Annotated in this window: 64 protein-coding genes (2 of these 64 running past the window's edge); 8 read left to right on the forward strand and 56 right to left on the reverse strand. The window is 62.0% G+C overall.

Annotation, left to right across the window (positions count from 1 at the left end):
- From HMPREF3014_RS23705 to HMPREF3014_RS23740, 8 genes are all read right to left on the reverse strand, one after another.
- A protein-coding gene (locus HMPREF3014_RS23705; RefSeq protein ID WP_034067988.1) for a hypothetical protein crosses the window boundary here: on the reverse strand, positions 1-34 show its start. 1,430 nt of this gene lie to the left of the window's left edge; 34 of the gene's 1,464 nt are visible here — the first part of the coding sequence; its start codon is at positions 32-34; its stop codon lies beyond the left edge, outside the window.
- Positions 24-3,338 carry a DEAD/DEAH box helicase gene (locus HMPREF3014_RS23710; RefSeq protein ID WP_034067986.1) on the reverse strand — a complete coding sequence of 1,105 codons (3,315 nt, stop codon included), beginning with the start codon at positions 3,336-3,338 and terminating at the stop codon, positions 24-26. Before HMPREF3014_RS23710 ends, HMPREF3014_RS23705 begins: the two co-directional genes overlap by 11 nt.
- A 7-nt stretch (positions 3,339-3,345) precedes the next feature.
- The gene (locus HMPREF3014_RS23715) at positions 3,346-4,773 is read right to left on the reverse strand and encodes a protein kinase domain-containing protein (protein ID WP_034067985.1); all 1,428 of its coding nucleotides are present in this window, start codon (positions 4,771-4,773) and stop codon (positions 3,346-3,348) included.
- Complete coding sequence (locus tag HMPREF3014_RS33865) at positions 4,770-5,474, reverse strand: PP2C family serine/threonine-protein phosphatase (protein WP_071537753.1); 705 nt, start codon at positions 5,472-5,474, stop codon at positions 4,770-4,772. Before HMPREF3014_RS33865 ends, HMPREF3014_RS23715 begins: the two co-directional genes overlap by 4 nt.
- Positions 5,471-6,289: a vWA domain-containing protein gene (locus tag HMPREF3014_RS23725; RefSeq protein WP_235556628.1), complete on the reverse strand. Its 819-nt coding sequence runs from the start codon at positions 6,287-6,289 to the stop codon at positions 5,471-5,473. The genes HMPREF3014_RS33865 and HMPREF3014_RS23725 overlap by 4 nt, the downstream gene beginning before the upstream one ends.
- Before the next feature lie 33 nt (positions 6,290-6,322).
- Positions 6,323-7,840, reverse strand: a complete 1,518-nt coding sequence (locus HMPREF3014_RS23730; RefSeq protein ID WP_034067980.1) for a sigma-54 interaction domain-containing protein — start codon at positions 7,838-7,840, stop codon at positions 6,323-6,325.
- Between the two features lie 359 nt (positions 7,841-8,199).
- Positions 8,200-9,525 carry a 5-methylcytosine restriction system specificity protein McrC gene (locus HMPREF3014_RS23735; RefSeq protein WP_034067978.1) on the reverse strand — a complete coding sequence of 442 codons (1,326 nt, stop codon included), beginning with the start codon at positions 9,523-9,525 and terminating at the stop codon, positions 8,200-8,202.
- Positions 9,522-11,312 (reverse strand): AAA family ATPase, encoded by a 1,791-nt coding sequence (locus HMPREF3014_RS23740; RefSeq protein WP_052155237.1) that lies wholly within the window; start codon positions 11,310-11,312, stop codon positions 9,522-9,524. The genes HMPREF3014_RS23735 and HMPREF3014_RS23740 overlap by 4 nt, the downstream gene beginning before the upstream one ends.
- A 155-nt stretch (positions 11,313-11,467) precedes the next feature.
- On the opposite strand from HMPREF3014_RS23740, the gene HMPREF3014_RS33870 reads away from it, so the two are divergent.
- Complete coding sequence (locus tag HMPREF3014_RS33870) at positions 11,468-11,707, forward strand: hypothetical protein (protein WP_071537754.1); 240 nt, start codon at positions 11,468-11,470, stop codon at positions 11,705-11,707.
- Positions 11,704-14,256 (forward strand): DNA methyltransferase, encoded by a 2,553-nt coding sequence (locus tag HMPREF3014_RS33875; protein WP_141765473.1) that lies wholly within the window; start codon positions 11,704-11,706, stop codon positions 14,254-14,256. The genes HMPREF3014_RS33870 and HMPREF3014_RS33875 overlap by 4 nt, the downstream gene beginning before the upstream one ends.
- A gap of 118 nt (positions 14,257-14,374) precedes the next feature.
- On the opposite strand, the gene HMPREF3014_RS34470 is transcribed toward HMPREF3014_RS33875, so the two are convergent.
- From HMPREF3014_RS34470 to HMPREF3014_RS23875, 31 genes are all read right to left on the reverse strand, one after another.
- On the reverse strand, positions 14,375-15,781 hold the full coding sequence (locus HMPREF3014_RS34470) for a hypothetical protein (protein WP_141765474.1): 1,407 nt from the start codon (positions 15,779-15,781) through the stop codon (positions 14,375-14,377).
- A 166-nt stretch (positions 15,782-15,947) separates the two neighbouring features.
- A complete protein-coding gene (locus HMPREF3014_RS35460) occupies positions 15,948-16,100 on the reverse strand; it encodes a glycoside hydrolase family protein (protein ID WP_371056763.1) in 153 nt (50 codons plus the stop codon).
- Positions 16,101-16,107: 7 nt separating this feature from the next.
- Positions 16,108-16,605 carry a hypothetical protein gene (locus tag HMPREF3014_RS23745; RefSeq protein ID WP_034067976.1) on the reverse strand — a complete coding sequence of 166 codons (498 nt, stop codon included), beginning with the start codon at positions 16,603-16,605 and terminating at the stop codon, positions 16,108-16,110.
- Positions 16,602-17,102: a lysozyme gene (locus HMPREF3014_RS23750; protein WP_034067975.1), complete on the reverse strand. Its 501-nt coding sequence runs from the start codon at positions 17,100-17,102 to the stop codon at positions 16,602-16,604. Before HMPREF3014_RS23750 ends, HMPREF3014_RS23745 begins: the two co-directional genes overlap by 4 nt.
- Positions 17,099-17,326 (reverse strand): DUF7940 domain-containing protein, encoded by a 228-nt coding sequence (locus HMPREF3014_RS23755; protein WP_034067974.1) that lies wholly within the window; start codon positions 17,324-17,326, stop codon positions 17,099-17,101. The genes HMPREF3014_RS23750 and HMPREF3014_RS23755 overlap by 4 nt, the downstream gene beginning before the upstream one ends.
- Positions 17,323-17,631, reverse strand: coding sequence for a DUF6127 family protein (locus tag HMPREF3014_RS23760; RefSeq protein WP_034067972.1), 309 nt, complete (start codon positions 17,629-17,631; stop codon positions 17,323-17,325). The genes HMPREF3014_RS23755 and HMPREF3014_RS23760 overlap by 4 nt, the downstream gene beginning before the upstream one ends.
- Before the next feature lie 66 nt (positions 17,632-17,697).
- On the reverse strand, positions 17,698-18,048 hold the full coding sequence (locus HMPREF3014_RS23765) for a DUF2793 domain-containing protein (protein ID WP_034067970.1): 351 nt from the start codon (positions 18,046-18,048) through the stop codon (positions 17,698-17,700).
- A gap of 2 nt (positions 18,049-18,050) precedes the next feature.
- Positions 18,051-18,671, reverse strand: coding sequence for a glycosyltransferase family protein (locus tag HMPREF3014_RS23770; RefSeq protein WP_034067969.1), 621 nt, complete (start codon positions 18,669-18,671; stop codon positions 18,051-18,053).
- Positions 18,671-20,944, reverse strand: a complete 2,274-nt coding sequence (locus HMPREF3014_RS23775) for a phage tail protein (RefSeq protein WP_034067968.1) — start codon at positions 20,942-20,944, stop codon at positions 18,671-18,673. The genes HMPREF3014_RS23770 and HMPREF3014_RS23775 overlap by 1 nt, the downstream gene beginning before the upstream one ends.
- Positions 20,944-21,156, reverse strand: coding sequence for a hypothetical protein (locus HMPREF3014_RS23780; protein WP_034067966.1), 213 nt, complete (start codon positions 21,154-21,156; stop codon positions 20,944-20,946). Before HMPREF3014_RS23780 ends, HMPREF3014_RS23775 begins: the two co-directional genes overlap by 1 nt.
- On the reverse strand, positions 21,153-21,380 hold the full coding sequence (locus HMPREF3014_RS23785) for a hypothetical protein (protein WP_013246730.1): 228 nt from the start codon (positions 21,378-21,380) through the stop codon (positions 21,153-21,155). Before HMPREF3014_RS23785 ends, HMPREF3014_RS23780 begins: the two co-directional genes overlap by 4 nt.
- An 18-nt stretch (positions 21,381-21,398) precedes the next feature.
- The gene (locus HMPREF3014_RS23790; RefSeq protein ID WP_034067964.1) at positions 21,399-22,187 is read right to left on the reverse strand and encodes a DUF2163 domain-containing protein; all 789 of its coding nucleotides are present in this window, start codon (positions 22,185-22,187) and stop codon (positions 21,399-21,401) included.
- Entirely contained in the window at positions 22,184-23,752 is a 1,569-nt protein-coding gene (locus HMPREF3014_RS23795; RefSeq protein ID WP_034067963.1) for a hypothetical protein, read from the reverse strand. The genes HMPREF3014_RS23790 and HMPREF3014_RS23795 overlap by 4 nt, the downstream gene beginning before the upstream one ends.
- Positions 23,749-24,807: a hypothetical protein gene (locus HMPREF3014_RS23800; RefSeq protein WP_034067961.1), complete on the reverse strand. Its 1,059-nt coding sequence runs from the start codon at positions 24,805-24,807 to the stop codon at positions 23,749-23,751. The genes HMPREF3014_RS23795 and HMPREF3014_RS23800 overlap by 4 nt, the downstream gene beginning before the upstream one ends.
- Positions 24,808-24,827: 20 nt before the next feature.
- A complete protein-coding gene (locus tag HMPREF3014_RS23805) occupies positions 24,828-27,533 on the reverse strand; it encodes a coiled-coil domain-containing protein (protein ID WP_034067959.1) in 2,706 nt (901 codons plus the stop codon).
- Positions 27,533-28,174, reverse strand: coding sequence for a DUF6441 family protein (locus HMPREF3014_RS23810; protein WP_034067958.1), 642 nt, complete (start codon positions 28,172-28,174; stop codon positions 27,533-27,535). Before HMPREF3014_RS23810 ends, HMPREF3014_RS23805 begins: the two co-directional genes overlap by 1 nt.
- Positions 28,175-28,177: 3 nt before the next feature.
- Positions 28,178-28,333, reverse strand: coding sequence for a hypothetical protein (locus HMPREF3014_RS34700; protein ID WP_168171855.1), 156 nt, complete (start codon positions 28,331-28,333; stop codon positions 28,178-28,180).
- A 29-nt stretch (positions 28,334-28,362) separates the two neighbouring features.
- A complete protein-coding gene (locus HMPREF3014_RS23815) occupies positions 28,363-28,764 on the reverse strand; it encodes a hypothetical protein (RefSeq protein WP_034067957.1) in 402 nt (133 codons plus the stop codon).
- A complete protein-coding gene (locus tag HMPREF3014_RS23820) occupies positions 28,764-29,516 on the reverse strand; it encodes a phage tail tube protein (protein ID WP_034067956.1) in 753 nt (250 codons plus the stop codon). Before HMPREF3014_RS23820 ends, HMPREF3014_RS23815 begins: the two co-directional genes overlap by 1 nt.
- A gap of 2 nt (positions 29,517-29,518) precedes the next feature.
- Positions 29,519-29,731 carry a DUF7210 family protein gene (locus HMPREF3014_RS33880; protein ID WP_071537755.1) on the reverse strand — a complete coding sequence of 71 codons (213 nt, stop codon included), beginning with the start codon at positions 29,729-29,731 and terminating at the stop codon, positions 29,519-29,521.
- Positions 29,732-29,738: 7 nt separating this feature from the next.
- Entirely contained in the window at positions 29,739-30,164 is a 426-nt protein-coding gene (locus HMPREF3014_RS23825; RefSeq protein ID WP_034067954.1) for a hypothetical protein, read from the reverse strand.
- A gap of 10 nt (positions 30,165-30,174) precedes the next feature.
- Positions 30,175-30,453: a head-tail joining protein gene (locus HMPREF3014_RS23830; RefSeq protein ID WP_034067953.1), complete on the reverse strand. Its 279-nt coding sequence runs from the start codon at positions 30,451-30,453 to the stop codon at positions 30,175-30,177.
- Complete coding sequence (locus tag HMPREF3014_RS23835; protein WP_034067952.1) at positions 30,453-31,475, reverse strand: major capsid protein; 1,023 nt, start codon at positions 31,473-31,475, stop codon at positions 30,453-30,455. The genes HMPREF3014_RS23830 and HMPREF3014_RS23835 overlap by 1 nt, the downstream gene beginning before the upstream one ends.
- A 75-nt stretch (positions 31,476-31,550) precedes the next feature.
- On the reverse strand, positions 31,551-31,928 hold the full coding sequence (locus HMPREF3014_RS23840; protein WP_034022752.1) for a head decoration protein: 378 nt from the start codon (positions 31,926-31,928) through the stop codon (positions 31,551-31,553).
- A gap of 3 nt (positions 31,929-31,931) precedes the next feature.
- Complete coding sequence (locus HMPREF3014_RS23845; RefSeq protein WP_034022753.1) at positions 31,932-33,266, reverse strand: S49 family peptidase; 1,335 nt, start codon at positions 33,264-33,266, stop codon at positions 31,932-31,934.
- A gap of 1 nt (position 33,267) precedes the next feature.
- Positions 33,268-34,776: a phage portal protein gene (locus HMPREF3014_RS23850; protein WP_034022755.1), complete on the reverse strand. Its 1,509-nt coding sequence runs from the start codon at positions 34,774-34,776 to the stop codon at positions 33,268-33,270.
- Between the two features lie 2 nt (positions 34,777-34,778).
- On the reverse strand, positions 34,779-35,000 hold the full coding sequence (locus HMPREF3014_RS23855) for a phage head-tail joining protein (RefSeq protein WP_034022757.1): 222 nt from the start codon (positions 34,998-35,000) through the stop codon (positions 34,779-34,781).
- Positions 35,000-35,392, reverse strand: coding sequence for a hypothetical protein (locus HMPREF3014_RS23860; protein ID WP_034022758.1), 393 nt, complete (start codon positions 35,390-35,392; stop codon positions 35,000-35,002). The genes HMPREF3014_RS23855 and HMPREF3014_RS23860 overlap by 1 nt, the downstream gene beginning before the upstream one ends.
- On the reverse strand, positions 35,392-35,883 hold the full coding sequence (locus tag HMPREF3014_RS23865; RefSeq protein ID WP_034022759.1) for a hypothetical protein: 492 nt from the start codon (positions 35,881-35,883) through the stop codon (positions 35,392-35,394). The genes HMPREF3014_RS23860 and HMPREF3014_RS23865 overlap by 1 nt, the downstream gene beginning before the upstream one ends.
- Before the next feature lie 17 nt (positions 35,884-35,900).
- On the reverse strand, positions 35,901-37,859 hold the full coding sequence (locus tag HMPREF3014_RS23870) for a phage terminase large subunit family protein (protein ID WP_034022819.1): 1,959 nt from the start codon (positions 37,857-37,859) through the stop codon (positions 35,901-35,903).
- A 16-nt stretch (positions 37,860-37,875) separates the two neighbouring features.
- Positions 37,876-38,442, reverse strand: a complete 567-nt coding sequence (locus HMPREF3014_RS23875) for a hypothetical protein (RefSeq protein ID WP_034022760.1) — start codon at positions 38,440-38,442, stop codon at positions 37,876-37,878.
- 107 nt (positions 38,443-38,549) lie between these two features.
- Here HMPREF3014_RS23875 and HMPREF3014_RS23880 point away from each other — a divergent pair, with 107 nt between their 5' ends.
- The 6 genes from HMPREF3014_RS23880 (at position 38,550) to HMPREF3014_RS23905 (ending at position 40,967) form a co-directional block, all read left to right on the forward strand.
- Positions 38,550-38,756 carry a DUF6900 domain-containing protein gene (locus HMPREF3014_RS23880; RefSeq protein WP_034022761.1) on the forward strand — a complete coding sequence of 69 codons (207 nt, stop codon included), beginning with the start codon at positions 38,550-38,552 and terminating at the stop codon, positions 38,754-38,756.
- A gap of 94 nt (positions 38,757-38,850) precedes the next feature.
- A complete protein-coding gene (locus HMPREF3014_RS23885; protein WP_034022762.1) occupies positions 38,851-39,453 on the forward strand; it encodes a DUF3489 domain-containing protein in 603 nt (200 codons plus the stop codon).
- 97 nt (positions 39,454-39,550) lie between these two features.
- Complete coding sequence (locus tag HMPREF3014_RS23890; protein WP_065426590.1) at positions 39,551-39,889, forward strand: hypothetical protein; 339 nt, start codon at positions 39,551-39,553, stop codon at positions 39,887-39,889.
- 28 nt (positions 39,890-39,917) lie between these two features.
- A complete protein-coding gene (locus HMPREF3014_RS23895) occupies positions 39,918-40,277 on the forward strand; it encodes a hypothetical protein (RefSeq protein ID WP_034022764.1) in 360 nt (119 codons plus the stop codon).
- 100 nt (positions 40,278-40,377) lie between these two features.
- Complete coding sequence (locus tag HMPREF3014_RS23900; protein WP_034022766.1) at positions 40,378-40,743, forward strand: hypothetical protein; 366 nt, start codon at positions 40,378-40,380, stop codon at positions 40,741-40,743.
- On the forward strand, positions 40,743-40,967 hold the full coding sequence (locus HMPREF3014_RS23905; RefSeq protein WP_034022768.1) for a hypothetical protein: 225 nt from the start codon (positions 40,743-40,745) through the stop codon (positions 40,965-40,967). Before HMPREF3014_RS23900 ends, HMPREF3014_RS23905 begins: the two co-directional genes overlap by 1 nt.
- Here HMPREF3014_RS23905 and HMPREF3014_RS23910 read toward each other — a convergent pair.
- The 17 genes from HMPREF3014_RS23910 to HMPREF3014_RS23990 all read right to left on the reverse strand — a co-directional run.
- Positions 40,927-42,162 (reverse strand): site-specific DNA-methyltransferase, encoded by a 1,236-nt coding sequence (locus HMPREF3014_RS23910; RefSeq protein ID WP_034022770.1) that lies wholly within the window; start codon positions 42,160-42,162, stop codon positions 40,927-40,929. The two genes, HMPREF3014_RS23905 and HMPREF3014_RS23910, sit on opposite strands and share 41 nt — an antisense overlap.
- The gene (locus tag HMPREF3014_RS23915; protein WP_034022772.1) at positions 42,159-43,580 is read right to left on the reverse strand and encodes a site-specific DNA-methyltransferase; all 1,422 of its coding nucleotides are present in this window, start codon (positions 43,578-43,580) and stop codon (positions 42,159-42,161) included. The genes HMPREF3014_RS23910 and HMPREF3014_RS23915 overlap by 4 nt, the downstream gene beginning before the upstream one ends.
- Positions 43,581-43,936: 356 nt before the next feature.
- On the reverse strand, positions 43,937-44,335 hold the full coding sequence (locus HMPREF3014_RS23920) for a DUF6362 family protein (protein WP_034022774.1): 399 nt from the start codon (positions 44,333-44,335) through the stop codon (positions 43,937-43,939).
- Positions 44,328-44,537 (reverse strand): hypothetical protein, encoded by a 210-nt coding sequence (locus HMPREF3014_RS23925; protein WP_034067951.1) that lies wholly within the window; start codon positions 44,535-44,537, stop codon positions 44,328-44,330. The genes HMPREF3014_RS23920 and HMPREF3014_RS23925 overlap by 8 nt, the downstream gene beginning before the upstream one ends.
- A gap of 1 nt (position 44,538) precedes the next feature.
- Positions 44,539-45,015, reverse strand: coding sequence for a crossover junction endodeoxyribonuclease RuvC (locus HMPREF3014_RS23930; RefSeq protein ID WP_034067949.1), 477 nt, complete (start codon positions 45,013-45,015; stop codon positions 44,539-44,541).
- Between the two features lie 131 nt (positions 45,016-45,146).
- The gene (locus HMPREF3014_RS23935) at positions 45,147-47,432 is read right to left on the reverse strand and encodes a phage/plasmid primase, P4 family (RefSeq protein WP_034022778.1); all 2,286 of its coding nucleotides are present in this window, start codon (positions 47,430-47,432) and stop codon (positions 45,147-45,149) included.
- Positions 47,425-47,652, reverse strand: a complete 228-nt coding sequence (locus tag HMPREF3014_RS23940) for a MerR family transcriptional regulator (protein WP_034022779.1) — start codon at positions 47,650-47,652, stop codon at positions 47,425-47,427. The genes HMPREF3014_RS23935 and HMPREF3014_RS23940 overlap by 8 nt, the downstream gene beginning before the upstream one ends.
- Positions 47,649-48,386 (reverse strand): PD-(D/E)XK nuclease family protein, encoded by a 738-nt coding sequence (locus HMPREF3014_RS23945; protein WP_034067946.1) that lies wholly within the window; start codon positions 48,384-48,386, stop codon positions 47,649-47,651. The genes HMPREF3014_RS23940 and HMPREF3014_RS23945 overlap by 4 nt, the downstream gene beginning before the upstream one ends.
- Positions 48,387-48,396: 10 nt before the next feature.
- Positions 48,397-48,873 carry a DUF6511 domain-containing protein gene (locus tag HMPREF3014_RS23950; protein ID WP_034022781.1) on the reverse strand — a complete coding sequence of 159 codons (477 nt, stop codon included), beginning with the start codon at positions 48,871-48,873 and terminating at the stop codon, positions 48,397-48,399.
- A 9-nt stretch (positions 48,874-48,882) separates the two neighbouring features.
- The gene (locus HMPREF3014_RS23955; protein ID WP_034022783.1) at positions 48,883-49,515 is read right to left on the reverse strand and encodes a hypothetical protein; all 633 of its coding nucleotides are present in this window, start codon (positions 49,513-49,515) and stop codon (positions 48,883-48,885) included.
- A 5-nt stretch (positions 49,516-49,520) separates the two neighbouring features.
- On the reverse strand, positions 49,521-50,366 hold the full coding sequence (locus tag HMPREF3014_RS23960) for an ATP-binding protein (protein WP_034022786.1): 846 nt from the start codon (positions 50,364-50,366) through the stop codon (positions 49,521-49,523).
- Positions 50,366-51,127: a BRO-N domain-containing protein gene (locus HMPREF3014_RS23965; RefSeq protein WP_034067943.1), complete on the reverse strand. Its 762-nt coding sequence runs from the start codon at positions 51,125-51,127 to the stop codon at positions 50,366-50,368. The genes HMPREF3014_RS23960 and HMPREF3014_RS23965 overlap by 1 nt, the downstream gene beginning before the upstream one ends.
- 2 nt (positions 51,128-51,129) lie before the next feature.
- The gene (locus HMPREF3014_RS23970) at positions 51,130-51,411 is read right to left on the reverse strand and encodes a hypothetical protein (RefSeq protein ID WP_034022791.1); all 282 of its coding nucleotides are present in this window, start codon (positions 51,409-51,411) and stop codon (positions 51,130-51,132) included.
- 5 nt (positions 51,412-51,416) lie between these two features.
- Positions 51,417-51,893: a hypothetical protein gene (locus HMPREF3014_RS23975; protein WP_034022794.1), complete on the reverse strand. Its 477-nt coding sequence runs from the start codon at positions 51,891-51,893 to the stop codon at positions 51,417-51,419.
- Positions 51,894-51,904: 11 nt separating this feature from the next.
- The gene (locus HMPREF3014_RS23980) at positions 51,905-52,168 is read right to left on the reverse strand and encodes a helix-turn-helix transcriptional regulator (protein WP_034022796.1); all 264 of its coding nucleotides are present in this window, start codon (positions 52,166-52,168) and stop codon (positions 51,905-51,907) included.
- A gap of 173 nt (positions 52,169-52,341) precedes the next feature.
- Complete coding sequence (locus HMPREF3014_RS23985) at positions 52,342-52,809, reverse strand: hypothetical protein (RefSeq protein ID WP_052155236.1); 468 nt, start codon at positions 52,807-52,809, stop codon at positions 52,342-52,344.
- Positions 52,806-53,446, reverse strand: partial view of a recombinase family protein gene (locus HMPREF3014_RS23990; protein ID WP_046432152.1) — the 3' end only. 763 nt of this gene lie beyond the right edge of the window; 641 of the gene's 1,404 nt are visible here — the last part of the coding sequence; its start codon lies off the right edge, out of view; the stop codon is at positions 52,806-52,808. The genes HMPREF3014_RS23985 and HMPREF3014_RS23990 overlap by 4 nt, the downstream gene beginning before the upstream one ends.

Consider the following 53,446-nt stretch of genomic DNA (forward strand, 5'->3'; position numbering starts at 1 on the left):
GGACATCGAAGCGAAGATAACGGTCAGCGGCCATGCGCCATCTCCTCTCTGCAAAGCTTGAGGAATGCAGCCAGAGCCGGGACCCCTTCCTCGGACTCGGGCCCTTCGGCCATGTGTTTGGCACCGACGGCGACGAGGAGCTTCCTCTGGCGACTCATCGCCACGTTCATGCGATTTGCCAACCGCAAGTGTCCATACTTGCTGTTTAGCAATCGTTCGCGCTCTTCCCCTTCCTTCTGATCGGGAATCACCACGTCGTTAGCTCGCACTACGGACAGGAAGACGAGGTCAAACTCTTTGCCTTGAAACGCGTCAACCGTGCCGACGCGCAGTCGCTCATCACCTGATTCAGTCTGCCGGTAGGAGCGTGCGATCCGGATTTCCCCATCCTCTTCCTCTGCCAAGCCCTCGTCAGCCAGTGCATCAAGTATCAGGTCACACTGGGCGCGGTAGAAACTGATGACCCCAATGCTCAGCGACGGCCCACAAGAATCTGCAATCCGCTTAACCTCTTTTGCAATAGAAATTGCCTCCGCCCGTCTTTCATAACCGGGTTTTAGGTATCTTTCTTTCCCGTCCTGCAGAGGCACATCCAACCAAGCCGCACATTTGCCTTGGTAGCCAGGAATCGTGTGAGCGAAATCCTCCGTAGGTCGCCCCGAGTGCAAGACGTCCAACCCCTCAGATTCATAGAACTGTTTGCTGATGAAGTCACCCAGTGTCGGATGCATTCTGTACTGCGTATCGAGCATCACGACGCGCTTGATGTTGTCGACTTTCTCTTGCTCCCTAAGCTGCTTCACCAGCCGCTCAAAAAGACTCTGCTCATACGCCTTCGCTTGGGCCTCGGTCAGGCTTTGCCTGGAAATGAGTTCGTCTTCCAACTCTCGCTGAACAAGGTGAGGTAGTTGTCGATGGTCGCCGACCAGGATGATGCGACGCCGCGCCATCGCCATAGGAACGAAAAGATCGAGAGGATTTGCTCTTGCGGCTTCGTCAATGACAACCGTGTCGAATTCAATTCCTTCTGATGCATCTAGGTCGCTCAACTCCTTCAAGCTGCTCATCGCCTTACCAGCTGACTGCTGGCAGGTCGCACCGACAATGCTGGCGTACTCGCGGACCGCTCTCGCTGCCTCATTGGGGGCTTGGGAAAGTGCTGCGTGGTACGAGGCCACTACCGCAGAGATGCCACGGCGAGATTGACGCAAAGGCGCGTCGATTGCGTGCTCGATGTCGGCCAAGAGACCAAGTGCTTCGCCGCTCAACGCCTGCTTAAGCTGCGGGGGCCTGTAATCGGGGCTAAGTCGATCCAGCATGGACCGCTTAAACGCAGCCAATTCAGCAAGATCTGCTTCTGTTGCATCGGCAACCGTGGAAAGTCGCTGGAGCAAGCCCCATTCCGAATCTTGAAGTTTGACGTTGCTGCGCCGCAGCGTGCGCTCAAGCTGGTGAGCTCTGTCCGGCCCGTCATCGGCGAACCCGATAGAACTGGTGCGCAGAGCCCTCAGCAAGCGCACAAGCCCAGCAGGCTCATTTGCCTGACGCTGGGTTTCGACTCTCTGCTGCTGGGCAAGAAACTCATCCCATCGGTCCTTAATTTGGGCCGGGAGACGAACATCTAGATCGAACAGCTGACGCAAAAGGACATCAATTTGCTCGAACTGTGTTTGGCGTTCCTGTGCCGACATGCTCGCGAGTCTCAATGCTGTGATACGTCGATCTAGCTCTTCCAATGGTTGAGTCAGCGGCTCATTCAGCCGAATCGCGTCGAGTCGAGCAGAGATTTCTTTCCGTTTGCGTTCACACCAAATACCAACGGGGTCGACACCACCCTCGTCACGGCGCCCTCGGCCGCCAATTCGAACGGCAGGCAAGCCAAAGACTTCAGCACGATTCAGGGCGTTATCGACTGCATCGTGCTGGTAACTGCTAATCAGCACTTGGTGCTGCAGCGAGTTTTCACCCAGCGTTTCGGCAAGGCGCCGCTGCAAAGCTGCAATGACCTGGGTCTTGCCCGTTCCTGGTGGGCCAACGATGAGTGCGATATCAGGTGTATTTATCGCCTTCTCCAGTGCCTCAATCTGGCGCTTGGTTGGAACACCCTTGAAGCAAGATTTGGCGTAGGCGGATAAGCCGTCGAGCTGACGTCGCCGGGCGCTTGGCGGAGCCACCCCTTCCAGCAAGTAGCTCAGTTGCGGCAGTCGCCGTCCTTCATTGATAGATTGCCTTGCGCGTGCACGACGGGTCTGTACGGCTTCATCACCCGATAGTGAGTAGTAGATGAACCCTTTGGTTGGGGGGCGTTCTGAGCGCCGGTCCTGGCTCGGAACCAAGACCACGCCATCCCGCTCGAACCGCAATACACCACGAACCGGGCGACGGCGTGCTCGGTCAGCTCTGCCCGGCACGTCATCAACCTCGGAATCAAGATCAAGCTCCCGATCCCCAAGCTCCACTTGCGTCGTGTTCGCCAGCCCCAAAGCTTTCCATCGTTTCCGGAAATCCCTTAGGTGATCCGCATCAACTTTTAGAAACCAGGCCCACAGTTCACCTTCGACGAGCTCCGCACTTTTGAAGCGAAGAGAACCCAGTTCCCTCGCACAATCTCGAGCCTGCTCCCATTCGAGCGCACCATACTCTTGCCATAAACGTAGGTAGCTGCCGTTGTCGCGCAGCGCGGCATCCAAAAGTGCGCGTTGCTCTGTACTCTGGAGACGCACGGCGACACTGGCATCTTGGAAAGAGATCTTGCCAACGGCCATCGCTACACGTGCTGTAGCCCCCTTGAGACGAGTGACGCTCATCAGTTTCAGCACGCCAGCATCTCGTTTGACGTTGCCGCGCCAGCCTGCACCAAACAGAACGAAACTCTCATCGGAAGCGTTGTCGAAGCGGCCAAGAAAAACACGATCCATTTCTGCGGTCTGTGCTTTTTCAGCTGAGATGAATTGCTCATTCAACCAACCAACTGCAGTGGGTACGTCTGGAGCAGAAATCTCACCCCTGCTGGCCAATTGCTCCGCAATGGCCTCATCAACAGAAATCGCCATATCCAGCTGGATCTGCTCGACCAAATCCAGTGATTGAAGGTGGAGAACCTCGCCATGCCGTTGTCTTAACACCCACAACGTCAGGCCTCGTTGGACCTGAAGCGCAGTTCGATCTTGGCGTCCTTCTACTTTGCCGACGCAAACGGAGTTGCCCTGTCGGAGAAGATAGTCATTACCGTGTGCCTGTACTGACACGGCCTCACCGATTTGCCAATCGGCTCCCAGGTCGTCACATGTTAACTGGGCAAGTTCACCCGACAGAAGAGGAAAGTCGCAGAGTTTCATCGTTCCCTCACCAGTTGAAACGCCAAACGACATGCTCTTCTTCTACTGCCCCTAGGTGGAGCCAGAAAGACACTCCTGAACGACTGTCTGACTTGAGCCGCTGCCGACGCACAACCGCGACGACTTTGTCGTCAGATGCTCTTTGCAAGGAAACTTGCGTCCCGGCTGATGGCTCTATCCACAAGCCATCCTTAGCAAGTTCGACAGTGCATAGCGGACGGGCATCCGCGTACAGAGACGTTCCCAAGGGCAAAGTCTTTAACTCGGCAGGGCTCATACTCAAAACCATCGCCTTGCCTGTGCGAGTCCAGCACTCTTTTCGAATCAACGACTCTGGAACATCTTCCGGCAAGCCCTCCCGGAGCAGATCCGGAGGCATATAGCGATATTCCTGCAAGAGGATCGTGCGATTCGTGTCCTGGGCGTGATCGCAAAATGGACAGATGTGCTTCGAGGTGTAGAAAAACGTGCTGCCGCAAGACTCGCATTGATCGCAATGGCCTGTGGCAGCCTCGAATGCATCTGCCCACTCATTCAGACTTGGCCGCTCACCCGGATTGTTCAGCCCGGCATTGAAGCATCGTTCAAACAGCGCACGCAGTGGCGCATTGAGCGTGATTTCGCGGGGAAGTCCTATCGACAAGGCGTTGCTGTGATCAACTGGGTGATCTACCCAAGGGAGTTCGCCTCGGAGGGCCGCCTCTTCACGCTCGGGTTCACCTTCAAGCACAACGTCTCCCTTGAGGGGGTGAACCAGCGTGAGGATGCGATACGCCATGACCGCAAAACTCCAACTGTCGGTCAGGGTGTTGATGCCGGACTCTCCCCTCAGAATCTCGGGAGCCCCGTAATCGGGGGTGAACACACCTTGCTGACCGTCACGCGACTGGCTCGCAACGTTGTCAGCATCGATCAACCAGACTTCGGCGTACTCTAGTGATTGCGATACGAAGACATTTGCAGGAGAAAGATCGCCATAGGCAAGTCCTCGGCCATGCAGTTCCGCCAGCACACGCGCCAGTCGCGCGAGCATCTTCAACCGGCGCAACAGACCGCCTGTCTTCACGTAGCCGGAGAGGCCTTCATCTGACATCAAGGCGTCCGTCGCGACCTGCATCAGTTCAGTCATTGGGACCAGTCCATCCATCAGTTCCATGACGTAGCCGGGCTGCGGCTGCGTAATGAGGGCTTGCGGATGAGCGATAGGAAGGCCCTCAAGTGGCTGACGCATAAGTGCGCGGATCTTGTTCGTCCAACTGTTTCGCTTTTCTTCTGTGGTTGCGCGTGCGACTTTGACGAGTACGTTGGGGTAGTTGGTCGTGCAAACGATCCCCTGACCGCCTTCGCCGATCCGCCCTGTCAGTTCATAGGACTGACCGTGTTGGTCTAGCACCGTCCTGTTTTTCTTTGGTGCCTCTGGTGTTGCTGTGCTCATTCAGAAGTCCTAAAAATGGCCACGAGTGTTTTGTCGTCGCTGTGTAAAGGTGTGGCCCAGTCATTCAGTTCAGACTGCACCCAGCGTCTGCCTCTGCGCCGATTCCGAGCGCTTAAGTCTTGGTAAAGCGCATCAAAGAAGTCGGCAAGATGGGCAGGTTCGAGGTCATCGGCCACGCCATCTGTCATCAGGACAACACCATCACCCGGCTCGGTGAATCGGCCTTTCGTACAGCTCCATTTGTCCTGCAGGTGCGTGGACTCAAGTGCCCAAGTCTGATTGCCATAGGCTGTGCGCTCTGGCGTGACACGACGGAACTCGCCAGCGCATTTCACCAGCAGAAGACCATCACCCAATTGGGCTGCATGGACCTCGCCTTGATCTGTCACGTGGCCGAACAGCAGCGTGGTCGCGGCGTCTCGAGGAGTTGTCGGCTCAACCGCTTCCAACCATTGCTGATGAATCAAGGGCAGCGTTGCCGGCAGATCGAAACTGTTCGATGTGGCGCGCAAGATCCGCCGGGTAACTTGGCAGGCACTACGTGCCCCTAGATCACTACGTGCTCGCGATCCCAAACCGTCTGCTACAGCCGCAATCCAGCCCCCACGGCAACCCGTCAGAACCATCGCGTCCTGATTTGGCTCGCCCAGATCCAGGTGTCGGGGGCCGATGACACTCGCGCCGCAGGCAATAAACCTCATTGGAAGTCGAGGTCCAGCGCGTCATCATCCGGGGGCGGGACAACAAATGCGGTTGAGATGTCTGGATTTTGGCTTGCCGTGCGAGTTGTCACACTCATGGTCACTGCACGGAAGAAACGGTGGATGTCCCGGGCGTTGTGGGCCTTGAAAATAGGAGCCTCTGCGTCGTTCGCAAAATCCTTCAGCATTGCTTCATCAGCATCCGGCCCAATCGCCATTGCTAGACGGGTCGCTTTTTGTGCCCGTTCGGAGTCGCGAAGAGCCTTGAAAGGCGCCTCCCAGTCGTCGGTCGGTTGTCCATCAGACAACAGAATCAAAACGGGGCGATAGGCTCGGGAGGGGATGCGATCCTTGTCCTCCAGCAACTGACGAGCGAGGTCAAATGCTGCCCCCATCGGCGTGACACCGTCTGCCTTGAATTCCGAGAACCCTGCGACGCCATGCGCCGCAACCAATGGCAAGTGCATCTGCGCCTTGCCACCAAAGGTGATCAGGCCCACCTGGATCTCGGCGCGCAAACGACTTTCCTTGGCAAAAGTCGAGACCATGTCCTTCATCGCAGCATTTAGCGCTTCGATCTTGCCGTTCTCCCCCATGCTGCCACTTGTGTCGGCCAAGACGATCACGGGGAGAGGCCGGGGCGTGGCGACAGCGAATTTTTTGAGACTGCTCATCTTCTTTGTCCTTTGATCAGGTTGATTTTTCGTATTCGGGCTTGGAGCCTTGGGTGATGAAACCGGCGCCTTGATGGAACGCATCGCGAGATCGCCGACGTATCGGCTCACAATGTCTTCTTGGTATTTGGCAAACCCCATGACCCAGTCTCCAGTTCATAAATGTTCTTATGCTTATGCACCATCCGTGCCAGCTTTTTTGGACTGGTACTTGAGCAACCAATTCGTCAAGGTTTGGTAACTGCCAAGACCCAACAGCTTCGCTGCCTCAGTCTTGTTGCCACGACTCTGCTCCATCGCTCTATCCAGGTAGTGTCGAGCCACATCTGCCATCAGATCAGGCAGCGAGAACCCCTCGCCAAGCGAGGCCCCAAGAATGGCATCGTCTGTTCCGGTGGATGTGAGCGAGAGAACCTCATCGATATCCTCGGCTGCTATTTCATCTCCTGGTGCCCAGATGGATGCCCTCAAAAGCGCGTTGTGCAGTTCCCTCACATTGCCCGGCCAGGCGTGACGAAGAAGAAGATTTCTTGCGCCAACAGACAAAAGCTTATGCTTAAAGCCCGGCTGTGAAGTTGCTTCACGGTTGATCTGCGCCAGCAAAGCGTCGATCAATAGATTGAGGTCCCCCTCGCGAGCGCGCAGGGGAGGCAATGCCAAGATGCCAACCGCGATTCGATGAAACACATCCTCTCTGAATCTCCCCGCCCGGACTTCTTCCGGCAGAACCCGGTTGGTAGCCGCAACGATGCGCACATCGATTTTTCGGGACTTACTGGCCCCTAGGCGCGTCACCTCATGCTCCTGGAGTACGCGCAGCAGTCGAACCTGTGACTGCAGCGGCAGTTCACCGATTTCGTCCAAAAAAAGCGTCCCGCCATCAGCTGCCTCAAAGTAGCCAGCACGGGTTGCATGGGCACCGGTGAACGCACCCTTTTCATGACCGAAAAGCTCGGAGTCGATCAGTTCGAGCGGGATGGCCCCACAGTTGACCGCGACAAAGGGTGCGTCTTTTCGCTGACTGGAAGCGTGGATCGCGCGTGCAAAGAGTTCTTTGCCTGTCCCGGACTCCCCTTGAATCAGCACCGGCAGATCGCGTTGAGCCAGTCTCTGCGCCATCGCGACTGCGCGCTTCATTGCGCCGCAGCGATAGATGATGCTGCCGAACTCCGGCGCGGCCGGAGGCAATCCCTGCACAAGGTGCGCAAGCGCCTCATCGGCCTCCTTGCTTGCAGCAGGAAGAAACTCAGCAGCCAGGTCGAATGGAACGACGACAGGACGCACGCCGTGCTCACGAGATGACTCTATGAGGTCGGCTCCGTACTTGGCTTTGGCCAGCAGGACCCACACAGCAGCCATGGCTGGGGTGCCCGGGCTCACATGGAAGGTAACTTTCAGACCCGGCGAAGACGAGATCGTCTCAGACACCGCCCCGTTCGCTGCTTTGTAGATGTCTTCGAAATCGGTGGGGCTTCGCAGTGTTGCGTAACGCACATCTATAGCGCCTGCAAATTTCTCGCCCAGCCACGCCAGGAAGTTCTGCGTTTTCTGTTGCCCGTGATCTGATAGGAGCACCAGGCGGTCATAAACCCCCGTCTCCAGCGCCATCAGAATGGGGCCAAAGTCTGCGCCCGACGCATCTTCCGAGGCGCGAAGGTCTGAGTTACCAAGCCAGGCAAAAAGTGTGGGCATCAGGCATAAGAAATTATGTGATTACATAAATTTCATTCTATCCCGCGCTGTATGCAAATGGAAAGACTCTCAATGAAGGTCGGCGGCACGCGCAACACTTGAGCAGCGCGAGCCTTTCAGGCCAAGAGCACGGAAGTGGGAGGTGGCGCTCGCAAGGACAATCCGCGAGACCTACCCAATACTGCCGCACACTGCAGACGCCCGAAACAAGTTTGGGCTCGCGGCTTTGGAGGCGGAATGCGGAACTGAACCCGCGTCCGTTTGCCGAGCCAGATAGTAACGCATTGGCCTTGAGGGCGTGGATTCGATGATTTGGCCAAATGTGTTCGGGTATCGTGCAAGCCGTGGTTGCCGGAACTTCAAGCTCTTGCAGACCAAGCAGCAGTAGTGGCTACTTGCATGAGCAATGAACGCAACTTGGCCACTGCGTCGGCGGGATTGTGGGGCAACGTGGCAAAGCCGATCTTCTTTCGGTCATCAAGGCTCCATGGGCTGCTCTGCTCGGCATTGGGCGTACCAGGTTTTGATGGGTCGAAGGGATACGCCAAAAGGCCCCAGGTCACCATTCCGGCAGGAGACTGAAAGCGTCCCAGATAGGCGGCCATCTGATACAGGTCGTCGCGCTGCGGCCCATTTGGTGAGCTGGCAGATGGATGGAGGGACTTGTACTTGGCATCAACGACCCCTCTGATGGTGGAGCCTGAGAACAGTATGGCGTCGGGTATCAAAGTGCCCAAACCTTGACCTGAGACATCGCTGTGGAGCAGTTTCTTGGTGACAGACTTATCTCGGGTGCCGTGAGTCACCGTCAGCGGTGCGGCGGCCTTCCGCAGAATGCTGAGGACGTACATCTCCCACAGCTCGGCTACGTCGAGCAGCACACCTTTCGTATCGCCGCTGGCATCAATATCGGCAGCGAGCCCCCTTCGGTTTGCAATCTGCCGCGAAAGCTCCGCGATGGGGGCGAAGCCCGCCGTGATCGGTGTGTAGCGAATCCGGTCCAGTTCGGCCTTCGTAGGCACGCGTGGTCGCGCACCGGTGACAGCCATCAGATTGGGAAGGAGCTCCTTGGCACGTGTAGGCAGCCATTTTTCGTCCGATACCCCAAGCCACCGTCGCAGAACCTCGTAGGCGGCGACGATGGCATCGGATGCCGCGTGATCCAACGAACGCTCCGAACGGATTGACACGACCTGTCCACCACCCGTGGCGATCAAGCGCAGAGATGCCGGGACATCAAGCCGTCCCCTGACAGTCGCGCCTTTCGTGGCCACTTCACGGCGAAGCGCAGGCAGCCCATGCCGTGCCGCCTCGATGAAGCCATGGGCCCAAACGGACGCCAGAAGTTGGGCAATGAACGATTCGTCCTCCCGGAGTTTTCCGGGCGCGTCGGTCAGCACGACCGAGGTTGCTTCAAACAGCCAATTCCGAAGCGTGGCCAGACCAAAACGTGGCTCAATGGTCAGGCTGTGCCCCTCGAAGGAAATCGAGCCAACGTACCTGCCAGCCCACCAGGTGCCGTCCCATTCACAGTAGACGATGGGTTCGTCCTCATCCCTCTCGCCAGAGATGGGAACGACAAGATCCGATGCTCGGACATTTGTTGCGAGCTTACGGAGCCAGTTCGCCTCTGCCGCTGTCGGTTGCGGGACAAGCGGCGAGCAGTCACGCGCGACTAGCTTCACTCGGCCACCGACGGCTTGAGAAGAACCTTGGAGAGCCGGTCGAGCTCAGTGTTGCGCGCAGTCGCGTCCAGTCCGGCGAGATACTGCTCGAGCAACGGGCGAAGGGATAGATTCCACACCTGCACGACAGGCTCCAGCGCTTCACCCTTTTTGTTCCAAAGGTAGTTCTGCTTGCGTGTAGGTCGAGCACCGAGGAAATTGCGCAGGAACACGACCACATCTAGCAGGTAGGTGTGCCCGATCTCGTACTGCGAGCCAAGCAGCGGGCTGTCGTGGATCTGCCCGTTCAACGCCGCCGCCGCTGCAGCCAATTTGCGGAAGTCCGGTTCGATGCGATCCCACTCCAGGCCCGATTTCAGAACCTGCCACTTGGATTCGGCGGCACCCACTAGAGCCTCTGCGTCAAACGGGCAAAGTAGCCACAGGAAACGGCGGCGCAGCGCGAAGTCGATCTGCTCGATGGACTGGTCGATCAGGTTCATGGTTCCGATCACGTACAGATCGTCCGGGATGCGCAGCTTCATTGATACCCCGTCGCCATTGCGTGCCGGAAGCTCAATTGTCTGATTGCGATCTTCAAGCAAGGAGAAGCACTCGCCGAGCATCCGACTCAGATCCGTCCGGTTCATTTCATCCAGGATCAGGATGTGCGGCAGACGTTCCGCGCGTGGCTGTCGCTCGATGTCCTCAATCAGTTTCGGAAGGTAGCCAGCTCGATATTCCGTGCCACCGCCATTCGAAATGTGAAGTGCGCGGATGAAGTCCTCGTAGCTGTAGGCCGGGTGCAGCTGTAGTCGATGCACGTTGTCGCGGATCGCGGATTCGACAACAGATTGAGACTGGAAGTAGCGAGCCGGCCCCATCTGACTCAGTGCCGCAGATCGGATGACCCGCTCAGCCAGCTTCTTTGCGCGGAAAGTCTTGCCAGTACCCGGTGGGCCATAGAGGACGATCTGCTTCTTGTGCTGGATGATCTCCAGCGGCGCGCCTTCAGATGCGCCCTCGCTATCGTCGTACCAAGCCTCGACCAGCGGTGACCAGTAAAAGTCCAGCTCCTGGCCGGGAAGCAGCTGTTCGAGCTCCTGGCGGATGGCCAAGATCGCCCGGTCATCATCCTCTGCGTCGGCCGTGACCAGTCCCGAGAAAGCCTTGATGACTCTGCGCTTGTGATTTCCACTTGCTATGCGTTCGAAGTGTTCGGGGAACAAGAGATGAAGAAGCATGTGCCGAAGCTGCTTCGACTCCGCATCCTCAATGCTGTCCACAACCTCTTGAAAGAGCCACGGATCGGCCGCCACCTCTACCTGCCGATCCTGCGGTAACTTCTTCCACGCGATGGCGAGTTCGATCAGAAAGGCGATCTCGAAGGGGCGGCGGGTGTTGTAGCCCTGACCGCCGCTACCGATCCCGTTGGCGAATGCTGCGGAGACAGGGTGTGAGTCCGGCAGGCTGTCGCCGCCCCAGCCGAGCACCTCGTTCACGACCTGCCGCTTGCGCACGCCACCGACACTGGACGGAAACAGGAAATACACGCTCAAGATCTCTGCCGCAAGACGTGATACGTCCTGTCCGGCCTTTCCGACTTGGTCTTTGAACTTGTCGATGAACGTCCGGTCGCCCTCGTCGGGGGTGGCAACGAAGGCTTTGTGGATGCGCTCCAGCACGTCGGGACGCCAAACAGAATCGTCGGCGAACAGTAGCGAGCCGTCACGCAGGAGGCAGTTGGCGCGAAATGAGTCTGCTGCTCGGTAGATCTTGTTTGTGTCGTGTTCCGAATAGCGAGCCATAGCAAGTCCTCTTTTACGTTCTAGGGCGAAAGCGCCGATGTGCCCCTTCGGCCCATCAGGCTCCATCTTCGGCCAAGGGCCAAGATCGGCCTTGGCTTTCCCTTCCCCTCAATGTAATGTAACATCCAGCACATTACATTGTCACGGATTCTTCCATGAGTATTGGTAGCAGCGGTCGCATAGTCATTGAGATTGAGCCTGAATCCAAGCGGCTGCTCTACGCCGCCCTAGCTCGGGATGGTTTGACTCTAAAAGATTGGTTTTTAAGAAATGTTGAGAGCTACATGACGGCAAACAACCAATTGCCTTTGTCATTTTCAAATGCAAGCTCCGCACCAACGCTAGGTGAAGTGAAGCCGCAATCACCCGCCCCTTCGACAGGAGCAGGGGCATGACCGAAATCATTACTAACGAGAAGCGCCCTGTTTCCTCTTGCACAGAAATGCTTAGGGGATCTGGTGACGCTAATTGCTCTAGAAAATTCAAGAACAAATCGAATCAAATGCAACTCAGTTTATCTGGCCTGGAAACGTTAGCTGCCGCACAAGTAACCCATCAAGGTGGTAAAGGAGAGCCCTTTCATGACTGGTACCCATACCTAGAAGGATTTTCATCAGAATTTGTCAAGTTTGTTCTTGCGAAATACATGCCGAATGCCAAAAAGATAATTGAGCCTTTTGCTGGGACAGGGACAACCCCTGTGGCTTTGGCTGCATTTGGCATTGATTGTGGCTACTGCGAAGTGAATCCCGCTATGCGGCTCGTCGTCGAAGCGAAGATGGCGCTTGGCTCTGCCACAATGACGCGTCGAAAGAAAATTGCCTCAAGACTTCAGGGTATTGCCGAAAACCTCCGAGATCTCGTAAAAGCAGCGCAACCGGACAAAGCTTTACAGGATGACTACAAAGTTAACTTTGAGGGAAGTCAATTCTTCAACGATGTCGGCATGGCTGCAGTGCTTTCTCTCAGGACTGTCAATGATGATGTTGCAAAAGAAGACGAGTTGATTGGAAATTTATTCACCATTGCAGTGATGGCGAAACTCGTCATTTGCTCAATGTTAAAGCGGTCTGGTGACGTTAGATACAAAACAGAAAAAGAGCTTCAGAAAGGCATTCCAGATCTTATCGGTGAGGTCTCAAGCCATCTCCTTCTCATATCGGGGGATTGTTTGGCCGCCGACCATCTGACGGCGTCGGTTGGCATCATTACAGCCAACGCTCGCGATCTTTTGAAGACGGCATCATTTGATGCTGATGGGGTCATTACTTCACCGCCTTACCTAAATGGAACAAATTACTTTAGAAATACAAAGCTAGAGCTTTGGTATGGGCGCTTTCTGTCAAACGGAACGACTCTAAGATCCTACAGGGATGCTGCAATTACTTCCGGCATTAATGATGTTGGTGTGGCGCAGGGTAGAAAGATTGTCCACAAATCGATTCAGATGCTGGTTGATAAGCTCTCTGAGAACGCCTACGACCAGAGAATTCCTAGAATGGTGGCAGGCTATTTCGAAGACATGAGGCTTGTCCTTCAGGGGCTAATGCATAGCTGCAAACCAGGAGCGCCGATCTGCATTGATATTGGCGATAGTCGATATGGTGGGATACATGTTCCCACGCATGAGATTCTTGAGTCGCTGGGAGTTGATATTGGCCTTGAGCACATCGAGACGTTGCATCTGAGGAACAGAATATCAAAGGATCGCAGCGTATTGTCTCAATCGCTGATTGTGTTCAGAAAAAAGGATAGCGCAGGCTTAAAGCCAGATCCGTCTTTAACAAATGAGCCTTTCCATGAAGCGGCAGATAAAGGAGATTTTCTTTCTCGATGGGAAAATTTCAAAGATGTATTGCCACACCAGAAGGAGCCGTACTCAAAACGGAACTGGGGTAGCCAACTACACTCGGTTTGCTCTTATCAGGCAAAAATGAAGCCTGCCTTAGCGCACCATTTGGTTGATGTATTCAGTCGCAGAGGTGACAAGGTCCTCGACCCATTTAGTGGGTCTGGAACGATTCCATTTGAGGCATGCTTGATGGGGCGCGAGGGATACGGCTTGGAAATTAGTCTGCTGGGCACTGCCGTATCCAATGCAAAGCTAATGCGTGCTGACGAACAAAAGGTGCGCCATTTAATCGATAAGCTAGATTTGTGGATTAAGAATAACAAGGCTACCTCCGGCACACTGCGGCAAGCGGAGGAGATTAGGTTCAATGGGGCTCTTGCGGAGTATTTCCATCCTGATACGTATCAGGAGGTGCTATCTGCACGCGAGTTCTTTGCGGCGAACCAGAGTGATTCGCCGGAGTGGCATCTGGTCATGGCCTGCATGCTTCATGTCCTGCATGGCAACAGGCCTTACGCTTTAAGTAGAAACAGCCACCCTATAACCCCATATGCGCCCACAGGAGATTTCATAAAAAAATCTGTTGTAGAAAAGGTCAGGGCAAAAGTTGAGAAAAGCTTGGCCTCTCAGTTGACAGACGACCTCCCCACTGGGCGATGCTTTCAAGGTGATATTTGTTCTGAATGGCCGGCAGAACTCCGAGATATAGATGCCATCATCACATCGCCGCCATTCTACGACTCGACACGCTTCTATATAACAAACTGGATGAGATTCTGGTTCTGCGGATGGGCAAGAAGTGATTACGATACCCGCGCGAATGAATTCGTCGAATCGCTTCAGAAGAAAACCTTCGATGTATATCGAGGGATTTTTGAGCAGTTTCATGCCCGCCTAAAGCCTGGCGGATTGGCTGTGCTGCACCTTGGGCTAAGTCACAAATGTGACATGGCAATGGAGTTGACCAAGCAGGTCAACGGACTTTTTAATGTGCTGGACATCGCTACCGAATCAGTAGGACATTGCGAGAGTCATGGCATTCGCGACAAAGGAACCACCACAGGACATCAGTACCTTATTCTTCAGAAATAAAGCGTAGTGTCTTTATTTGGTGATGAAGTGGTTAATTCATAAGGCCTGCAGCAATTTCTCAGTGCCCATCAAGCTGTTGCTTGATGGGTTTGGTGCATTTGTAGAAAAACCATAGTAGCTATGATTTTTTCTGCCGTCGTAATTCATATTCCGCAACAAGATCGACCGGCGCGCCTCCAGGGGCAGCATCAAAGGCTTTCTGGAGTGCCTTTACCACTAACTCGCCAGTTATCTTTCCATCTCGAACTCTGATCATTTCAGCTCGCATTAGAAACGTATCAAAAAGCCAATCTAAGCGCTTAACAAGCTCGGTTATGACCTCGACGTTCGGAGTGGGCTCGTTAAGTTGGTCAACGGGAATGCCAGTTAGAGCGCTGAGCCTCACTAACTGATCATCCGAGTAAAATTCCCTCGGATAGCGATCGCTTTTGGAGCTGTTGCATGATCCGCATAATGCAGTCGCAGTTTCATCAAGCGGCCAAAGCAGTGCTAGTGGCCTAGTGTGATCTAGCGCCATCGACTTCACAGTCGGAAGATCTGCGTTGCAATTGAAGCACTTGCAGCTAAATTTTTTCCAGATGTAATCAGACAGTTCAACACCGGTTCGGTGCTTGAACGCCATCTGCCTGCTCATTTGATAGAGCTCGGTAACCAACAATTCAAAATGCCTACGGCGAGCGCCGTCTTCCTTCATCTGAGCGCCAGTTCTATTTTTATTATGGGCTGCATTGACGCAATACTTCTTGCAGAATCTACACTCAAGCTGGTATCCGTAGTTAAGCTGGAGGACTTCCTGGGTTTCTGCATTCTTTAGTTTTCCAAAGCCTGTGTGTATGCACGGTCGGCGAGCAACACAATGATTGGAGAAGCTTAGTTGAATGCGCTCGTCATTTACATTTATCGGAAGAAAGCGTGCACATCGATTGCAAGTTTTTAGAAAAATATGCTCACCAGCGTCGCTCAGTTCCAGTACTTCTGTCGACCCAAGCAGTGCGATCTCAGTCTCCCCTTTGGTGCTCCAAAAGTGCGCCTCCGGTGAAAGCAGGTGCAAATTGCTTAGATATCCCGGAGCAGTACATACTTCGAACTTCCCGCCGGTATGGCAGCCCGGCTGTTCAACGAGCCCACAAGCTAGATTCCAAAGAGAGATACTTGCGTTTTTATTCGCAGTCATAGAGACGGTGGCAGTAACTCCTTTGCCATCTCCCTGCCACATGCTTCCAAATTTCGACCAATTCGGCGATGCTGGCTCTGATAATGTGTGCTTTGGATTTGGGGAGGTAATTTCAATCGCCAAGCATTTATCTGCACAATACCATCCGCCGAACGCTATCCACGTATTTGGTGTGTGATCCGGGATTGTGAAAACAATTTCCACAGTTTCCCCGGCTTGGAGTTTAAGGGTTTTAGAGCTTTCTTTTTTCCACTCGCCACCAGTTGAATCAGGGTGCGATGAGAATCCAGACTCTCTTGTCATTGGACGCCGTACGCCGGAATATGCAGTTTTCCCCGGAAGCTTAACCATAGATGTTCACTATTTTTGGGCGCGCTGCGGAATGAACGTGCGCCATGTTGACAAATACAATCATTCTACGGTTTCAGATAGTTGCACACAACAATCGGTCGCCACTGCAGACGATCAGTGCTGTGTTCCGTCTTGCGACAATCCCCGGAAGCACTGCTCCGCCGCCTCAGACCCATCGGCAGCCCTCCTGACTGGCAGCTAACCCGTACCGCTGATTCACCCTTGGCTGCAGCATCGACATTTGCAGACGCCCCGCACCAAGGTTGAACGTGAAGTCCACGAAGGCTGAGAACCACCACTTGGACTCGGGGGCCAACACCCAGCCACTACTTGATGCTCGTTGTCATCTCATTGACCCACGCCTGCAGCGCCCTCAGTTGCTCGACGTTTTCGTGGCAGGTCTGGTAGTTGGCGGCAACGGTTCCGGCGACGGCAGAGAGTGCAATGCCTGCGGCGGCCGCATCAGCATCTCGGGCGGGCTCGGGCAGCTCACCGGCAGCGGCAGCGTCGTGCAGGCGCACAAAGCCACGGTTGATAGTGCAAGCAGCATCGGCTTGAACGGGCACATAGACGGGAACCTCCTTGATGATGGCTTCGCCCTTCTCGCGGACGATGCGGACGCGGTCGATGTACTGCGTGACGACCTTGACGGTGGCCTCGGCCTGACGCTGGCGGACGGCGGTGGCTTGCAGGGTTTGTTTCTGGGTGGCGGTATCCCACTGCGTTTGAACGTGGCCCGCGCCCTTGATCCAGCCGAAGCCAATGAGCGCGACAGCCAGAGCAGCGACGGCCAGCCAGCGGTATGGCCACGGATTCAGGTTCATGGCGTTTCCCCGATGCACTGCCGGTACTCGGCCTCGCGCCGTGTGACCAACCCGCCGCACAGCCGAGCGTTGGCGGGCTGCGCGCAGTCTTTACCCTGGAAGAAGCGCCAGCGCAGCAGTTCGGCGCAGGCCCCGGCGTAGTCCTCCGCATTGAGTTTCCTGACCAGCGTGGACTGGCAGAACGCGCGGCTGCCGACGTTGTAGGAAAAGCTCACCAGTGCGTCGTACTCGTGCTGGGCCAGCGGCACGGTGACGCATTGCTTCAATGCACCCTCGAACTGCTGCACGTCGGTGAGTGCCCGGGCCAGCGCCTTCGGCGGCGTGGTGGTGTCGCCCAGCTTCACTCCGGTGGTGGTACCGAACCCGATGGTCGGCACATCGCCCTTGACCGGAATCACTGCGCGGTCGGTGTAGCCCTCGTGCAGCACGATGCCCACCAGCGCTGCAGCGGACAGCGTGAGCGCGGCCACCGTCCGGCGTTGCGGCGGCCGGATCATCGGTGCATCTCCGGCTGCGCGACCAAGCGCGCAATGGCCGCGCCGATGCTGGCGCTGAAGGCCAACAGCACGAACACGCCACGCGGCAGCACGTCCCCGAACACAGGCACCACCACTTCCGCCGCCGTGAAGATGGCGGCGACGATAGACAGGCGGACGCTCCAGGCGCGGCGCGCGATCTTTCGCCAGTCGGCGAGCAGGCAGAGTTTGCGGGTGGTGGTCATGGCGCGCCTCCCATCAGCTTCAACTTGATGGCGGCCCCCACCAGCAGCGCGGCCAGGATGCCGGTGGTGATCACCTTGACGGTGGTCTGCCACGCCGTGCGACGCGCATCGCGCCAGGCTTCCAGCAGGTCGCGCAGCTCGCGAATGTCCTTCGCGGCGTGGCCGTTTTCGAGGCCGAGATGGGACAGCACACGCTCGGCACCGCGTTCAGCAGCGCGGTCCAGCAGTTCGTCGAAGTCCTCGCGGCGCAAGAGCAGCATGTTCTCCACGAGCGCTGCGGGCGAGTGTTGTTCGGGTTCGGTCATTTGTGTTCTCCAGAAATGCAAAACCCGCCTCGTGGGCGGGTTCAGTTGGTTGCGGCGGGATGGCGATCAGATGGCGATGCCAGCACTCCAGCCTGCGGGCTTGTAGGCCGAGAGCTTGGCCTCATCCTCGATGTAGCAAAGCCAGCCCACCTTGGGCGGGTGGAACTCCCACGTGCCATCGATGCGCACCGCGATCTGGTTGGTCTTGCCTGCCCACACGCCGGTGGCTGCGGCGGGCACGAGGTAACGGTCGCCATTGGCGGGGCTGGCTGGTGGCGTGGTCAGGTCGCGGTCTTTCACGGACAGGCCGACCACTGCGCCGAGGCGTTTGAGGTTGGCATCCATGCCGGTGTCCCAGCCGCTCTCGCCGAGCGTCCAGCCGTAGTTCAGTCCAAGGTTCGGATCGGTTGATGACATGTTTATCTCCAGGGATTCGATGCTTGGCCGGTGGTCTGGCGTATGCGCTGGATAGCGCCGGGGTCGCCGGTGCGGTGGCTTTGCTGCGGGTGCTGTCGCCAATGACGCCCGACGATGGGCAGGTACAGCACGCCGCCACGCTTGGCCACCAGCAGGGTCAGCAGCCAGTCGGCGAAGTTGTTGAGGTCGGTGGTTTCCGCAAGCGCGACTTCCACGGCAGACCGGCGCATCACGATCAAGCCGTGCACATGGCTGGCGCTGTTGGCGTGTTGCCAGCGGCTGTAGGCCAGACGACGCACGGCAATGTCGCGACCGTTTTCGTCGGTCAACGCTTCGTCGGTGTAGGCCATCACGGCTTTCGGGCAGGCATCCAGCGCATCGGCTAGTTGCGTGAAGGCGCTTGCGTCGTACAGATCGTCGGGATCGACGAAGGACACCAGCGGCAAATTGCCCTGGGCGTAACCAGCGGCGCGTGCTTCGCCGATGCGGCTCGGGATACCCGGCAGGACGTGCAACTGAATCGGTGCTCCGTCGAGACTGGCAATACAAGCCGAGCGCCATTCGGCGGGCTCGTTCAGCGTCAGCAGGTGAACATCGATGCGTGGTTCTACTGGCGGTTCCATCAGATTCCTCCCCAATACTGACCCCAGCGCAGGCCGTAGCCCGCGCGATCCGCGGCGCGTACCTGCGGCTGCCAGCTTTCCAGCCCGTCACGCTCGGCAGTGAGTTCCAACGTGATGCGGTCGCCCAGCGCACCGGCATCAGCCGCAGCCGTCGCCACGTCCCACACGAAATTCGCTCCGGTGATGCCGGACGCCGTATGCACCAGCGCGTCGTTGCGATCTCGGATGCGCACCGTGTAGCTCACACCCGGTTCTGGCCCGATGTCGGCTTCGCCCTGCTGCACGAGGTAGGCGGTCTGCTGGGTGCGGTCACGATGGGCCCACGCGATGCTGAGGTCCCCGGCGACCACGGCAGGCTCGGTCTGACCATTGAGGCGGACGCGCCCCGGTGGATACGGCAAGGCCTGCCGCCCGGTCAGCACCATCGGCTGGCCATTGCTGGCCAGTTCCGCATCGCCTTGATCGGTTGAGGTGCGCGGGATGGCTCCCACGAACACCGATTCACCCGGGGCGCGCTCCGCGCCTTCCGATGCCAGCCACTCACCCACGCCGATGAGGCGGGTTCCGACCGGGTGCGATTGCGGCGTGGTGTCCAGTACGCCGCGTGCGAGGTCAACCGTGGCCGCAGCGGTATTGAAGTCCAGGACGGCGACGGCTTCACGGATCGACCCGCTGGCATCGACCAGGTAGGCGTAGTCGCCCACGGTCAGCCTTTCCGGCTGGCTGACGGCGGTCACCGGCACGCCCACGGCATCGGCCTCGCTGGCAGGCAAGGCCGCATCGAGCGTGAGCAGTGGCGCGTAGTCCTCGCTGGCCACGCTGGCAATCTCACCGGCCGAGGCGCCGGTGGCGAGCTGCCAGTTGAGCTGGCCCGTACCGCCCACAGCGGCCAATGCGCCCACCGCTGCATCGGTGTCGGTCAGGTAATCCAGTTCAGCACGTGACAAGCTGCGCGCCAGTTCCCAGTACGGAATTTCCACCGCGAGCACCAATGCGGGAGGCAGCGGCTCCAGGGTTGGCTCGTCGATGATGGGCGGCGGCGGTGCCAGCACGGCGTTGTCCAGCCCGAACACGTCCTCCATCGCTTCGATGCGCCATTCGGCCGCGCCCAAGGTGCCGGTATCAATGCCGGTCACGCGCACCACCATCTGGTCGATACCCAAACGCGGCCAGTTGAGCAGGAACACGTCACCGGGCAGCGGTGCGCGTTCCAGCGTGTCGCGTGCCACGGTCAGGCTCATCCGGGCCAGGGGCGACCCCAGGGCGCGCAGATCCCGCAGCGCCAGACGCGCGGCGAGCGGTCCGTAGTTGACGCCCGGGTAGTCACGGCGCTGATTGATCACGCCGCCTTGCAACTGAATCGCGGCAAGGTTTTCCACAGTGACGGTGGTGTCGCCGCCGGTTTGCCAGTCGGCGTAGACCACGGTCAGCTCGTTGGGCAGCTCACCCCACTGCGCGCGCTCGAAACGCTCCAGCCGCACGATCTCGTCCGGCCCCAGTTGCGGCAGGTCATTGACCCAGTAGTCGTCGCGCAGCAGCTTCAGCTCGAAGGTGCCTTGCTCCGGATCGGTGTAGAGAATGCCGCCGATGTGGTCGATGACCTGACTGATGAAGCTCTCGATGGGCTGCTGGCGCGTCCAGATCAGATTCAGGCCGAAGCCTTCATCCGACAGGGCCCACGCCGCATTCCAGAAACTCCAACCGATGCTGTCCTGCGGGTAGCCCATGCCCCAGTGCGGGTCGGTCAGGCATTGCACCAGGATGTGGGCCGGGTTCATGCCCACACTGATCTCGCGGCCTTGGTTGTCATCCCAGGCGCGGATTTCGGCGTTCCACTCCATCCACGGGTAACCGTGCCAGCCCGCCGTGAAACGGCGCACGCGCACGGCCCACGGCTTGATGTAGGGGTTGTTGGCCGCAAACAGAATCTTGCGCGCCACCAGTGACAGCACGCCCCGGAAGGCCGGAATGGCTGGCCCAAGGCGGCTCATCAGGTAGTCGTTGCGCCCCTGACCTGGGCCACCGGGCAGCACATCGATGTTGCCGACCACACCACCTTCACGCTCGTCACCGCCAAACAGCGTGGGTTTGTGGATACCGAGGGTGGTCAGGCCGTGCCCGCTGGACAGCGGCCCCCGGTCGGCATCGCCCCAGGCGGTACGGTCGCCCATCTGGATTTCCTGCACGGCATCGACCGGCCCTTGGCACAGCACCAGGTGCAGTCCCATCCGGTAGCGGTAGCCGACGGTTTGTTTTTTGCTGCTGCCACCCATCAGTGCTGCTCCTGCCGGATGTGCGCACGGGCGTGCTCGACCACCCGCAAGGCCATCGCGTCGCCGGTGGCCAGCAAGGTGTCGGCAGCGCAGCCGTCACGCAGAAAGGCGCGGAAGTCCATATCGTGGCGCGCGAACCAGACCCGTGTGCCGTTCACGCACAGGCCGACGGCGCGCACATCGTCAATGGTGACGGTCACATCCGTGCTCATTTCTTGCCTCCTTTTTTGCGGATCGGTTCGGCTTCCAGATCGCCGTACCAGACGACGTTGGCCCCGCGCAGCAGCACGGTGCCGAACACAACCGGAATCGGTCGGCCTTCTTCTGCGGTGGGGGCATCGACGTCGGACAGCGATGCGGGTTTGGGCTCGGGCGGTTTCGGCGCGAGCGCGACCGAAACCAGCGCCGCCACCACGATGACGACGAGGTACCACATGGAAATTCTCCGGAAGAGTCAGAACACGCCCGTCGAAAACGGGTTCTTGCTCGGGATGACGGGAAAGCCGCCGTAGTTGTCGAGGTTGCCGAAGCGCGAGGCGCACGTTTGCGTGCTGTGATCGCAGCCGACCGTCAACAACACTTGCGTGCCCGGTTCAATGGCCGCTGGATAGAGCAGTTCGACGCCGCTGCCGTAGTCGCGGATGATCATGTGGCGTGCCCCATCCGGCGTTTGCAGCCAGCCACCGGCCAAGCCACCGCTGACGCCACCCGGCACACCGCCATCGAGATCGACACTGCGGCCATAGGCTTCATAGACGAAGGCGCTCTCGGAAATGGGCGACGCCCCACAGGCACTGGAGTACAGAACGTGGGAACAGTTGCGGCTGTAGAGCCTGCGCAGGCCGATGCGCTTCAAACTGACCTGTGCCGATTCGCAGCGGATGCGGGCAGCATCGGCGTCGATTTCCACACCCAGCACCCGGCCCATCCAGCGCGTGCCCGACAACCACCAGTAATCGCCCCAGGTATCGCGCCGCCCGATGCGCAAGGTGACCGAGGTGGTGTCGCCGGTGAGCGACGTGGCCAGCAGGTGGCGCACAAGTTCACAGTCGGGTGGCAGCTTGAGATCCAGCGCTGACTTGGCCGCTTCGGCCCCCAGCGCCAGTTCGTTGCGCTCGATGGACAGGCTGGTGTACAGCGTGCCGTCGAGATCGACGTCGAATTCGTGCGGAGTCAGGTAGAAATTCGCGCTGCTGCTGGCGAAGGCGTAGAGCTCGACTTCCATCAGCGCTTGCTGGCTCATACGGCGTACTCTCCATACGTTTCTCGGTCGTTGCCGCGTGGCTCGGGCAACTGGCGCGCGGTCAGGGTGATCTCCACCAACTGCGGGCTATGCCAGTACAGGTCGATGGCGTCGTGGTCGAGGCGGCAGCGCGCAAGGCGAACAATCCCGCTGCCTGCGGGCACCCAGTCGTCGAGACCCGAGCGCAGCACCAGCACACCGCCCTGATCCAGATGGCAGGTGGCTGTCAGGGCGTACTGCCGATAGCCGTCCGGATGCACGATCAAACAGGCAGCGGGGCGATGCCAGAATGCCGAGAGGTCTTTGCCATCGACACGCAGGAAACCGTCATCGGGATCAGCTTCGACGCTCACCCACAGGATCGGTGCCAAGCCATCGGGCAGCCAGAAGGCTTCCAAGCGGCCTTGGGTGCGCCACAGCCGCGCCCGCCAGATGTCGATTTCATCGAGCGAGCTGGCCAGATAGCGGCGCTGGTAAGTCGTCGTCGCCCACGGATCGTCACGCCGCACCCACGGATCTGCGGGTGAGAAATCCTGGCGCGTGATCGTCGCCTGCGCGCTGGCCGTGGGATCATCGCGCCAGTTGCCATCGGGCCAGACCGGGATCTCGTCGAGCCACGGGTCATCGAGGACATCCATGTCCGGCGTTTGTTCGGGCGTGACGCTCGCGGTGACGCTGCCGCCGACCATTCCCGGCACCCATTGCGTGAGATCGGCCGGATCAACGGCCTTGCCCCACACCAGCGGCAGCACGGCGCTACCAGCCGCCGCTTTGCGGGCCAGCGGATCGGCCAGCCACAGCAGATCGGTTTCCACGTCGCTGAGTTGGGCGACTTGCCAGCCTTCCGGCGCAATGATCAGCACCCAACGTTCGCCGCCCTCCCAGCCTTGCACGCCGTCGTAGGTCAAGCGGAGCGCAGCAGCAGGAGGAGCGAAGCGCCGCCAGTCGGCCTCCGATACCGCCAGGGTCAGCGCGCCCTCCTCAGCGTTTTCGACGAGGTGGACGGCGTACTGTGGCAGCGGCCACCACGCGGTTTGGCCCAGATGATCGGCCAGCCAGTCGGCGACCAGCGCATCGGTCGGGCGGGCATTGCCCACCTTGTAGGTGAGCCAGCGCCGAGGAACGCGGCGGCGTGCTTGCCGGGATTCGTTGCCGCTGGCCAGCCGTGTGACGCTGGTCTGCCACTCAAGCCGTTCGACCAAGGGCTCGGCCCAGTCGTGGCGGAAGGCAAACACACCGCGTTGCGCATCCGGCCAGGGTTGATCCCCGAAGGCGTCCATGCCAGTGGCGACGATGGTGCTGGATGCGGTGTCCCGGCGCAGCACCTCGACGAGGAATACCGGGCCATCGATGGGTGGCCACGGGTGCGCCAGAGACTCAGCAAGCCAAGTCGCAGCCAAGTTGGGCGGAACCGGCGCAATGGCCGTTTCGGGCATGAAGGTAGCCGCACTGGCTCCGAACGATGCACGCGACAGCACTTCGCCCTGAATTTCCAGCAGTTCACTTCCGGGCGTGGGCTTGCTGGAAACCTCCGCAATGTCTTGAATGACGACGCGATCCGTCATGCCGACTCCACGCCGAATTCGGCGGCATTGAAGGCGGCTTCCGCCCATTGCACGTTGCCGTTCGGGTTGCGTTCGAACAGCGTACTCTGCCACGCCAGTTGCTCCTGCAGGATGATGTCGGCGCTGGTGGCGGTTTGCGCACCACTGACCACGAGGCCTTTGACCTTGCCCAGACCCGCATCGGTCTTGCGCGCCAGCATCGTGAGCTGCACGCCGTAGATGGTGGGCGTGGCCATCACCGGCAGCGCCTCGACATCGAAGGACTGGCGCAGTCCGACACTGGGCGCGCTGATCGCCGTGCCCTCGTCCTCGTCGCTCACGGCTTCCCATGCGGCAGTACCGACCGGACTGGCCGTCCACTGGTTCAGGCTGCCATCGGCCTGTGCCTGCAAAGCATCGACACGCACATCGCCCAGGAAGGTGTTGTTGATCGTGCCGGTGGTGTCTGCAATGTAGAAGTCATCGACGTCGATGGTCAGCGGGCAGCTCTGTCCGGGCACCGCGCCCACGAATGCGGTGACCAGTTGGCTACCGCCCTGGAGGGTGTTCTGCGCGGTCATCTGGATGGCCAGGATGCCGTTGATGCGCACCGACAGCACGCCGTTGCTGGTGCCTTGCGTGACCTGCAACTCGATGTAGTGCCAGCCGCGTGCCGGGGCGCTGGCGACCGAGGTCGAGATCAACTGGTCGTAGCCGTATTGCCAGCGGTAGAGCTTGAGCCGCCCGTCCTCGCCGATTTTGACGAGATGGGCGACCTGCGCGTTGGCATCGCGCACGCCCAGCAGCAAAGGCTCGGTGTAGGTGTTCTGGTACGGCACCACGCGAATGGCCGCTCCCACGATCAGGCTGGTCTTGGTGGCGTCGAGGTTCTTGACGTAGCCACCGCCCGAGCCTTCCGGCAACCGCAGAGCATAGGAGGACGGGCGACGGCCATTGATGCGGGTGGCCTGCGGTGACAGATATGCCGCCTTGCCACGCGCCAGCCACGGATCGCCAAAGCTGTCCACAGCCTGCGGGTCGTAGTGGTCGAAACCATCGATGAACAAAAGTGCCATGTGGACTTTCCCCTCAAAATTCAGCCTTGGAGCGCCGAGCGGATGGCCCGCGCGTTGCGCCCGATGATGTTTACGATGACCCGCTCTCCGGCAGGCGACTGCAGGTGGTCGTGGGTCACGCCGGGATCGATGGCGTTGACGATGCGCACCGCTTGATTCATCTGCGGCTGTGCGGGTGGCACTTTGACCTCCGGCACCAGGCCACCGGCAGCAAAGGCCAGCTCGCCGCCTTTAAAACGCGGGCCGACGGACAAACCGTTGAGCGAGTCGAGGAAGGCCACGCCGACCTGGCGCACGGCAGCGGCACGCACCACGTATTCACCTGCGGACAGGCGCGCCGGGATCGAGTCCGAGGTGGCGCTGCCCGGGCCGGAGACCAAGCCACCACCCGCGAATTTCTTGATGCCACCCAGCAGCGCCATCACAGCGGCGACCATGGCCACCATTGCGGCAATGGCCAGTCCCGGGCCAACGATGGGCACGGAGGCTTGCGACGCTGCCGCACCTGCACCGGCCTTGGCGGCATCCATCGACACCACGGCGGTGGTTTCGGTGGTCTTTTGCGCGACTTTGGCAGCGCTGGCCGCCGCGTCGACGGTTTGCTCCTGCTGGATGAAACCGAGCTTGAGCGCCAGCATCCGCGCCTGCATGGCGATCCACTGCTGGAAGGGCTGAATCACGATCTGCTGCAGGAAGGCGTCGGCCACCTGCTGGAACAGGCTGGCCATTGCGCTGCGCCACGTCTGTGCGCCGGTGATCATCCCGTTGAGCGCGCCGCCGAAACTCTCGCCGATGCGGTTCCACAGCGGAGCCATTTCATCGACCGTGAGCCGGGTTCGCTCCAGTTCGTTGCGCCACGCCTGCACGCGGATCACCGCATCCGGCCCGATGGCTTGCGCGGCTTGCTGCATGGTCGGCAACAGGCGTTCCATCTCGGTGGCCGATTGCTGCTGCAAGGTCACGATCTGTTGGCGCGCCTGCGCTTCGGTCAGCAACCCGGCCTGCTGCTGGGTCTGGATCGCATCCTGCGCATTGCGCATCCGCTCGGTGACCTGCCGCCACTGGACTTCCAGTGCGGAGAGGTTCGCTTGTGCGGCCTTCACGTCGATCAGCCGGTCAACGAGCGACACGCCGTCGGCATCGCTTTCTGCCGCCAGCCGCGCCCGCAGATCCCGATAGCTGCGCTCGATGGCCGATCTGCGGTCAGCATCGGTTGCGGTGCTGGTGATCTGGGCCAGTTCCTCGCGCGCCTGCGCCAGGGCATCGGCCAGCTCACGCTCGGCTTGCGCTGCCTTGCGCGCATTGGCCTGCTCGATGTCCGTGCGCCGGTTGTTGAGCGTGATCAGGTCGGCTTCCGCCTTGGCGACCTCGGCCTTGGCTTTCAGGCGGCCGTTCTCCGACTTGCCGGTGCTGGCGACTTGCTGACTGCGGGCCAGCTCCTGCTGCTTGCGCGCGATCTCGGCATCGACCTCGCGCTGCTCGATGGCCGTTTTTTGCGCGTAGTAGTCGCGCACCGAGATCAGACGATCCTCAAGCGCTGCATCCAGCGCGGTTTGTTGCCGCGCCAATCCGTCCTTGAGCAGCGCGAACTCGGCGTCCAGCTGCGCTTTCATCAGCGTGGTCTGCGCGCCAGTGGAATCCTGCGCAGCCTTGCCCGCTTTGGGTTTGGTCAGCCGCTGCAACAGTTCCGGATCGGCCTGAATTCGGGGTGCCTTGACCTCGATGGGTTTGGGGTCGAACAGGCTGTCGCGGAAAGACGCCAGCTCATCGAGCCGTTGGATCAGGCTGCCTTTGAGGTCGGCAATGATGGCCTTGGCCCCGTCAGTGTTGCCCTTGAGCGCTTCGACCGCCGCCGCGACACCGCCACCAATCGCTTCACCCAAGGCGACGAAGGCCTTGCCAACCGTGGCGACACCGAGCGCCAGGGTCTTGAGCACCAGCACCACGCCGTCCAGAATCGTGCGCAGCGTGCCGCCTTGCTTGGCCGACTCGACCATGCCACCGGCCATGTCGTTCAGGGCAGGCAGCAAGGACGCGATGATCTGGTTGCCGATGCTCTGGGTGGCCAATTTCAGCTTGTCGAGCGCGTCGTTGAAGTTGCCTGCCTGCGCGGCGGTGTCGGCTGACAACTGCAGCCCGAGTTCAGCCGCCTCCTGCTTCAGCGCACCGATGCCATCCCGTCCTTGGTTGAGGAAGGGGATCATTTCGGCACCGGCCTTGCCGAAGATATCGACCGCCAGCGCCGCCTTCTCCGCGCCATCCGGCATGGCCTTGAAGCGATCGGCCAGATCCAGCAGCACCTGTTCGCTGTCGCGCAAGGTGCCATCCTGGTTCTGGACCGCCACGCCCAGCGCACCGAACTTCTGCGCGGACGTTTCCGAGCCGGTGGCGGCCTCCAGCATGCCGGTGGCCAACTTCTTGAGCCCGGCTTCGAACTTTTCGGTGGAAACCGCCGACAACTCGGCGGCAGGCACCAGCAGCGACAGCGATTCGACGGCGATGCCGGTACGCTGCGCCATCTCGTCCAGTGCATCGGCTGAGTCGATGCTGGACTTGATCATTGCGCCGATTCCCGCCAACGAAACGCCAACGCCAAGGTTGGCCAGCACGCCGTTGACGCTCTTGGCCGTATCGGTGAGGCCGCCCAAGCCCCGCTTGATCGAGTCGAAGGCGGTCTTGGTCTGGTCGACGGCACTGATCAGGATTTGGGCACGGTTGCTTGCCATCAGACTTTGTCCAGTTCTTGTTGAATCGCCTGCGCCAAGGCAGGTAGTGCGCGTTGCACGCCACCCGCCAGATTCAGTCGTCGTTTGAGATCGACGCGCTTGACCAGCACGGCGATGGGAATCTCCTGGCCACGCTTGATCTGCTTGGCCCCGGTGCGACCACGCTCGGCGCGCTTGAAGCGGCCCAGTTGCCCGGCGTTCTCCTTGATGTTCTCGGCCATCAGCAGCACGCGCCCGTTTTTCTCGATGAAGAAGGCATTGCCCGAGCGCATCAGGCCATCAATGACCGCCTTGAAACGCTTGGGGCCGATGCGACCGGGCAGCAGCGGGATCAGCAGATTGCCGCTCACGCTGCCGCCTCGTTCGTGCATGCCCAGCCACGGAATCTTGCTGCCCACCAGCAAGGCGGGCAGTTGCTCGGGCTTTTTGTCGAACACCTTCACACCCATTGACGAGATGAAGCTGTTGCGCTTGACGGTGAAGGCGCTGCGCATCTCGGATCGCGCGGCATCACGCACTTCACGCCCGCCCGATTGCATGCCCTTGGCGACGGCGGTGTGGATGGCGCGACGCCGCTCGGTACTCCACGCAGCCAACTGGCGTGGGTCCAGCAGGCCGTTGGTGGTCAGAGACAGGCGCACGTTTTAGTCCTTCAGCAGATCGCGTTGCAGTTGTTCGATGCCACGCTTCTCGCCCTGTGCTGCCACGGCGTGAATGCCGAGCATCTGAGCCAGTTGCTGCCGTTCGATCTGGCCGTCGGCATCCAGAAAGGCTTGGGCCTGCGTGAGCGTGTAGGACATCACGTCGCCAAGGCGGTGACCGGCGCGGATCAGGCGGGCGACGGCGGCGTCCCAGCCGAGTTCGTCAGCGAGCGCAGCGTCGGGGCGAGCCGCTGGGCTGCGCCTTGAATCGCCGGAACGACGTGCGCCACGAAAAAATCCGCGTTCACCTCGAACACGGCAGCGGCCAGAAGAACGGCGTCCTCCAGCGACAGGTCGTTGATCCACACGCGTTCACGCCGGGTGGTGATCGCCAGCAAGTCCAGCACGGCATCGCCGTGCCGTCCCAGCAGCGTCATCCAGTCCGGATCACTGGTGATTTCCTCGGCCATCGGCCGCACCACGGCCAACAGCCGCGGCAATTCGCCCAGCCGGATTGGCGTCAGTTCCAGCGCGGTGCCGGACAGCGTCACGACCACAGGCTCAGGGGGAAAGGTCTTGAAGCCGTCCATCACAGCAGCACCAGACGTCCGAACTGACCGAGATCACCGCCGACTGGCTTGGTCAGATCCGCCAGCACTTGGCCCGACAGCTCGAACTTCAGCAGTTCGTCCGTGATGATCGAGAGCTCCTTGGCCGGGTTGATGGCCACGCGGTAGAGGTCGATCACCACCTCGCGGTTGCCGTCGGCGGTGTTGAGTCCCTCGAAGCGAATCCAGCGCTCGGGCAGCGGCTGAGTGAACATCGCCGTGCTCTGCGCTGCGCCATAGGCGTAATCAACGGTGAAGGGCTCGGTGTACGGGCCACCCGACGTGGCATCCAGCACCACGAGCGAGCCGTGCTTGGCGTTGACGCTGTACTGGCTGAGGGGCAACGTCTGGGGCGTGGCGTCGGAGTCCTGCACCTGCACGGCGGACACGTTTTGCATGGCCAGCGGGTACAGACTGCCCGGGGTGACCGGGTTGGGCAGCAGCTCGCCGGTCACAGTGCCGGGGGTGATCGTGGTCGTGGTGCCATAGAGCGCGAGCGCCAGGTTGGTTGCGATCAGTTCTTCCAGCGTGCAGGCGAATTCGCCTTTCTTGGTCTTGATGAGTTGCAGGTCGGTCAGGCGCTGGCCCGACTGCGCTTCCTGGTGCTCGATGGTGTCCACCGACAGCGACACCTTCAGCTCGGGCACGTTGCCGACGAAGGTCAGTCCGGCCGGGTTGCCATTGTCATCACGCGCGCCGATGTAGACGCGACCTTGTCCGGAAAAGTAAGCCATGTTCAGTCTCCTTGGGTGGCTGCAGTTGTGGAAACACCGGACGTGGCATCACGGCGGGTGGGTTTGGAATCAGTGGCGGGGGTGGCCGCTTTGGCCGTGCCTTGTGTGATCAGCCAACGGGCGCTGGCGTCATTCAGATCAAGGCGATCACCTACGGCGAGGCGCTTGCCTGCGTGGGTATGGGGTTTCAGTAGTTCGATGGAGAGGGTTTGCATAGGGTGTTCATCCTGTTTGGGTGAGGTCGATGGCGTGGGTGCGGTAACGGATCTCGTAGCGGGCGGGCAGCGCGACGGCCCCGGCGTCGGCGTCGTCGAACTCCCATTCGCAGTCGATCTCGCGCACGGCGATGGCCAGACCGCCCAGATTCGGGTCGGCGAGCATTGCCGCGTGGGCCGCGACCAGCGCCTGGTCGGCGACGTCGAAGGCATCCGCACCGCGTACCACCACGGCAAGCCGGACGATCAGCAACCGGTCGACCAGGTGGTTGGCGTGGGCGGTGATGCTGTCGCCATCGACGAAGAGCAGCAGCGCTGGACTGGCCTCGCGGGTGACCGGCACGGCAGGCATGCGCAGCACCGGTGTCGGGGCAATCGCAGATGCCAGGCGCGTGACGATCTCCCGCAAGACGCGCTCGCGGACGGAGTTCATGGGGAGTTCCTCAGAGTTGGGAGAGCGAGGCGCGACGCTCGGTGCCGTCGCCGATGGCGCGCACGTCGCGCACCTGATAGGTATTGCCTGCCACCTCGACGGTGTCCCCGGCTGCCAGCGTCAGCCAGAACGCCGGGTAGTCGATCTGGTAGTCCCGCGACAGCGCAAAACCATCCAGCACGGTTTCGTCGGGGGCACGGAAGGCGCAGTGCACGGTGCTGCCCACCACCGTGACGGGGGTCAGCAGTCCTGCACTGCGGGCCGCCTCGTACAACGTCGCGACATCCATCAGGCAGCAACGAGCTTGATCAGCACGCCAGGGCGATGGCACATCGGCAGGGGGTTGCTCTGCGTGTGCAGATCAGTGCCCCGATCAAACTTGCGTGGCTCCTGCTTGGCATACAGCGGCTGGCCGATGGTGTTCACGGTCTCGTTGAAGTCCGCTGGCGCGAAGTAGGTCGCGAAGGTATCCACCGTGCCGACCGGGAAGGCATGGGCTTCCCCTGCGGCAATGAAGCGGCGCGACCCCAGCGTGCCGTCGGCCTGCACAAAGGAAGCCTGGCCACGGTATTCCTCGAAGGTGATGCCGCTGTAGCTGAAGCCCGAGCGCATGTCGTTGATCAGCACTGCGCCCTGCTGCCAGTTCTGGTAAGCGGTCTTGACCTCCTTGTGGGTGGTCAGTGCGCGGAAGAATTCCGGCGAGCACAGCACGTGAAGGCCCGTGGAGAACTCGCCCGCCAGACCATCTTCCATCAGACCCAGCAGTTCGAGACATGCGCCCTTGAGCTGGCCGTTGTCGGTGGCGGTGGAAAACTCGAACGGCACGCTCTGCGCCGTGATGTCGAACTCATCGAACAGATCGACCAGCGTGCTGCCGTCGGCGTCGAGAATCTCGCCCTTGAGCGCGCCCATGCGCAGGTGCTCCAGGGTGATCGCGTGCTTGTTGCGCATCGTCTCCAGATGACGGGCCATGACACCGCCGATGGCTTCCATCTCGGTTTCCGAGCCGAAGGCGCGCAGGCCTTGCACCTCTTCGGGCAGCACCACGTCGTCGTGCGGGATGTGCGGGATCACGAAGGAGCGCAGCTTGCGCTGGCCCCGTTCACCGACCGTGCCGGGCGAACCGGGTGCGCGGGTGGGCAAGAGGTTCAGGCGACCGGCGAATTCCTCGACGATGATCTGCCGGGTGCGCACCGGTTTGGCTGGAAACAGGTTCAGTTGCTCCAGCCGCCCGTAGCGGTTGGGCAGCAGGTTGATGGCGGCGGTAAGGCTGGCCATCGAGAAGCCGGGGTTTTCAAAGGGGTTCTGCATTTGGGATCTCCAAAAATGACGAAACCCGCACAGCGGCGGGTTTTCGGGGGAGTGAAACGGAGTGTCAGGACGGGGTCAGGCGCTGTCGCGCACCAGCACGCCCAAGAAGGTGAGCTGGGCGATGGCGGCGGCCTTCTGCGCAGTGGTGATGCCGGTCGGCCAGACCAGTGCGCCGCGCGCGACGATGGCGTGGCGCGCGATCACCAGTGCGTCGTCGCGGTCGATCAGCGTGGCGTCCACATCGCCCACCAGGATGCCGATGGCGATTTCGCTGCCGTCGGTGGCATCCGGATCGAAGGCTTTGAGTTTGCTGCTGGTGGTATCGCGCCCGAGCACGGTGCCCAGCGCGAGCTTTTGCCCGGCGGCCACGGTATCGGTTTCGCGCGAGTAGAGATTCGGCGCTTCGTACTTGAGCAGGTCGCCCAGCGTCTGCGGTTGTGCAATGGCGGTCATGGCTTACTCCTTGGCGGTGAGTTTCTTGACGGCAGCGACCACGGGACTGTTTTCCGGGCGCTGGCTGGTGCTGGCATCGGCGGTGATGCGCGAGGCGATTTCGGGCTGGTCAGCACGGGCATCGAGCAAGGCCCGACGCACTTGCGCTTCGGAAAACCCGGCGGCGAGGAATTCCGCCGTGCGTTGCGACTGGCCCGCGATCAGGCACATCTCGGCAATGGCCTGCGCCTGACCACGCCCACTGGCGAAAGACTGCGCCAGTGCGGCGCTGGCGACAGGTGTCGGTTGCGGATCGCCTTCGTCTTGCGGCGGATCGGTTTGCTGGGCGGGGTCGGTCGGATCGTGTGGTTCGTGCGGATCGTGAAGATCGTCGAGGGCGGCGTGTTCGTCCGGGTGTTCGGTCATGGTGTTCTCCAAGGTGAAAGAGGTGGGTCGAGGGGCGTGGTGAAGCGTGGGGGGCGAAGCGCGCGGCAAGGCAGACGACCGGGCTTGTGGCGTGGTCTGCGGACGCTGGGCGGCCAACGCCTCGGCAAATTCGGCCAGCACCTGATCGAAGGGCAGCACCGCGTCGGCCAGCCCTGCGGCCACTGCGTTCTCGCCGAAGTACACGGCAGCTTCGGTGGCGCGCACGGCATCCACATCCAGTTGGCGCATCTGGGCAACCTGCGTCGTGAAGATTCCGTAGAGCCGGTCGACTTCGCTTTGCAGCGTACCCGCCGCCTGCGGGCTCAAGGGTTCGTGCGGCGAGAGATCGTTCTTGTGGCCACCGGCAAAAACAGCGGTGTAGTGCAGCCCGTCCTTGGCATCCTTGACGGCCTGATCGACGTGCAGCGCGATCACGCCGACGGAGCCCACACCGGCGGTTTGCGACAGCGTCAAACGCTGGCAGGCAGCGGCAATGGCGTAGGCGGCCGAGTACGCGGCATCGTTGGCGTGTGCCCAGATCGGCTTGATCCGGCTGGCGGCGCGGATGCGCTCGGCCAACTCGAACACGCCGCCCGCTTCGCCGCCGGGAGAATCCAGATCGAGCAGGATGCCCGCCACCTGCGGATCGGCCAGCGCAGTCTCCAGCCGGGATTCCAGTTCGTCGTAGGCCATCAGGCCCGAAGCGGCATCGAGGCCCAGCGAGCGTTTGACCAAAGTGCCGAACACCGGAATGACGGCGATGCCCGACTGCGCAAACGCCCGCGCCTGCTTGGGTTCTGGGATGGGAAAGGCCATGTCCCGGTCGGGCAAGCCGATGCGTGAACCCAGCACGGAGAGGATCACGTCGAGTTTCGGGCGCGCAATGAGCAGCGGCGTCCCGATGATGCGGGACGCCAGATGGATGAGGGGCATGTCAGTTGTCCTGTAGGTCAGGCTGCGGCGGCACCGGGGCTACGGCAGCAAAAGGCGGCTTGTCGTGGCGCGGGTCGGAATCGAAGACCAGACCCAGTTCGTCGGCACGCTGGTTATCCAAGGCGATCTCGCGGTCGATGTCCTCGGCGTCGTAGCCGAAGGCCGAGATGGCTTCCGAGCGCGACAACAGTCCGGCACGAATGGCGGTCAGCATCGCGTCGAATTCCTTCTTCGGATCGACCCACTGCCAACCTTGCGGAATCCATTTGGCGGCCAAGTAGTCGCGCCGTTTTTGACTGAATCCGGTCAGCGGCAATGCGCCTTCCAGTGCTGCCTGCTCCATCCACGCGCGCCAAATCGGGCGGCACAGTTGATGGACGATCACGTTGTGCTGGATGGCCTCGCAGCGGCGGCGAAACTCCAGCAACCCGGCGCGGATCGACGAGTAGTTCACCTGCGTCAGATCGCCGGTCAGCATCTCGTAGGTGATACCCATCGCGGCGGCCACCGCCCTAAACTGCATACGCAGGAACTCGGCGTAACTCGCGCCCACATCGGCAGGCTGGCTGAACTTCACGTCTTCGCCGGGCTCCAGAATTTGCATCGTGCCGGGTTCGAGTCCGGCCATCGCCGCGCCATTGGCATCCGGTAGCCCTTCGCCCATCAGGTTGTCTTCAGGTGAGAGGCGCGTGATGAAGCCCGCGAACATCGCCGCCGTCTTCTTGCGCACCAGCTCGGCATCGTCGTACTGGTCAAGTTCGTTGAGCTTGACCAGCGCCCGGGCCAGCCACGGTTCGCCCCGGATCTGGCCGGGACGCAGGGGCCGGAACAGATGGACGATTTCGGCGGCAGGCACGCGCACCGTGTCGATGCTGCTGCCGACTCCACCGTTGCCGGACATCGGGGCCAGCGAACCGTCGCCCGGGTGCGCGTTGTACAGGTGGTAGGCCACGCGTCGACCGATCTTGTCGAACTCGATGCCCGCGCGGATGACGTTGCCGCCGGGCCGTTCGCTGTTCAGCGTGGCCGGTAGGTGTTCGGGTTCGAGCAACTGCAATTGCAGGCCGACCGCCAAACCATCCTCGGGACGGCGGTAGCGCAGCCGCACCAGACACTCGCCGCCTTCGAGCATGGCGCGACAGGCCAGCGCCTGCAGGCCGTAGAAATCAGTCAGTCCGGCGGCATCGGCGTCCGCGCACCAGTCCCACCACAGGCTGTGGATGGCTTCGCGCAGCGTGTTGTCCGCCACCATCGACTGCGGCTTGATGCCGGTACCAATGGCGTTCGAGACGAAGGCCTCGACGCCTGCTGCTGCCCACGCATTGCGCCGCACCAGATCACGGCTCTTGGCGCGCAGTTCGTTCTGGGTATAGGCCAGCGCCGCGACCGCACCGGGGTTGCCGACCTGCCACGCCAGCGCACGGCGGCCACCGCCGATGCCGTCGTAGAACGGCGTGCCACCCAGCAGGCTGATGCCGACACGTCTGCGCATACGGTCAAACCATTGCATGTTCAGAACCCCTTGCCCGTGGTGACACGGATCTGGCGCGGCGCACCGGGCCACAGGCCGGTGTCCACGGCCTGCTCGAACAGGTCGCGCTTGATGGCCGCGATGGCGGCCATGAGTTCATCGACGCTGCGGTACTCGACGGTCTTGTCGCCGAAGGTCACGCGCTTTTCGCCCTTGACCAGCGCCAACTCCAGCGCATCGAGGTGTGCTTGTGTGTAGGCCATCAGCGGTACACCGTGAGGTTGATTTCGTCGGCGTCGGTCGCCAACGTGGAGGACGCACAGCTGACATCGAGTTGCTGCGCGGTTTTGGTGTCACCACTGGCTCGCACCAGGGCCACACGCTGCAAACCCAGAATGGTTGAGTTCTTGACCACGGAAGCCACCCAGCAGTAATCGGCATCGGCCATCGCATTGACGAAGGTCACGCGGTAGCGCCCGGTGCCAAGGCGGGTGACGCTGGCCACGTTGTGCGAGGAGCGCACGACGATCTGGCTGCCGACGTAGCCGAAGCACACCCATGCCCGGGCCAAGCCGGGATGGGTGGCATCGATCTTGGTCTTGACCTCCAGGCCGATGCGGCTGGCCAGCGCCGTGATGCGCGATGCGAGGCTCATCAGGCCAGCGCGCCTTCAAACACGGCGACAAAATCGGTGTCGGTGTCGCCCACATCACTGACTGCCACCGCGCCGATGTTGCTGCGCGCCTGTGCCTGCTCGGGTGCCGAGAGGGTTTGCGCGGCATCGAAACGCACGCGGTTGTTGACGGCGGCGAGCAGCGCATCCAGACCCGTGGTGCCGTTTTGCAGCAGTTGCTGGATTTCCAGCAAGGTGTCGTAGGCCGCATCGGCACCGCCCAAGATTTCCGACTTGAGCGCGTCCAGCAGCGTGACGATCTTGCTGGACGAATAGGTGCTGGAAATGGCGATGTTGGCGTCGTCGATTTCCGAGGACGACACCACGGCGGCCTTCAGCTCATTGATGGCGGCGACCAGATTCGATTTGTCGGTGGTGGTTAGGTTGGCGAGATCGCCTGTCTTGGCGCGCACGTCGTTGAATTCCTGTGCGACGCGGATGACCAGACTTTCGATACGGGTAGCAAGACTCATGTTTTCTCCTTGGGATGTCAGGACAGCCAGCGGCTTTTGATCACGCGCCGACCGGGGTTGCGGGTTCCAGAAACAGCGAGGCCACCGCGTTGGGTGGCCTCGTTGATCGATTCGGTTGTGGTTTCAGGGGGTGGCGGACTGGCCATCCCCAGTTGTCGTTCCAGCTCCCGCCAGTGGCGCTCCTCGAAGCGATCCAGCCCTGCGCTGGACGCGGCGGCGCGGGCATAGACGTAGCAGTCGAGCGCCTCGTTGCGCTCACGCATCTTTTGCCACTCGCGTACCGGGAAGCCATTGCGGTCGCGGCGGGTGATCAGTTGCTCGGCGCAGAGCTGCTGGATGAACTCGGCGTCGATCTTCGGCAGGTGGACGAACCCCGCAGGAAACACCGTGGTCAGTCCGTCCTCGCCAACATCCGCGCTCTTGCGCAGGTTGTTGTAGAACTCCAACTTGGCGATGCCACCCGCCACCGAGTACACCTTGATGCCCCGGCGCAGCTTCTTGCCGCCCTGCGAAACATCGATGGCGGTCGGTGTGCCGATCAAGGCCGCGCCGCGCGCCACACCCTTGACCGCCATCACGCGCGGGTCGTGGCAGGCACGCACGAAGGCGTAGGCTTCCTGCGTGGCAAAGCCGGTGTCGAGCGCGAAACGCGCCAGTGGCATCGCCATGCCCGAGGCGTGCGTCCACTGTTCGGCCAGCACCGCGGCCAAGGCTTTCCACACTGTGTCGCGCGCCGTGTCGCCCATCAGCACGCGGTGTTCGATCAGCCACGATTCCTTGCCACGCCCGAAGGCCCAGACCGAGGCTTCAATGCGATCCTTCTGCACGTCCGCCGCGCCCACCAGCAGCAGGCCGCCCAGTGGCACACTGCCGATGCGATAGTCCTCGCGGCGCTCGACCAGCCGTTGCCAGTCGGGCGCTTCGCCTTCCTCGACCCAGGTCTCACCCAGTTCGGTGTTCTTGAAGGTCTTGATGGCGGCGGCCGATCCCGATTCCTTGTTGACGGCGGCTTCCCACGCGGCGGCAATGTTGCGCCACGCGCGCCACCCCACCGGGCTGTACAGCGACGACAGGTGAAAGCCCGCCGTCTTGACACCGCCATCCTGGGCCATCGCCCGCCACTCGCCGTGTTCCAGCATCCACGTCTTGTGGTGCTCGGCAATCGCGGTGTCACAGACCTCGCAGATGTAGGCCGCCGTTTCCGGCGCGCCCTTGTCCCAGCGTAACTGCTCGAAGCGCAGCCATTGCCGGTGCGAGCAATGCGGACACGGCACGAAGTAGCGACGCTGGTCGCTGGCCTCGTACTCGCGCTCGATGGCCGACGCACCCGAGATCGTCGGCGTCGATACGATGAATATCTTGCGCCGCGCGAAGGTGCGCGTGCGCGCCTCGGCCAGCGAGATCGCATCGCCTTCGCCTTCGACGTCCAGTGGGTAACCGTCGACTTCGTCGAGAAACAAATACCGCACCGGCATCGAGCGCAGGCCGACGGCGCTGTTCGCGCCGGTCATCACCAGCACGCCGCCCCGGAATTCCTTGGCCAGAATCGTGTTGCCCGAATCGCGCGAACGCGCCGGAGCGATCAGTTCCGCCAGCGCCGCCGACTCCTCGATCAGCGGGTCGATGCGCTGCTTGGAATTGCGCTTGGCCATTTCCACCGTCGGCCACACCGCCATCATCGGCCCTGGTGCGTGGTGGATGACGTAGCCGATCCAGTTGCTGCCCATCTCGGTCGCGCCGAGCTGCGCGGCCTTCATGAACACCACGCGCTCGACCGGCGAGGTCGGCGACAGGCAGTCCATGATGGCCTTCAGGTACGGCGTGCGGGCGGTACGCCAGCGGCCCGGTTCGGCAGACGCCTTGCTGGAAAGCATCCGGTGCCGATCCGACCATTCCGACACCGTCAGTAGCGGATCGGGCGTCAAGCCGTCGCGCCACGCGCGTTCGATCTCCTGTGCGCCTTCGTAATCGTCCATCGCCATCAATCCCAGATCAATCGACTCTGGGGCGCAGTTCGCCCAGTTCAATCAGGTGCTCACGCACGGCGGCCTCCAGCGCGACGTGCATCTGGTGCGCATCGACGCCGAGCGCAGAGGCCATCTGCCCGGAGATGCGCGCGGGCCAGTTGAGCCACGCATCGCGCTCGATGCGCGCCAGCTTGAAAACGTGTGCCACGGCCTGCGCCCGATCCACCAGTTCCTTCTTGCGGTGCGCCAGCTCCACCTTGTTGAGCTGGGCCTTGAGCACTTCGTTGACTGTGCGCGCTTGAAGCAGCGATGTGCCGCCCGCTGACAACGGCGGCGTACCCGGTTCGGGTGCCTCACGTTGCGGCGTTGCATCGGCAGTCGCGGGCGCGCGCCGGGGTTTCGGACTGCTGGCCTGCTCCTGCGCAGCGGCCCGGCGTGGCTGCAATGTGTTTTGTGCCCACTGCGCGTCCGCCGCATCCGGATCAAGCGTGCCGTCTGGCAGTGCGGTGATCCGCCCGGTGTCGATGGCCTTCTTCACGGCCACGTGCGACACGCCACGGTGGCGCGCGTAGGCGCGAATCGAGAGTCCCATCGTCACCTTCAATCATTTGTTCGTCGCTTCTGCGGATTGAGCTTGGCTTCCATCGGGAACAGCGCGTTCATCACGTCACGCCAACCACATCCTGAAAGGAACCCGCCATGAGCCAGATCGACACCATCCTCACCCTGATCGCCCAGAAGCATCTGGGCCTCGACACCCTGGAAACCCGCCACGCCGACAGCCTGGACTTCCACGACACGGCCGTCTGGTGCATCCGGGACGCGCTGGAAGCGGCCTTCAAGGCGGGCATCGAGGTCGGCATTTCTTTGCCCGAGCCCACGGAAGCAGAGATCGCCAAGGACTGATCGAGAAGCAACGAAGCCAAGCAGAAAGCACTTGGCTTCACTCCCGAACAGCGCGTTCATCACATCGTCATCAACCACCCCGAAGGAACAGCAAATGACCACCACCCAACTCACCCCGGCCCAGCACGCCATCCTCGCCAAAGCCATCAACACCAGCGGCGGTAAGATCGAATGGTTCCCCGACAACATCAAAGGCGGCGCGCGCAAGAAGGTGCTCGACGGCCTGTTCAATCGCGCCCTGATCACGCCCGATGGTGAGGGCTGGTGCGTCGCCGCCGAGGGCTACGACGCCTTGGGCATGAAGCGCCCGCACATCAACCCCTCGACATTCGAGGCCAAGCTCGACGCGATCATTGCCAACGCCGAAGCGGCGCAGGACGCGCCCGACGCCACCGCAGCACCGCAGACCACCGACGCCGAGTTGGAGGCCGACGTGGCCGCGTGTGAGGCCGTGTGGGCCAAGAACGCCGCAACGGCACAGGCCAAACCGCGCACCCGCGACAACAGCAAGCAGGCCGAAGTGATCCGGATGCTGCAACGCCCCGAGGGCGCAACCATCGGCCAGATCTGCACCGCCACCGGCTGGCAGGCGCACACGGTGCGCGGCACCTTCGCCGGAGCCTTCAAGAAAAAACTCGGCCTGACCATCACGTCGGACAAGCCCCAGGGCGGCGAACGGGTCTACCGCATCGCCTGAAAAAAGATGGCGAGAGAGGCCGGGAATAGCTTGGCTTCTCTCGCCACCAGCGCGTTCATGTGGGTGTCGCAAGCAACCACCCCGAGGAGAACACGCCATGAAATCCCACGCCGATTACGAGATCGAATACGCCACCCGCAGTGGCCACGATGCACTGGATAACGCCCGCGCCACGCTGGAGCGCGCACTGGCCGAACTTGATCGCTACATCACCCGATACGAGGACGCGGAGGACATCAAGGACAAAGCCAACGTGCTCAACTGGGCGCTTGGGCACCTTGCCACCTACGTCCCGAACAACGTGCGTCTGGACATCATCGCCACCGCGCAGGCAGAGCTGATGCGCGCCCCGCGCCACCCAATGAACGCCATCAAGCAGGAGGCCAGGAATAGCTTGGCTTCCTGCTTGAACAGCGCGTTCATGCTGGTGTCGTGATTGACGACGCCACATAAGGAAAACCGCCATGAGCACCATGATCATCACCATCGAGCGCAGCCCGCGCACCCTGCAGCTTGGCGACACCGTCCTGCAAGTCGAAGAGTTGAGCGCCCGCCTGCCATTCGCCCGCAAGCCTGCCGACCTAAGAGAATTGGGCAGAGGCGATCAGTGCAAGGTCTACGTCACCGAAACCAAGGAACTCACTGCCGCCGAATTTGACGCCTTCGCGCGCAGGCTGCTGGTGTCGCGCGACTGGCTTCGTGGCAAGGGCGGCGGAACCGGCGATGGCTTCCTCTGCGTCGAGGTCACAGCGCCCGGCCGCCCCTACCTGTACATCAACCCGGAGGGCGGTGATTACGCCCGCTACGTGGCCCGTCTCGGGTGATCAAAATTGATTGAGAAAGAAGCCAGGAACAGCTTGGCTTCTCCATCGGACAGCGCGTTACTACGGGTGTCGCAACGATCAACCCGAAGGAGAAACCACCATGACCAACACCAACATCCCCGCCACCCGCAACGAAGGTTGGGGCTTCTGGGGCACGATGGGCGGACACGCCTGCATCGCGTGGCCTCTGGCCATGACCGCCGTCACCGACGCCACGGGCGAAGACCTCGACACCGTCCGCGCCTTTCTCGACAGCCGCTTTGGCCGCCACTTCGCAGACGAAGTCCACAACGGCCTCTTTGAAGGCAAGAGCATGAAGGACGCCATCGACGCCGCCACCACCAAGTGGATGGGCTGGACGATTGGTCGCCAGACCAGCAAGGACTACGGCATCCCGCGCGGTCTGCCTTACCTCACGGGCTACGTGATCCACTGCGGCATCGTCGAAGAACAAGAAGCCGCCTGATGAAAACCCTCGCCGCCGAACGCGAACAGGCGCTGCGTTGGCTGATCGCCAACCGGCGTCCGGATGTCTCCATCGAACAGGCAGTGCGCGTGATGTGTGCCGCGCTGCCCCGCGATCTCGCCACGATGCAACTGCTGCGGCGCATCGCCGAGGAAGAAGAAGCCAAAGCACCTGCGCGCGGATTCAACTGGCGCACACCTCCTGGTCTGCCGCCTCGCGGATAGCCTGCTTGCCGGTGAATTCCTCCCACCGGCGCACGATCACATCCACGTACTTCGGATCGAGTTCGATCAGCCGCGCGATGCGGCCTGACTTCTCCGCTGCAATCAGCGTCGTGCCGGAACCGCCGAAGGGGTCGAGCACCACGTTCCCGGGGCGGCTGGAATTGCGGATGGCCCGCTCGACCAGTTCCACCGGCTTCATCGTCGGGTGCAGATCGTTCTTCTGCGGCTTTTTGATCGCCCACACGTCGCCCTGATCGCGGTCGCCGCACCAGTGGCGCGTCGCGCCCTCGGGCCATCCGTACAGGATCGGCTCGTACTGGCGCTGGTAGTCGGCGCGGCCCAGCGTGAAGGTGTTTTTTGCCCAGATGATGAAGGTCGACCACTTGCCACCGGCGGCGCGGAACGCGGCCTGCAGCACGTCGAGTTCGCTGGACGACATCGCCACGTAGATGCCACCGCTGCAATGCGCCACGGTGGGCGTCAGCGCCGCCAGCAGGAAGTCGTAGAAGCCATCGCCCAAGTTGTCGTTGAGGATCGCGCGATCCTTGCCGCGCATCTTGTCCTTGGCACTGTTGGCGTAGTTCACGTTGTATGGCGGGTCGGTGAAAACCATGTCCGCCGCGTCGCCCTGCATCAGCCGGTCGTAACCCTCGACGACGGTGGCGTCACCGCACAGCACCCGGTGCTTGCCCATGATCCAGATGTCGCCCGGGCGGGAAATCGGCGTCTCGCCAAGCTCCGGCACCGCATCCTCATCGGTCTGCCCCTCGTTGTCCGGCTCATCTCCCGCGATCAGTTCGGCCAGCGCGTCGGCATCGAAGCCGGTGATGTCCAGATCGAAGCCTTCAAGCTGCAAGGCTTCCAGTTCGATACGCAGCATCGCGTCGTCCCAGCCTGCGTTCTCGGCGATGCGGTTGTCCGCGATGACCAGTGCGCGACGCTGCGTCGGTGTCAGGTGGTCGAGCACGACCACCGGCACGATCTCCAGCCCGAGCTTCTGGGCGGCGGCGAGCCGACCGTGGCCAGCCACGATGATGCCGTCACTGCCCGCGAGGATCGGATTGGTGAATCCGAACTCGGCGATGCTGGCAGCGATCTGCGCCACCTGATCATCCGAGTGCGTCCGCGCGTTGCGGGCATAGGGCAGCAGCTTCGCGGTCGGCCACTGTTCGATCTTGTCGGCGAACCAGCTCATGCCGCCACCTCGGCATCAACAGTGCTGGTGCGCTCGGCGACGACCTGCTCGAAGGATTGGCCGGTGGCGACCAGCGTGATCGGCACACCGGGATGGTTCTGCTGGAAGCGCTTGAGGGCGACGTCCACGTACTCCGGTGCGATCTCGATGCTGCGGCAGATGCGGCCCGTGCGTTCCGCAGCCAGCATCGTCGTGCCGCTGCCGCCGAAGGGTTCAAACACGAGGTCGCCCGCGTCGGTGTAGGCCTCGATCACGAACTCCGGCAGCGCCACCGGGAATACGGCAGGATGGTCGATGTCCTGACCGATCTTGCCCTTGTGGCGCATCACGCGGATCACGCTGTCGGGAATTCGGGTGTCTTGCGTGGGCTGGCCCTTGTGCGTCCAGCCGCCGACTTCTCCGTCCTTGCCGCGCATCGCCGTGGACGAGCCATCGGCGCGCAGGTGCGATTCCTGGCCGGCGTGCTTGCAGGGAACGATCTTGTTGGGCTTGCGGCTCTCGCGATTGAAGTGAAAAACGAACTCGAAGCTCGGAGCCAGTCGGCCCTGCCAGTCGCCGGGCATCCCCGGCCCCTGATCCCAGACGTACCACGCGAAGCGCCGCCAGCCCTGCTGGCGCATCCAGCCGAGCCACGCATCCCAATACGGGATCACCTCGTTGTCGCGGTGGATCAGGCCAAGGTTGACCAGCGCCTGGCCGTCGTCCGCCATCGGCAGGTGCTCGAACACGCCGCGCATCAGGCCATCCCAATCGGTGATGCCGCCCGAGGTGTAGTCGCGCTGGTTGCCGTAGGGTGGCGAGGTGAAGCACAGCCGCGCGGTATCACCGCCCATCAGCGCGGAGACCACGGCCCGGTCGGTCGCATCGCCACAGATCAGACGGTGCTGGCCGATGGCCCAGACATCGCCGGGGCGGGACACCGCCACGACGGGTGCATCCGGCACATCGTCCGCAGCGTCCGGCTCGTCAGCGTCTGGTTCCGCCTCGGTATCAGGATCGGCGTCAAGCACATCACCGGCGAGCAGTGCCTCGATCTCGGCATCCTCGAAGCCGGTCAGCGCAAGGTCGTACCCGGCCTCGGACAGGTCGGCCAGTTCCAGCGCCAGCATCTCCTCGTCCCAACCGGCATCGAGCGCCAGCCGGTTGTCGGCGATCACCAGCGCCCGTTTCTGCGCGACGCTCAGGTGCGCCAGTTCGATCACAGGCACTTGATCCAGCTCCAGCTTGCGAGCAGCGGCCAGACGCCCGTGCCCGGCGATGATGCCGTTGTCGCCATCGACCAGGATCGGGTTCGTCCAGCCGTACTCGACGATGCTGGCCGCGATCTTGGCGATCTGGCCTTCGGCGTGCGTGCGCGGATTGCGGGCGTAGGGAATCAGCGCCTCGACCTTGCGGTACTCGACGTTGAGCGTGTTCAAAGTGGAAATCCCAAAAGCAAAACCCGCCGAGCGTTGCCACCGGGCGGGTTGGGTGAATGATGAATCTGGAGAGGTGGTAACCGTGCCCTGGGGTGGTAACCCGAGCCGGTAACCTGCCGACTGGTAACCTTGTCCGCGCCCTGACGCTAAAAAAGCGTCGCGCTCGTGCCCCCCGCATGGGTTATTAGCCAGGAAGGGCCCATTGATTCATGGCCCGCGTCCTTTACCGTCACCGCTGTCCAGACGATAGATGAATACTACGCATGATTCGGCGGATTTGTTGCAGGGGCAAAAACCGCTGATGCACGCGCAACCACGCACATCACCGAGCACGCACGCCAAATCACGCCAAATCACTACGCGACGACGACACCGTTGAGCTGATCGGCGACCGTCTGCAAGGCGCGCTGCCAGCGCCGCCACGCCGTCGTCCGGTCGCAGGCAAAGCGGATGGTGATATCACGCCAGCCGTAGCGCTTGGCGCGCATCCACACCAGATGGCGCTGCTCGACCTCCAGCCACTGCACCCACTTCATCGTCTCCAGCATCCGGTCGATGGCGTCCGGTGCGGGCGGGAATGGGCGGTAGACCTTCTCTTCGGCAGCGAACGTCTCCCACTCCCGGCGCACGATGGCAGGCCAGCAGTTGAAGTAGCCCTGCACACGCACGGGTGGCAGGCGTCGTCCGGTACTGGCGGCTTCCTCGAAGCGTGCCGCCACGTCATCAATCGTCCAGGTGGCGTGACGGTCAACCATGACGCCGCCCTCCTGTCCCGTAGAGGCGCTCGCCGATCTGGCGTACCAGTTCGCGCTCCATCCAGTCGAGTCGTTCATCGTCGGGCGACACGACCAGGATGTGCTGGTCGCGCCAGCCGCGTTGCTTGATGGCGTCCACATCCTGGACATCAGGCTGGAGCCGTCCGAGCGGGCAGCGGTATTGAGGTGTCGGAATCTTCATCTCACACCTCCCGTTCCAGTGCATGCTGCTCGATAGCCCAGTGCAGCAGTGCCAGCGCATCGGCTTCGTTGTCATCGACCGGGGCGTGGCCACGTGCGGTGACGGATGCGATCACATCCCCTTTGCCCGCGTTGCCCTTGCCGGTAGCGTGCTTCTTGATCGTGCCAACCGGCACGCCTTGATACGGAATCTGGTGGTGCTCGCACCACGCGGTGAGCGTGGCGAGGAATCCGCCGTAGGCGTGTGCCGCGTCGGTCGAGACGTGGCGGCGCACTTCCTCGAAGTGCAGCGCGTCGATGCCGTCGCAGGACTGCTTGATCTCGGTGAGCCAGCGCTTGAAGCGCAGAAAGCGCATGCCGCCGCCTTCAAATCGCTGTGGCCGGAAGCTCTCGGAGCCGCTGGTGATGTGGCCATCGCTGCCGCGTAGCGCCCAGCCGGTGGTGCTGCCCAGATCGAGGGCAAGAATGGTGGTGGTCATGGTGTCAGTCCTCGTTTTTGGCGAGCCTGACGGATCGGACGGGTCGTATCGAAAGTCTCCATGAGGCGCGCGCGCACGCGCACGTGTAGGAGTTACGACGTAGTCCGTCCGATCCGTCAGACGCGGTTGTTTCAGTCATCGGCGTAGGGGGTGTAGGCTGGTGCTGGCGGGTACTTGAGGCCAATGCCCTGAAACCCGCGCAAGCCCATGCCGTTGCGCCATTTGTCCAAGCCCCGGTTGAGCAGCAGGTCGGCAAAGCGCTTCTGCGAACCGGTGAATTCACCCGCTGCCTCGGCCCACACCTTCCAGTCGGAGAACAGTTCGGCAGTCAGCGACTTGGCGTTGGCGGTACGCACGCAGCGCTCGTCGAGCCAGCGACCCAGCGCGTCCTCGGCCTCGAAATACTCCTCGGTGGCGTCCACCACCCGTTGCGGCGGATCGAGCCGACCGTGACGCTGCCAGTTCAAACATCCCTGCACGGCCCACGCGAGGATGCCGTCGCGTTCGGCGAGCAGCTTGTGCTGCAGGTTCTTGTCGCGGCGCTCGGGTGGCACGGTGATCGTGAATGGGATCAGGTGCAGACGCCGCTTCATCGCCTCGTCGATGTTGCGGATAGCGGGCTTGTGGTTGCCCGCCACGAACAACTTGAACTGCGGGAAGAACTCGAAGAAGTCCTGGCGCATGAAGCGCGCGGCGATCTTGTCGCCACCGGTCAGGTTCTTGAGCTTGGACTCGGCCCAGCGCTTGCCCTGTTCGGTTTCGATGGCCGCGACGAAGCGCGCGCCGCGCAGGCCCGCCATGTCCGTCGGGTGGCGGTCGGTGCGCGTTTCCATGAAAGTGTCCATCGGCGCGTTGGTCGCGTAGTCACCGAGGATGGTGGCCAGCGTGTTCACGAACACCGACTTGCCGTTCGCGCCCGTGCCGTACAGGAAGAACAGTGCGTGCTCCTGCGTCGAGCCGGTCAGCGCGTAGCCGACCATCCGTTGCAGATAAGCCTGAAGTTCCTTGTCGCCGCCGGTGACCTCGTCGATGAACTGCTTCCACGTCGGGCAATCGCCGCTGGGCGTGGCCGTGGTGATCTTGGTCATCCGGTCGGCACGCTCGTGCGGGCGCATCCGGCCTGTCTTGAGATCAACCACGCCACCGGGGGTGTTGAGCAGCCACGGATCGGCGTCCCACTCGTCGGTGGTGGCCGCGTGCCTGCGGTCGGCGCGCGCCAACCGTTCCACGCCACCGACCGTGCTGGCGCTGGCGAGCTTCGCGGCGACTTTGGGGTTGTCGGCGCGCACGGCGGTCTGGCGACAGACGCTGCGGATCAGATCGGTAGCGGCGAGCGTTTCCTCGGTGCGCCAGCGTTGCCCGTCCCACACCAGCCAGCGGCCCCAGGCTGCAACGTAGCGCCAGTCGCGGTGATAGCGGCGGGTGAAAGACAGCGCCAGCGCATCCTCGGTGCCCCAAACGGATTCGTCGCTGCTGACCACCGGATCGATGTCGTCAGCAACGTCGTGCATCTGCAGGCGTGGGCCGTGGGTGAGGAAGGTGGCGACATCGAAACCCTCGGCGATGGCGTCGGCCGCATCCCAGCCCTCAGCAGCTTCCTCGGGCGGATACAGGATGTGGCATGACTTCGCGCCCGCCGACAGAATGGCCTGCGCCGCCAGCGTCGCGTACTCCCAGCCCGGCTTGTCGCGGTCGGGCCAGATCAGCACGGCCTTGCCGGACAGCGGCGACCAGTCGGTTTTGTCCACCGGGGCATTCGCGCCGTGCATCGCCGTGGTGGCGACGATGCCCACGTCGATCAATGCCTGCGCGCATTTCTCGCCTTCGACCAGCACCGCCTGCGCGGCGCTGGCCATCCCCGGCTGGTTGTAGAGCGGGCGCGGGTCGGGCGGTGTCATCTTGCGGCGCTTGGCGTCCCAAGGGCGGAACTGCTTCTTCTGCCCCGGTGGGTCGTAGCGGTAGACGACGGCGATCAGATGGCCTGCCTCGTCGAGGTAGTCCCACTTGGCGGTGGCGGGGCCGAGTTCGTCGACGGGTGCATCCTTCTTGCTGGCCTTGCGCACAGGCTTTTCTCTGGCACGACCGAGCAGATCGGCGGCTGCGTCGAGCACGCGCGGGAAATCGTGCAGCACGCCGATGCCGAGGTGTGCGGCGATCAGCGCGAAGATGTCGCCACCGTCGCCCGTGGCACGATCCGTCCACAGGCCCGCTTTCTCGCCATCGAGCACGATCTCCAGGCTGTCGCCCGGGCTGCCGAGCACGTCGCCAATGAGGAACTTGCCACCACGCTTGCGGCCTGCCGGGAGCAACGCGGCCAGAACGGATTCCACCCGCGCCAGCAGTTCAGCGCGAATCGCTTCGCGTTCGGCGTCGAGATCACGAGGAACAGGAGGCGGTGTGTCGTTGAAATCAAGCATCCGCAGACTCCCCGCCGGAGGGCTGCTGCGCGACGATCCACGCTTCCAGTTCGTTGGGCTTGAAGCGAACGAGCTTGCCGACGCGGTAATGCGGAATGCGGCGCTGCTGGCGTTCCTTGGCTTGGGAGAACCAGTAGGTCGGCAGGTTGAACATCAGCGCCGCTTGGCGCGAGTCGATCAGTTGTTCGCCAAGCAACTGGCTCATTGGAGAATGGCTCATGCTGTTTTCCTCCAGCAGCGTTCTTGCCACGCACACATGCGGCATTCGAAGTGAGTGGGGTCTTGAAAGCTGCGGGGCAGCAGTTCACCGGCCTCGGTCGCGGAGATGACCTTCACCGCCCGATCCGTCATCCGCTGTGCCAGCGCGCCATCGAAGGGCACCAGCTCGACGTAGATGTCCATCGAGTCGGCGTTGATCGCGGTGAACAGCGCCGGGTGCTCGTGCAGTTGCAGGTGGGCCTGATAGAGCGCCACCTGCGCGGCGTACACCGGCTTGGCGACAGCGAGGCCTTTGGCTTCCAGTTCACGCCACGATTTCGCGCCGAGGCACTTGTTTTCCCACAGCGCGGGATAGCCAAAGCCGTCAGGCCCGCCGACGATCACGCCATCGACGTGACCGCGCAGGCGACCGTGCGCGTCGGAGAAGCCGAACTGACCGCCGTCGGGTTTCTGCGTGCGCAGATCGAAACCCGCGTCGCACAGCCACGCCACCATGCAGTCCTCCATGACATGGCCACGCTCGAAGATGCGCAGCATCCGGCCTTGGGTGTCGCGCCCGTGGTCGACCGGCGCTTTGGCGTACTCGAACTGCAGCGCACGCTCGCAGGCCACGCCCAGACGCGACGCGCCGAGATAGTCGCGTGCGGCCTGCTGCCCACGAACGTGCTGCATGCCGATGTGGATCAGCGTCGTGACACGATCAGATAGGCTTGAAGATGAATTGAAATCCAGCATCGCTGCCTCCTCAGAATGGAATGTCATCGTTGAAATCCGCGAACGGATTCGCCGCATCGGGAGCCAACGGGTCGGGTGTTGGCGGCATGCCGCGCACGGGTGGGAACTTGGTTTTTTCGTGGTGCGCGACCATCGCCTCCGACCAGCAGGTGACGATGGCGTCGATAACGCGCAGCGCTTCCGCTTCGGAGTAGTCGCCGAGCGGTTTGCCGAAGCCGATCTCGCCCGCCGCCTCTCCGAAGGCCTTAAGGCACTGGCGCATCGCGGCCAGTTCGACATCAGACGGATCGATCATGGCGACCTCCGTCCGGTCGATGCGACCGTCCTTGGCGCGCTGCCAGTTGCCGTACAGCGCGTGAAACGCGTCCTGACAGCGGCGCGAGCAGAACACCCAGTCGAGTACGTAGCGACGCGGATCGGCGGTCTTGAAGCGACCATCCGTGTGGCCGTAGCCGCGTGCCTGTCGTTTGCAGACCCAGCATTTCATCGGCCTCCCTCACTGCGCCCACGACGGTTTTCCCGTCACGGGTGCGCGTTGCGCAGCCGGTGCCTGATACGTAGATGCGGGCGCTGCCTGCGCCGGAGCGCCGGACGTGCCGCCGCCCGAGGTCTTGGGCGGCACACCCATCAACGGGGCGTAGTCGGGGTGATCGGGTTCGACCGCGACCTTGACCACGTTGCGATCCTGGCCCTTACCGTCCTTCTCGATGTCGACGCGGGCGAGGAACTCGATGCCATCCAGCTCATGAAAGCCCTGGATGCGGCGCGCGGCGGCGGCCTGCGGGGAGTTGTCCTGCGGGTGGACATTGCGGGCGCTGTTGAGCGCGGCGCGGATGAAGCTGCGCCCCATCTGGCCCCAGGTCGGGCCCTTCTTGGAGTGCAAGCCGATGTTCGACCACATCTTGCGTTTGGCGTGGTCGCCCGCAGTGACCACGAACTCGGCAGCGAGGTAGATGGAGCCAGTCTCGAAGGACTCGGTGGCATAGCCGCCGCTCCAGCCTTGCGAGGAATCGTCATAGCCACCGGGCTTGATGGTCATGCGCACCGGGACAGTGGTGCCCTTGGGGATCAGATCAAAGCCGGGCTGTTGGGGGTCAGCATCCTGAAAATCGAAATAGTTGGACGACATGGCGATTACTCCTTGGATTCGGTGGTGTTCGGGGTGGCGGCGCTGGTGGGCATGACGGATGTGCCCGCGCACTTGGCGATCAGCGCGCCGAGATGCGGCGGCTCCAGCAGGTCAAGGCGACCGCTGCGGTCTTTGGCCGGGAAGCCGTAGGGATTGAGCGTTTGGGTAACGAAGGCGCGGTAGGCGCTACCGTCCTCGGCCTTGATCTCGGCCAGCGTCACGACCTCATCGACGATGCCGGGCAGCTCCAAGCTGGTCTTGCTGCCTTCGATCTGCGGCACGAACACCTTGCGGTTGTAGTCATCGAGGCGTTCGTCGAGGATCGCCACGAACACCACGTTCTTGCCGCGTGCGTGCTGCAGGTGGGTCAATGCGCTGATCATTTCCTGCCCGAGCAGACCGTAGGCCGCACGCAGATCGGGCTTGCCGGAACGGTCACTGACGGCACCCGGCTGCGTCTTGCACCACGCGAAGCACTGGCGCGACAGCTGCGTGATCGAGTCGAGGAAGAAGGTCTGGTAGCGGCCCAGTTGCGCCGGGTCACCGAACTTCTCGATGACGTGGTCGTAGTGCGCCTGCGAGAACGCGGCCTCCGGCGGCAGCGACTTGTCCGGCCCCGCGAGGAACACGAAGAAGTCGCGGCTCTCCGGCCACGATGCCGGACGGATGGTGTCGCCCGGCCAGTCGGCCACGGCCAGATCACCGGCTTCGATGTCGAGGAACAGCGTGGTGGTGGGATCGAGGTCTTTGAGCCGGGAGGTCTTGCCGATGCCGGACTTGCCGAGCATCAGCAACTTCACTCCCTTGCGCTCGGCCATGCGCTGTTGCGCGGAGATGATGGGAAGGCTCATCACGCGGCCTCCTTCAGCTCGTCGGCGACGGCGGGATTCCAGAGAATCTGGTAGCCGCTGTGGCCATTGCGTGAGTACGGCATGGCCTCGGCCCAGGCTTCACCGGCCTCGGTCAGCTCCCATTCGTCGCGGTCGTTGCGGATCTGGAAGCCACTGGCCGCCAGCATCTGGTTTGTGGCCTTGGCCGAGCGGTTCAGCAGCTTGCCCAACTGCGTGGCGTTCAAGGCACAGATTGGCTCGTTGGCCGACGGCAGCGCGCGGCGCAGCACCTCGGTGGTGATGCCGGTGTTCTCCTGAATGCAGGTCAGGGTCGCCGCTGCCGCGATGCCCGGTTTCACGCCCGGCACCTTCGCCACGGCCTCGCCGATCAGCAGGATCGCGGACACGCGGTCGTGGGTCGGTGCAGGCAGGGTTGCCAGCGCGCCGGACGTGGAGTAGCTGCCGGTCTTGCGGATCGCGGGCAGCACCTCGCTGGTGACCCAGCGCTTGAAGCGCTTGGCGGCATCCTTGGTGCTGCCGAGGATCAGGGCGTAGAGACCCGACTCGTTGACGTGGTTGGCGCGCTGGGTGCGGCCGAGGTTGTCGATGGCGTCCAGTTTCTGGACATCATCGGCATCGACGTGGGATTCGAGGGCCTGACGCGAATTGCCGAACTCCAGGATGGAGCAGATATCGCTGGCGTTGAACCACGGCAGGCCAGCGCCATCGACCTGAACGCGCACGGCGTGCGCTTCAAACTGGAAAGGAATGATTGCGCTCATGATCAGCCCTCCCACGACACGTCGGCAATACGGTCGGCTCCACGGGCAGCACGCTTGCGCACCTCCGTGTGGAGTTCTTCCAGCGCGGTGCGACGGCGACCGAGCGCCAGCGATTCCGCATTGGCCGTCTGGATAGCGAAGGCCAGTTCATCCACCGTGGCGGCATCGAACGGGACAACGACATCCTGGCCGTCGGCGAGGCGATACCGGATTTCGTCGGGAAGGTGTTCGCCGTAGATGGATGGCAGTTGCTTACGCAGTGAAGCGATGAGATTGGTGCTCATAGTGATTACTCCGAATCGATGGAAAGGGTGAAAGACGGCTTGCCGGAATCCACGGTGCGGGCTGCGGCGAATTGCTGTTGCAGCGCCGGAGGCCAGTTCGTGTAGCGGGATTCGGAGACGGACAACTTGATGTCGAGGTAGCCCTCGACCTTCTCGCCGGATGCCACGATGCGTTCGGCGATTTCGGCCAGTTGCTGCTGGTTCCAGCTGACCTTCTTGGGCAGTTCGAACTTGATGTGCAGCGGGCCGTCGTCGAGATGAGCGGTGCCGAAGTCGCGGCCTGAATCGCGCAGCGCCGTGCGCGCCTGCTCGCCGTAGGCGGCGTCGAGTGCCGCGTCGAACTTGCTGCGCGCCTTCTTGAGCCAGTCGAGGGCTTCGTCGAGGTTCTTATCGATTTCGGCCTTCTGCGCGGCGGGCAGTGCGGCCAACTGGCTGACGGACATCGCGGCGATGTCGGCGGGAAAGAGGGTGATGTCGTTCATGGCATCGCTCCTCAAACCGCCGCGCGTTCGGACGTCGAGTCGTGGAGCGCGTCGCGCTCGAACTCGATGACCGCGTCGACGGGATAGCCGACGCGCTTGGACAGCTTCAGGTAGCGCGGGCCGCGACCTTCACTGCGCCAACGTTGCAGTGTCTTGGGGCTGACGCCCCACCGCTGGGCCAGTTCGTTTTCGTTGAGCACCCGGCGGTCGCCGGGTGAAAGGCTGTTGATCGCCTGCTGCGACGACCGGGGGATACTGCTCGCTGATGTCTGCATGGAACGCTCCTGTTGCGTTGTTGAGGAACAGGTGTCATTCCAAATTTCGGGTGGCGAACCTTGAAGGGACGCAATGGCGAACTTTGCTGAAACTTCGGGTTCGCCAATCCGCGCGCGCAAACGAAAACGGCGAGCACATGGCTCGCCGTCATCGGGAATTCGGGTGGGTGGCGTCAGGCGTCAGTAAAGCCCAAGAACCGGCGCTGCTCTGCCCAGTCACGCGGCAGCAGTTCCGGACGACCGCGCAGCACATGCAGGTTCAGATGCCGGGGCTGGCGGCCTTCGACAATCGCTTCGACGATGTCCGGTGCAAGCATGGTCAGGCGCAGCACTTCGGATACCCAGCCCGGTTCCAGTTTCCGCGCGCGCGCCATATCTACCATCGTCGGGTACTCGCCGTCGTCGAGCAGCCGCTTCCAGTGGAACGCCTTGCCGAGCGTCTTGATCATCGGCGCATCCAAGCCGCCCACCGCGCCATAGGCATCGGGCGTGGGCGGGATCAGCAACTTGCGGTTCTGGCGGCGTTTGATGGTCAACGGCACCAGTGTCACGCGCTGGCCGCCGCTGACATAGCTGCGCGCATCGGCACCGACTTCGATTCGGACGGCGCGCTTGCGCGGGTTGTCGGTCGCTCCCGTCATGCCAGCGTCTCCTCAATCTGTTCCTCGACCAGCGGATGCCCGCCAATGTCGGGGCCGAGGCCAAGCCAGCCATCCTCGCGCCAGACGATGTCCAGTCCGTGGTCGTGCAATTGCACGCGCTCGACGAGCAGCCGCGTGATGCGTTGCTGCTCGGCGGGGAACAACTGCGCCCACACATCGCCGATGCGCTGCATGGCCACGACCACCTGCGCTTCGTCAAGCTGGCTGCCTGTAGGATGCTGCTGGCAGGATCGCCACACTGCGATCAGCATCTGCGGCGAAGACAGTACGGCATGGATTTGCGCCAGCACCGCGTTCTCGATTTCGGCGGCGGGCAGATGGCCGATATCGGCCACGCCGGGCGACAGGGTCGCGCCCGCGTTGCGCCGCTTGTGCAGGTAGGGAACGTAGTAGCGGTATTGCTTGCCGTTTTTCTTCTTGACAAAGGAATGCAGCATGCGTTGGCCATCAGGCGCGAACAGCAGTCCCGTCAGCAGCGCCGGATGTTTGGCTGCGTGCTCGCGCGGTGCCTGTTTGCGCCGTTCGATGAAAGCATGCGCCGCATTCCACAGGCTGGGTGTGACGATGGCTTCGTGCTGGCCTTCGTACCACTGGCCGTTGTTGGAGATCTCGCCGA

The organism is Pseudomonas sp. HMSC065H01 (assembly GCF_001815235.1).
Taxonomy (GTDB): Bacteria; Pseudomonadota; Gammaproteobacteria; order Pseudomonadales; family Pseudomonadaceae; genus Pseudomonas; species Pseudomonas aeruginosa.

Bases quoted from the DNA above. Each gene is read 5' to 3' on its own strand.
- HMPREF3014_RS23750 (WP_034067975.1), bottom strand. From the start codon at position 17,102: ATGATCCGGCCGCCGCAACGCCGGACGGTGGCCGCGCTCACGCTGTCC.
- HMPREF3014_RS23805 (WP_034067959.1), bottom strand. From the start codon at position 27,533: ATGGCAAGCAACCGTGCCCAAATCCTGATCAGTGCCGTCGACCAGACC.
- HMPREF3014_RS23820 (WP_034067956.1), bottom strand. From the start codon at position 29,516: ATGGCTTACTTTTCCGGACAAGGTCGCGTCTACATCGGCGCGCGTGAT.
- HMPREF3014_RS23730 (WP_034067980.1), bottom strand. From the start codon at position 7,840: ATGCCCACACTTTTTGCCTGGCTTGGTAACTCAGACCTTCGCGCCTCG.
- HMPREF3014_RS23965 (WP_034067943.1), bottom strand. From the start codon at position 51,127: ATGAGCGCAATCATTCCTTTCCAGTTTGAAGCGCACGCCGTGCGCGTT.
- HMPREF3014_RS23785 (WP_013246730.1), bottom strand. From the start codon at position 21,380: ATGTGGTACCTCGTCGTCATCGTGGTGGCGGCGCTGGTTTCGGTCGCG.
- HMPREF3014_RS23840 (WP_034022752.1), bottom strand. From the start codon at position 31,928: ATGACCGCCATTGCACAACCGCAGACGCTGGGCGACCTGCTCAAGTAC.
- HMPREF3014_RS23955 (WP_034022783.1), bottom strand. From the start codon at position 49,515: ATGTCGTCCAACTATTTCGATTTTCAGGATGCTGACCCCCAACAGCCC.
- HMPREF3014_RS23940 (WP_034022779.1), bottom strand. From the start codon at position 47,652: ATGAGCCATTCTCCAATGAGCCAGTTGCTTGGCGAACAACTGATCGAC.
- HMPREF3014_RS23925 (WP_034067951.1), bottom strand. From the start codon at position 44,537: ATGAAGATTCCGACACCTCAATACCGCTGCCCGCTCGGACGGCTCCAG.
- HMPREF3014_RS23800 (WP_034067961.1), bottom strand. From the start codon at position 24,807: ATGGCACTTTTGTTCATCGATGGTTTCGACCACTACGACCCGCAGGCT.
- HMPREF3014_RS23790 (WP_034067964.1), bottom strand. From the start codon at position 22,187: ATGAGCCAGCAAGCGCTGATGGAAGTCGAGCTCTACGCCTTCGCCAGC.
- HMPREF3014_RS23950 (WP_034022781.1), bottom strand. From the start codon at position 48,873: ATGAAATGCTGGGTCTGCAAACGACAGGCACGCGGCTACGGCCACACG.
- HMPREF3014_RS23890 (WP_065426590.1), top strand. From the start codon at position 39,551: ATGAAATCCCACGCCGATTACGAGATCGAATACGCCACCCGCAGTGGC.
- HMPREF3014_RS23815 (WP_034067957.1), bottom strand. From the start codon at position 28,764: ATGGACGGCTTCAAGACCTTTCCCCCTGAGCCTGTGGTCGTGACGCTG.
- HMPREF3014_RS23775 (WP_034067968.1), bottom strand. From the start codon at position 20,944: ATGGGTGGCAGCAGCAAAAAACAAACCGTCGGCTACCGCTACCGGATG.
- HMPREF3014_RS34700 (WP_168171855.1), bottom strand. From the start codon at position 28,333: ATGTCCTACACGCTCACGCAGGCCCAAGCCTTTCTGGATGCCGACGGC.
- HMPREF3014_RS23900 (WP_034022766.1), top strand. From the start codon at position 40,378: ATGACCAACACCAACATCCCCGCCACCCGCAACGAAGGTTGGGGCTTC.
- HMPREF3014_RS23835 (WP_034067952.1), bottom strand. From the start codon at position 31,475: ATGCAGAACCCCTTTGAAAACCCCGGCTTCTCGATGGCCAGCCTTACC.
- HMPREF3014_RS23760 (WP_034067972.1), bottom strand. From the start codon at position 17,631: ATGACCGAACCCGAACAACACTCGCCCGCAGCGCTCGTGGAGAACATG.
- HMPREF3014_RS23980 (WP_034022796.1), bottom strand. From the start codon at position 52,168: ATGCAGACATCAGCGAGCAGTATCCCCCGGTCGTCGCAGCAGGCGATC.
- HMPREF3014_RS23930 (WP_034067949.1), bottom strand. From the start codon at position 45,015: ATGACCACCACCATTCTTGCCCTCGATCTGGGCAGCACCACCGGCTGG.
- HMPREF3014_RS33875 (WP_141765473.1), top strand. From the start codon at position 11,704: ATGACCGAAATCATTACTAACGAGAAGCGCCCTGTTTCCTCTTGCACA.
- HMPREF3014_RS23765 (WP_034067970.1), bottom strand. From the start codon at position 18,048: ATGTCATCAACCGATCCGAACCTTGGACTGAACTACGGCTGGACGCTC.
- HMPREF3014_RS23780 (WP_034067966.1), bottom strand. From the start codon at position 21,156: ATGAGCACGGATGTGACCGTCACCATTGACGATGTGCGCGCCGTCGGC.
- HMPREF3014_RS23855 (WP_034022757.1), bottom strand. From the start codon at position 35,000: ATGGCCTACACACAAGCACACCTCGATGCGCTGGAGTTGGCGCTGGTC.
- HMPREF3014_RS23905 (WP_034022768.1), top strand. From the start codon at position 40,743: ATGAAAACCCTCGCCGCCGAACGCGAACAGGCGCTGCGTTGGCTGATC.
- HMPREF3014_RS23885 (WP_034022762.1), top strand. From the start codon at position 38,851: ATGACCACCACCCAACTCACCCCGGCCCAGCACGCCATCCTCGCCAAA.
- HMPREF3014_RS23870 (WP_034022819.1), bottom strand. From the start codon at position 37,859: ATGGACGATTACGAAGGCGCACAGGAGATCGAACGCGCGTGGCGCGAC.
- HMPREF3014_RS33870 (WP_071537754.1), top strand. From the start codon at position 11,468: ATGAGTATTGGTAGCAGCGGTCGCATAGTCATTGAGATTGAGCCTGAA.
- HMPREF3014_RS23910 (WP_034022770.1), bottom strand. From the start codon at position 42,162: ATGAGCTGGTTCGCCGACAAGATCGAACAGTGGCCGACCGCGAAGCTG.
- HMPREF3014_RS33880 (WP_071537755.1), bottom strand. From the start codon at position 29,731: ATGCAAACCCTCTCCATCGAACTACTGAAACCCCATACCCACGCAGGC.
- HMPREF3014_RS23970 (WP_034022791.1), bottom strand. From the start codon at position 51,411: ATGAGCACCAATCTCATCGCTTCACTGCGTAAGCAACTGCCATCCATC.
- HMPREF3014_RS23850 (WP_034022755.1), bottom strand. From the start codon at position 34,776: ATGCAATGGTTTGACCGTATGCGCAGACGTGTCGGCATCAGCCTGCTG.
- HMPREF3014_RS23880 (WP_034022761.1), top strand. From the start codon at position 38,550: ATGAGCCAGATCGACACCATCCTCACCCTGATCGCCCAGAAGCATCTG.
- HMPREF3014_RS23895 (WP_034022764.1), top strand. From the start codon at position 39,918: ATGAGCACCATGATCATCACCATCGAGCGCAGCCCGCGCACCCTGCAG.
- HMPREF3014_RS23845 (WP_034022753.1), bottom strand. From the start codon at position 33,266: ATGCCCCTCATCCATCTGGCGTCCCGCATCATCGGGACGCCGCTGCTC.
- HMPREF3014_RS23740 (WP_052155237.1), bottom strand. From the start codon at position 11,312: ATGGCTCGCTATTCGGAACACGACACAAACAAGATCTACCGAGCAGCA.
- HMPREF3014_RS23710 (WP_034067986.1), bottom strand. From the start codon at position 3,338: ATGAAACTCTGCGACTTTCCTCTTCTGTCGGGTGAACTTGCCCAGTTA.
- HMPREF3014_RS23715 (WP_034067985.1), bottom strand. From the start codon at position 4,773: ATGAGCACAGCAACACCAGAGGCACCAAAGAAAAACAGGACGGTGCTA.
- HMPREF3014_RS34470 (WP_141765474.1), bottom strand. From the start codon at position 15,781: ATGGTTAAGCTTCCGGGGAAAACTGCATATTCCGGCGTACGGCGTCCA.
- HMPREF3014_RS23920 (WP_034022774.1), bottom strand. From the start codon at position 44,335: ATGGTTGACCGTCACGCCACCTGGACGATTGATGACGTGGCGGCACGC.
- HMPREF3014_RS23725 (WP_235556628.1), bottom strand. From the start codon at position 6,289: ATGGGGTTTGCCAAATACCAAGAAGACATTGTGAGCCGATACGTCGGC.
- HMPREF3014_RS23770 (WP_034067969.1), bottom strand. From the start codon at position 18,671: ATGGAACCGCCAGTAGAACCACGCATCGATGTTCACCTGCTGACGCTG.
- HMPREF3014_RS33865 (WP_071537753.1), bottom strand. From the start codon at position 5,474: ATGAGGTTTATTGCCTGCGGCGCGAGTGTCATCGGCCCCCGACACCTG.
- HMPREF3014_RS23960 (WP_034022786.1), bottom strand. From the start codon at position 50,366: ATGAGCCTTCCCATCATCTCCGCGCAACAGCGCATGGCCGAGCGCAAG.
- HMPREF3014_RS23755 (WP_034067974.1), bottom strand. From the start codon at position 17,326: ATGACCACCACCCGCAAACTCTGCCTGCTCGCCGACTGGCGAAAGATC.
- HMPREF3014_RS23875 (WP_034022760.1), bottom strand. From the start codon at position 38,442: ATGGGACTCTCGATTCGCGCCTACGCGCGCCACCGTGGCGTGTCGCAC.
- HMPREF3014_RS23985 (WP_052155236.1), bottom strand. From the start codon at position 52,809: ATGACGGGAGCGACCGACAACCCGCGCAAGCGCGCCGTCCGAATCGAA.
- HMPREF3014_RS23830 (WP_034067953.1), bottom strand. From the start codon at position 30,453: ATGGATGTCGCGACGTTGTACGAGGCGGCCCGCAGTGCAGGACTGCTG.
- HMPREF3014_RS23975 (WP_034022794.1), bottom strand. From the start codon at position 51,893: ATGAACGACATCACCCTCTTTCCCGCCGACATCGCCGCGATGTCCGTC.
- HMPREF3014_RS23935 (WP_034022778.1), bottom strand. From the start codon at position 47,432: ATGCTTGATTTCAACGACACACCGCCTCCTGTTCCTCGTGATCTCGAC.
- HMPREF3014_RS23865 (WP_034022759.1), bottom strand. From the start codon at position 35,883: ATGAGTCTTGCTACCCGTATCGAAAGTCTGGTCATCCGCGTCGCACAG.
- HMPREF3014_RS23745 (WP_034067976.1), bottom strand. From the start codon at position 16,605: ATGAACCTGAATCCGTGGCCATACCGCTGGCTGGCCGTCGCTGCTCTG.
- HMPREF3014_RS23945 (WP_034067946.1), bottom strand. From the start codon at position 48,386: ATGCTGGATTTCAATTCATCTTCAAGCCTATCTGATCGTGTCACGACG.
- HMPREF3014_RS23860 (WP_034022758.1), bottom strand. From the start codon at position 35,392: ATGAGCCTCGCATCGCGCATCACGGCGCTGGCCAGCCGCATCGGCCTG.
- HMPREF3014_RS23795 (WP_034067963.1), bottom strand. From the start codon at position 23,752: ATGACGGATCGCGTCGTCATTCAAGACATTGCGGAGGTTTCCAGCAAG.
- HMPREF3014_RS23825 (WP_034067954.1), bottom strand. From the start codon at position 30,164: ATGAACTCCGTCCGCGAGCGCGTCTTGCGGGAGATCGTCACGCGCCTG.